Genomic DNA, 56,587 nt, shown 5'->3' with positions numbered 1-56,587 from the left:
GAGCGCCTCATGCTGCCGGATGTCGCCCGAAAGCTCTTTGTAACGCCGCGCCTGACGTGCCTGCCGTTTCAGCGCTTCTGTCTGAGATTGAAGCTGACCGACGACGTCATTCAACCGCTCGACGTTTGCTTCCGCGCCCTTGAGGCGAAGTTCGGCCTCGTGTCTGCGTGTGTGCAGCCCGGCGATACCTGCCGCGTCTTCAAGAATACGGCGGCGCTGTTCGGGCTTCGCATTGACGAGTTCGCCAATCTGCCCCTGCCGCACGAGCGCGGGTGATCGCGCGCCAGTCGCCGCGTCTTCGAACAAAACCTTGACGTCGCGCGCGCGGACTTCGCGGCCGTTGATCCGATACGCAGAGCCCGCGTCGCGCTCGATCCGCCGCGTGATTTCAATCACGTCGCCGCCGTTGAATTCGGCTGGCGCACGCCGCGCGCTATTATCGAGGAACATCGTGACTTCGGCGCTGCCGCGCTCCGGCCGCGACGTCGTGCCGGAGAAGATCACGTCGTCCATCGCCGCGGCGCGCATCGACTTGTACGACGTTTCGCCCATCACCCAGCGAAGCGCCTCAAGCAGATTGGATTTTCCGCATCCGTTCGGCCCGACGACTCCCGTCAGTCCCGGCTCGATCACGAGTTCGGTCGGATCGACGAAAGACTTGAAACCCAGAAGCCGTAGACGCGTGATTTTCATTTAGTCTCGGAGTCCTCGATGCCGTGTCGCGTTGGCTCAGGACCGTTGCAAATCCGCCTAGGGACTTGCCGCCGCCGTCGGCGTGCCACGCTGGCCAGCCTGTTCGACGTAGTCGGCGATCTCGGCGATCGTCAGCTCTTTCTTGATGAGCTTGGTGCCGATGAAGAAATTCGGCGTTCCGACGATTCCGAGCTTGCGCCCGCGCTCCTTCACCCACGTGAGATTGGCGATCATGCCTTGATTCTGAAGACAAGCGTCAAACTGCGGCCGAGTCATCCCCACCTGTCGTGCCACAGCAAAAATGGGGTCTAGCCGCACCTCTTGTGAGACCCATGACGCCTGCTGCTCCATGAACTTCCCATAGAGTTCCAGATATTTGTCGGGTGCGGCGCATCTCAGCGCGATTGTCGCGTTGCCGGACGTCTTGCCGATGGGGAATTCGCGCAGGATGAAGCGTACTTTGCCCGTGTCGATGAAACGGCGCTTCAGTTCCGGATAGACTGTCTCGTGAAAATGCCGGCAATGCGGGCATGTGAGCGATGCGTATTGAACGATCGTCACCGGCGCAGTTGCGCTGCCCCAACTCATTTCCGGCAGCGGACTTGGCGCCATGATATCGGCCATGGTCGGCTCGGCGATCACTTCGCGACCGCCGCCGCCTGAAGCCGTAGGATCACCGAAGGGCCTTGGCATCCCTTCGGGTTTTTCGGCCGCGATGGACGGATAAGCCGCCCCCGCGCCCGACATCTCGTTCGATATGCTCGCCGTTGGCGGAAGGTTCGCGCCGCAGCCACTGAGCATCAGAGAGATTACAGCGGCAGCGGCCAGTCCGGATCGGCGGGCAAAGAGCATTTAGACTTCCAGGTTATTTCACGAGCGGCTCAAGCACTTTATCGAAAGCTTCGAGCGTTGGCGTTTCCTGCAAGCGCTTGCCATTGATAAAGAAGCTCGGTGTGGCATTCACGCCAAACGCGTCAGTCGCGCGCGTCCGCTGCACGGTGATTTGATCGAGAAGCTTCTGATCCGTCAGGCATTTGTCGAAGCTCTCCTGGGTGAAGCCCGCCTGCTTTGCGATGTCGAAAAGCTTCGGAACCGGGTTCCCCTGGACAAAAGCCCAGTCTTCCTGCTTCGCATAGAACGTTTCGATCAGCGGGAAAGCCTTGTCGCCACCCGCGCACCGCGCCAGCATCGAGGCGGCGGCCGCGAGGTTATCCAGCGGGAACTCGCGATAGACGAAACGGACTTTGCCCGTATCGATGTATTTCGCTTTCAGCTTCTCGAACACGTCCTTCGAGAAGTGGGCACAGTGCGGGCACGTCATCGACGCATATTCGACGATCGTGACGGGTGCGTCCGCTTTGCCAACTGCAAGCTCGGGCAGATCACCCGGCTTCATCAGCTCTTCCACCGATACCTGCTCGGGACCCTGCTTACGCTGGGCCATACCGGAGTCAGCAGCGAAGATGGAGAAGCTCGTTACGGCCACAGCCGCTGCAAGTCCAAGTTGGGCCGGTCGCGACCAGACCTTGAGGGAAAGAATTTTTACAAGCGCTTTCAAGGTTATGGCTCCTTACGACCATGGCAAAGGAATGCGCACTGGGCGCTCTGTCCTTGCTGAGTTATGCCGCCGAAATACGCCGAAACCGCGCTCCATGGCAACTGACAGCGCGATAATGCGTGTCGCGCCCCACAGCTCTCAGCGGATGCGAGACCTGCTGCGAACGTTGCCCTCGAGGGCTTCGAGAGCCGAAGCGAGATCGCCAGAGGTTTCCACCCGCTGGAAAGGCGCGCGCGGCCGCGAAAACCCAGCGGCGGGCGAGGTCGCTTCTTCCAATGCCCGGGCGTCCTGCAAAACACGGAGTTGAGCAATAGCGCGATAGCCAAAATAGCGGTTGATGCGGTCGACAATGTCGTTCTTCCGGTACGCGACTTCGAGCGCAAATGCTGGCTCGCATGCGATCAGAAGCGTTGCGCCGCCGGTTGCGCTGCCGTCCTCTTCGGCTTCAGCGCGGCCCTTGCCTCGCGGCCACTTGATGGATTGCGGCCGCGTCAGCCGGGCCAGATCGGCGCCGACGATTGTTTCCCACGACGTCAGGATTTCTGCGGTATGAAAGCCGTATCGCTCGAAAGCTGCCGCAACGACCTTGGGCAAAAACGATCCGACGGCACGGCCGCGGAACCCGCGCCCGGTCCGGCTGTCGACTGGCAATGAGCGGGCAGCAAAACGGGATTGCTGATCTTTCAACGGACTTCGCCCCCGGACTGACTTGTGGTGTCGTACAGTACGTCTACCATCGACATTGCGATTCGATAGCCCCGCAATGAGAGACATACAGGGGACGCATGGGCGCGCAGCAGCACCGTCAGAGACAATTGCCGCTGCGCCCGGCAGGACCGGCCACGGTTGCGGCTCTGTTAGCCTGGTACGAGGCCGAGCGGCGTGATCTGCCCTGGCGCTATGGTCCACGCAAGAAGGCCGATCCCTACCGCGTCTGGCTGTCCGAGATCATGCTGCAGCAGACGACCGTCAAGGCCGTCATCCCTTATTTTCAGAAGTTCATCGCGCGCTGGCCGACGGTCGCGGCGTTGGCGGATGCACCGCTCGAAGCCATTCTGCAGCAGTGGGCCGGGCTCGGTTATTATTCGCGTGCCCGCAATCTCAAGGCCTGTGCGGAAGCAATCGTTCGCGACCACGGAGGGGCATTCCCGCGCAAGGAAGCCGAACTTCTCGCGCTGCCTGGTATCGGCCCATACACGGCGGCCGCGATAACTGCGATCGCATTCGGCGAAAAAGCGACGCCCGTCGATGGCAATATCGAGCGTGTCGTATCGCGCTTGTTTGCCGTGGAGCAGCCGCTCCCTGGTGCCAAATGCGAAATCCGAAATCTTGCGGCCACGCTAACGCCCGCCCGCAGAGCGGGCGATTTTGCGCAAGCCATGATGGACCTCGGCGCAGAAGTATGCACGCCGAAGCGTCCGTCTTGCCTTATGTGTCCGGTGCAGCAGGATTGCGCGGCTAACGCTCGCGGACTTGCCGAAGTCTTGCCGATGCGTGCGCAGAAAGCGGCGCGCCCATCACGATACGGCGTCGCTTTTCTCGTCCAGCGTGAAGATGGCGCTGTGCTGTTGCGTCAGCGTCCTGAAGCCGGATTGCTCGGCGGTATGCTGGAAGTGCCGTCCACTCCGTGGAACGACGAAGCGCCCGCGCGCCGCGAAGCCTTGCGGTCCGCGCCGGTCACGACGTCATGGGTGGCTGTGCCCGGTTCCGTTGTTCACGTCTTTACGCATTTCCGTCTGGAACTGACGGTCTATCGAGCCCTCGTCCCCGCCGACGCGAGTTTCACGCTCTGGGCGGAGCAGGAGCGCTGCCGCTGGGTTGCGCGTCGCGATCTTCACGGTCAGGCGCTCCCGACCGTGATGAAGAAAATTATCGCGCACGGCTTTTCGACCAACGGCTGACGCAGGCGGTTATTCCGCCGCCTGCAATCCCATAGGCCGCGAGAGTCCGAGTTGGCGCTTCGCTTCAGAGCGCAGCACGTCGATCGGAGTTAGTTTTCCTTCCGCCTCGAAGTGCCAATACGTCCAGCCGTTGCAAGCGGATTTGCCCTGCATCAGCGCACCGAGACGATGGATCGATGCTTGCTGGCCCGCGCACGCGAGCGTGCCGTCCGCACGAACTTCGGCGCGAACCTTACGGCGAAGATCGAACAGCTTCTGGCCGGGTTCGAGAATGCCGAGTTCCAGGATCTGGCCGAACGGAATGCGCGGCTCGTTGCGCTTCGACGGCAGCGTGTCGATTGCGTCGAGATTCAACGGCTGCACCTTGGCGATCCGCTCCTTCGCGGCGCGCGCATAATCAGTGTCGCGTTCGATGCCGATGAACTTCCGCCCAAGCCGCTTGGCAACGGCGCCCGTTGTGCCGGTGCCGAAGAAGGGATCGAGCACTGTGTCGCCCACCTTCGACGTTCCGATGATAATGCGATGAAGCAGAGCTTCCGGCTTCTGCGTCGGGTGTGCCTTGCGTCCACCGTCGTCCTTGAGACGCTCCGGCCCCGAGCAAATCGGGAACAGCCAATCAGAGCGCATCTGAAGGTCGTCGTTCGAGGCTTTGAGACTTTCATAGTTGAACGTCACGCGCGATTTGCGATCGCGTCCCGCCCAAATCATCGTCTCATGCGCGTTGGTGAAACGCTTGCCGCGGAAGTTCGGCATCGGGTTCACTTTGCGCCAGATCACGTCGTTCTGAATCCAGAAGCCGAGATCCTGCAGCGCGGCGCCGAGGCGGAAGATGTTGTGATACGAACCGATAACCCAGAGCGCGCCGTCCGGCTTCAAGATGCGTTTGCATTCCTTGAGCCACGCGCGGCTGAACGCATCGTATTCAGCGAAATCCTGAAACTTATCCCACGCGTCATCGACGCCATCGACCTTGGTGTTGTTCGGTCGAAGAAGATCGCCGGCGAGCTGCAGATTGTAAGGCGGGTCTGCAAAGACGAGATCAACGCTCGCGCTGGGGAGCTTCTTCAGCTCATTCAGACAATCACCGATAAGAATCCTCCCGCTCTCCGAGCGGGCCTTGACGCGACGCGGACTCATGAACTCAACCTGTTACGCTACAAAATACCCGGCTCTATCGCAGAGGGACACACGCGAGCCGAGAGCTTTGTACATGATCCAAGGTGCGTTTGGATATGCGTTAGGGTGCGCAAAGACCTATATTTTTTGATTCGATCTGCAACCCGGACTCGCGCAACCCGCGACGGCCGGAGAAAGCGTGCGCTAGAGTAGGCCGAGCGCCAATTGCACCGGTTTGAACGAGCGCCGGTGAAGTACCGTCACGCCGAGTTTATTGATCGCGGCCTGATGCTCCGGCGTGCCGTAACCCTTATGCCGTTCGAATCCATAGCCCGGATAATTGCGAGCATGATCGCGCATCAGGTTGTCACGCGTAACTTTCGCAATGATCGAAGCCGCGGCGATGGAGAGGCATTTCGCATCCCCTTTGACGATTGCGCGCGCGGGCATCGTGGTGCGCGGAGTCTTGTCGCCGTCGATGAGCACCAGTTTCGGCTGCTCGCTCAACTGTTCGATCGCTTGCGCCATCGCCCAGAGTGTCGCGCCGAGGATATTCTCGCGATCGATCCGGTCGACGTCTGCGATACCGACACCGACGATGGCGACTTTCATGATCCGGCGGTACAGCCAAGCGCGCGATTCTTCGTCCAGCGCTTTGCTGTCGTCGATATTCGCGGGAATCTTTTCCGGATTGAGGATGACCGCCGCGGCGACGACCGGCCCGGCCCAAGGCCCGCGCCCCGCTTCGTCCACGCCCGCAACCGGCATCGAGCCGAGCTGATGCTCAGCAGCTTCCAGTTCGAACGTAGGCCTGATGCGCGAATCGGCGATCCTCATACGCGCGATTGATCATTCTGGGCGCTCTCCTGTCAAAGCAGCTCGAGCTGTTGTCCCCTGCCTCCAGGTCTCAGGAAGAGGTCATTGCGCAAACTCAGCCGGCTTTCGCCGAGGCTAAGCCGCGTTTTTGCCAATCGGAACCGCGCCGCAATCTGCGTCGCGTAGGGGCCATTGCCCCGCTGACGGAGCCCGAACTCCGGCGTGTAGTCGCGCCCGCCATGCATCGAGCGGAGGAGAGAAATGACGCGATCCGCGCGGTCGGGGAATTCTTCGTGCAGCCATTCGCGGATCAAGTCTTTGATTTCGAGCGGCAGTCGCAACAGCACATAGCCAGCGTCCCGCGCGCCAGCGGAGCGCGCCGCTTCGAGAATGCCTTCGATTTCGTGATCGGTCAGTCCCGGTACGATCGGAGCAACCATGACCGTGACTGGAATCCCAGCGTCCGACAGTCGCCGCACCGTTTCGAGCCGCTTAGCGGGCGTGGCGGCTCTCGGCTCCATGGCCCGAGCCACCCGCCGATCGAGCGTCGTGATCGAGACGGCGACCTTGGCCAGTCCGAGTTCTGCCATCGGCTTCAGAATATCGATGTCGCGCGCAACCAGCGCCGATTTCGTGATGATGCCAACCGGATGCTGCGTGCGCGCCAACACTTCAAGAATGGACCGCGTTATCCGCCGACTGCGCTCGATTGGCTGATAGGGATCGGTGTTTCCACCAAGTGCGATCGTTTCAGGCTGGTAGGACGGCTTCGCAAATTCCCTTTCCAGCAAGGCCGCGGCGTGCGTTTTGGCGTAGAGCTTGGTCTCGAAATCGAGGCCCGCCGAATGCCCGAGATAGCAGTGGCTCGGCCGCGCATAGCAGTAAATGCAGCCGTGCTCGCATCCGCGATACGGGTTGATTGAGCTTCCGAATGAAACATCCGGGCTGTCATTGCGCGAGATGACGGACTTGGCGGCGTCTTCGAACACCTCGGTCTTGAACGCGTCGAGTTCTCCGAGGCTTTCCCACCCGTCGTCGAATTCGGCTCTAGCATCTGTTTCGAACCGGCCCGTAACGTTGGATCGTGCGCCCCGCCCACGCCGCCGGTCGGCATTGACCAGGGCTGTGGCTTCCTCCCCTTGCAAATCAGGAGGCGGCTCAACAGGCGAGGTTTTGTCTTGGTGGCGGACCATGAGATCGCCAAACTAATCCAAGATCAAGAACAAATCAAGAACAACAGATCGCGTTTGGCGAACTCGACCTAGCCGCGCCCCTTCAGGTGCTCTTGAAGACGCGGAATGATCTCGACGAAGTTGCACGGCCGGTGCCGGTGATCGAGCTGAAGCTTCAGAATGCCATCCCACGCATCGCGACATGCCCCCGGCGAACCCGGCAGGCAGAAAATGTAAGTGCCGCGCGCCGTGCCTCCACACGCCCGCGACTGGATGGTCGACGTCCCGACCTTCGCATAGGACAGCATGTGGAAGACGATCGAGAAGCCTTCGATCTCCTTCTCGAATAGCGGTTTGACGGCCTCTGGCGTCACGTCTCGGCCGGTAAACCCGGTGCCGCCCGTTGTGATGACACAGTCGATCGCCGAGTCTTGGATCCACGCGCCGACGATGGCGCGAATTCCCGCCACATCGTCCTGCACGATCTGACGCCCGCCGAGAATATGACCTGCTTCCTCGATCGACTTCACAAGATAATCGCCCGACTTGTCGTCTGCAGCCGACCGCGTGTCAGAAACCGTCAGAACCGCAATGCGGATCGGAATGAACTCGCGATCCACGTCAATGCCCGCCATTGGCTTTCCTCTGTTGGAATTGGCTTATTGCGTATTTGGCTCGTCGGCCCGAATTCGTCCAGCGTCCGCTACAACCGCGAACGAATTTGGAGCAGGTCGAGCCACGCCAAACGCTTGGCAGCAGGCGTGCGCAACAGATACGCCGGGTGGAGCGTCGCGATTGCGGGAAGCGTAGCATTGCCCACCGAAACCTCGCGCCACTTACCGCGCAGGCGCATGATGCCTTCCGAAACGCCAAGAACTTCTTTCGCCGCGGCCCCGCCAACTGCAACGATCATCTTCGGCGCGACGAGTTCGATCTGCCGTTCCAAAAACGGCCTGCAAGCAAGCGCTTCCTGCGGCGTCGGCGTGCGGTTTCCCGGCGGCCGCCAATAGACGATGTTTGTGATGTGCACGTGCGTTTCATCGAGACCGATGGCGGCGAGCATCTTGTCCAGCAGCTTGCCCGCCCGCCCGACGAAGGGTTTGCCCTCCAAGTCTTCGTCTCGCCCCGGCGCTTCGCCGATGAACATGACATCGGCCTTCGGCGCGCCTCGATAGAAGCAAAGATTCGTCGCCGTCGATTTTAGCCCGCAACCATCGAATTGCTTCAACGCGGCTTCGAGCGCCTCGAGGCTGTCGGCTTGCCGCGCGATTTTGCGCGCCCCGGCTTCCGCGTCGCTCGCGCCGATGGGCGTCGCCGCACGCGGTCGAGCAGGAGCCGCGGCGGGTCGAGCAACCGAAGAAGCCCCGGCGGGACGATTTGCAGGTGATGATGCAACTGGCCTGTTTGGCCAGGCATAACCCTCGCCAGGCGGCGTCTGTCCCCGCTCCAGCCAGTCGCATGGCACGTCATCAACAAACGCGTCGACGCCCATGGCTTGCAACCAATCGAGCATCGACAGCATTTGATCATTAGACAGGGAAGCACTCATACCCGGACCGTACCGGGCCCTTTGCGAAATTGCACGCGTCGGTTCTTGGCCGCTATCGTGGCATTTCCCCCGCTTGACGCCCCCGGAAGGTGCACCTAATCGGAATTATGGCATCTGAGATTGGAACGACTATGACGAATGTCGCGGACGACATGGAGTTGCCGCCGCGCGAGGCGATGGATTTTGATGTGGTGATTGTCGGTGCGGGCCCTTCGGGTTTGGCCGCCGCAATCCGGCTGAAGCAGAAGGCCGCCGAGGCGGGCTCAGACATCTCCGTCGTCGTCGTCGAAAAGGGATCCGAGGTCGGCGCCCACATTCTGTCGGGCGCTGTCATCGATCCAATCGGACTGAACCGTCTCATTCCGGATTGGAAAGAGCGCGGCGCGCCTGTCGATACGCCGGTCACTGAAGACGTGTTCCTCGTTCTCGGTCCGCAAGGCGATATCCGTCTTCCGAATTGGCCCATGCCGCCGCTGATGAAAAATCACGGCAACTACATCGTTAGTCTCGGCGCGCTCTGCAAATGGCTCGGCGAACAGGCGGCTGAACTCGGCGTCGAAATTTATCCGGGCTTCGCCGCAACTGAAGTCCTCTATGACGACAAGGGTGCCGTCGTTGGCATCGCGACCGGAGATATGGGTGTCGGCCGCGATGGCAAGCCGACTGAGAACTTCGTGCGCGGCATGGAGCTTCGCGCGAAATACACGCTGCTCGGAGAAGGCGCGCGTGGCTCGCTCTCAAAACAACTGATCCGCCGTTTCGATCTCTCGAAGGGACACGAGCCGCAGAAGTTCGGCATCGGCCTCAAAGAGCTATGGCGCGTCTCGCCGGAGCTTCATCGTCCCGGCTATGTGCAGCACACGTTTGGCTGGCCGCTTGACAACAGCGTAGGCGGCGGCTCGTTCCTTTATCACTACGGCGACAACCTCGTTGCCGTCGGCTTCGTCGTGCATCTGAACTATGCCAATCCGTATCTGTCGCCATACGAAGAGTTCCAACGCTTCAAAACGCATCCGGTGATCCGCCCCGTGTTCGAGGGAGGGAAGCGTATCGGTTACGGCGCCCGCGCGATTACCGAGGGCGGCTGGCAATCCATGCCTGATCTGGTGTTTCCAGGTGGCGCGCTGCTTGGCTGTGCAGCGGGCATGGTCAATCTCCCGCGCATCAAGGGCAGCCACAACGCCATGCTGTCCGGCATCGCAGCCGGCGAGGCCGCGTTCGACGCAATCTCCGCCGGTCGCGAACACGATCGCCTGACGGACTACGAAACCGATGTGCGAACCGGCGATATTGCGCGCGACCTGAAGCGGGTCCGCAATATGAAGCCGTATTGGTCCAAGTTCGGTACCGCGCTGGGCGTGGCGTTGGGCGGAACCGATCTCTGGTTGAATACGCTGGTTCCGGGAATTGGCCTCGGCTACACGCTGAAGCACGGAAAGAACGATGCCGCAGCGACGGGCAAGGCGGCAGACTTCAAGCCGATCGACTATCCAAAGCCCGACGGGCAATTGACGTTCGACCGGCTAACGAACGTGTCATTTTCGGGCACCAACCACGAAGAGAATCAGCCTGTCCACTTGAAGCTGTTGGATCCTTCGATCCCGATCGAGGTGAACTTGCCGCTTTATGCGGAACCGGCGCAGCGCTATTGCCCGGCCGCAGTCTACGAAGTCGTGCGCGATGAGAGCGGAGAAGCGCGTTTCCAGATCAACGCGCAGAACTGCGTCCACTGCAAAACGTGCGATATCAAGGATCCGAGCGAGAATATAAACTGGGTTTGCCCCGAAGGCGGTGGCGGTCCCAATTATGCCGGAATGTAACTTCTTAGGTACGCGCCGGCTGTGGCGGCCGGGGAAACGGCGCGCATTCGGGGCGTGCCGGGCGTGAACTGTTTGTAATAAATATATCCCCACGCTCATTTCTTACTTTTCACGTAAAGCGTGTCGCCAACCATGCCAGTATTTTGCTAGGCTCGGAGCCTCGGAATCAATGCGGCTCCGGCAACAAGGGGAAGTTCAATGCTGGGATCCCACGGACGTCTGCTAAGCGTGGGGTTAGGCGCAGTCGCCCTGACGTTTGTTGGCTTCTTCAGTCAGGCACCTGCTCGCTCCGAAATTCCGCTACCCGGAGTGGGGATTGATAGCCCCGCATCCTCCGCACTCGGAAACTACCTCGCGGCGCGTTTCGCTCGCTCAGCTCAAGACACAGAAGATGCGGCCACGTTCTACGGTCGTGCGCTTGATCATGACCCGACGAACGAAGTCCTTCTCGAAAACGCGTTTCAGATGGAAACGATGTCGGGCAACTGGCCGAAGGCTATTCCGCTCGCCGAGAAGCTTGCCTCTAAGCATGAATCGCATCGCATCTCGCAGTTCCTGCTCGGCGTAACGTCATTCAAGGCGGGCGACTATGCGGAAGCAGAAGCCCGTTTCAAAGCTGGCGCGGAAAATCCAATCGGTGAACTCACCAGCGCCATCGCGCTCGGATGGACGCGCCTTGCAGCCGGTGACGTCGATGGTGCCTTGAAGGCGGTCGACCTTCCCAAGCAGCCGGACTGGGCACAGTTTTATCTGCGCTATCACCGCGCGTTGATCGCCGACATCGCGGGCCGCAAAGCCGTTGCGAATGCGGCGTATGAAAAGATGTTCCGTCAAGACAGCCGGACGCTTCGCACAACGCTCGCGTATGCGCGTCACGCTGCGAACGGCGGTGATTTCAAACAAGCGCGCCAGATCATGCGCGAACAGCTTTCGAAGGTTCAGGGTGATCCTCACCCGCTCGCCAAAGATATGCTGACGCGCATCAAGGATCGCGAAAAGACGCCGCTTCTCGTCAGCACGCCGCCTCAAGGCATGGCCGAACTGTTTTATGGTCTCGGCGAAGCGCTGGCCGGTGAAGGCGGCATCAGCCTCGGAACGATCTATCTGCGGTTGGCGCTCGACGCTGAGCCCGATCATGCTTTCGCGCTCGCCGCACTTGCCAACGCTCAGGAAGCATCCAAGCGTTACGCCGACGCGATCGCAACCTACGACAAGATCCCGCCGAACACCCCGCTGCAAAGCGCGATCGACATCCGCAAGGCATTCAATCTGAATTCGCTCGATCGCCCCGATGAGGCGAAAGCTATTTTGGAGCGCTTGGCGGAAGCCGATCCGAAAGATGTCCGGCCGCTTGAAGCGATGGGCAACATCCTGCGTGCGCGCAAGGAATACGCTGAATCGATCAAGTACTTTACGCGCGCCATCTCGGTGCTCGGCAAGAATGATCCGCGCTATTGGGGCTACTACTACGCGCGCGGAACATCCTACGAGCGTCTGAAGAACTGGACGGCGGCTGAAAGCGATCTGAAAAAAGCGTTGGCTCTCGCGCCGGATCAGCCGCTGGTTCTGAACTATCTCGGCTATTCCTGGGTCGATCAGGGTAAAAACCTGAAAGAGGGGATGAAGCTGATCGAGAAGGCTGTCCAGCTGAAACCCGATGATGGATACATCGTCGACAGCCTCGGTTGGGCGCATTTCCGGCGCGGAAACTATAAGGAGGCCGTGCGCTTTCTTGAGCGAGCCGTGGAAATAAAGCCCGAAGACCCGACGCTGAACGATCACCTTGGTGACGCGTTCTGGAAGGTCGGTCGTGAGCGTGAAGCCCGCTTCCAGTGGAGCCAGGCGTTGTCGCTCGAACCGGAGCCGGAAGACGTCGATAAGATCAAGGCGAAGCTCTTGCACGGGCTCGACGGTAAGGCAGAAGCTCACAAGGCGACGAACACGCGGCAGGTTCAGAGAACCGACACGCTACGTCGCCGAAGTGAAAACAAAACGCAGGGCCGCGCGGTCGAGTAGCTCTCGCTCTTTACACATGCAATGATCCTCGGCGGGCGCGCGTTGCGCCCGTTCGTGCATCTGCCGGTCTTCATCTAAGTCATGACAAAGACGGAATTCGCGCCCGCCAAAATCAACCTGACGCTCGAAATTCTCGGGCGCCGTGCCGACGGCTACCACGAGCTGCGAAGCCTTGTGGCCTTCGCAGAGACGGCGCGCGATGTGCTGCACCTCTCGCATGGCGACACCGGTGAAACCGTCGTAACCGGTCCCTTCGCGTCCGGGCTCACGGGAGCCAATCTGATCGACAAAGCCGTCGCTGCGTTCTTCGCCGCGGATGCATCGCCAGCGGGCAAAATCAAACTGAAGCTTGAGAAAAACCTGCCCGTCGCGAGCGGAATTGGCGGCGGATCGGCAGACGCTGCAGCAGCGCTCAGGCTGCTGGCTGAAACATTCTCGACGAGCGCGAACCGCGACCTCACGGCATTGGCCGCCACGCTCGGCGCCGACGTCCCAGTTTGCGTACGAAGCCGCGCAGCCATCATGACAGGCGTCGGTGAACAGATCGCGCCGATGGATCTACCCGAGACCCTTCACGCCGTTCTGGCCAATCCGCTCAGCGATGTTCCGAGCAACAAGACGGCGGCCGTCTTTCAGTCACTTGCCGCAAGCGCATTGCAAGCGCCGCCCGCGCCGCAACAGGTGCCGCGCCTTACTTCGTTCGACGATATTGCGAATTACGCGGCGGAGCGCGGCAATCATCTGGAAGCGCCGGCCCAAAAGATTATTCCGGAGATCGCACGCGTTCTTAGAGAATTGCGCAGCCTTGACGGCGTCAAGCTCGCTCAGCTTTCCGGTGCCGGTCCAACCTGCTTCGCGCTTTTTGAATCAGCGAGCGCAGCAGAAGCCGCAGCCGCCGATCTCGCTCGGCGACAACCCTCGTGGTGGATCAAGCCGACGCGGCTGATGTAATCCGCGCTCGCTTCAGTGCGACCGGCCGATGCAGAACTCGATGACAAGTTCGAGCGCATCTTTCTCTCGGCTTGCGGGGAAGATCGCTAAAGCATCCCGCGCAACGGCGCCGTAGGAACGTGCTCTCTCGAACGTCGCTTCGATGGCCTTGTGCCGCCGCATCAGAGCCACCGCCCTCTCGAAGTCGCCGTCTTCGATCTGCCCTTCAGCGATCGTCCGGTTCCAGAACCCGCGCTCGTCATTCGAACCGCGGCGGAACGAGAGGATCACCGGAAGCGTAATCTTGCCTTCGCGGAAATCGTCACCAACAGACTTGCCGAGATGCCCGCTGTCGCCGGCATAGTCGAGCGCGTCATCTACGAGCTGAAATGCAAGGCCCAGGTTTTTGCCGTAGGAGCGCAGAGCAGCCTGTTCTTCCGTTGGGCGCTGCGTCAGTGCCGCGCCGGATTCAGCCGCCGCTGAGAAGAGCGCGGCCGTCTTGGCGTTGATGATGGCGAGATAATCGTCTTCCGTCGTCGAGGTGTTCTTGGCGGCCGCAAGCTGCATCACTTCGCCTTCGGCGATCGTCGCTGCGGCGTTGGACATGATGCGCAAGACTGCCAGCGACCCGACGTCCACGAACATCTTGAACGCCTGACCCAGCAGAAAATCGCCGACCAGAACGCTCGCCTGATTGCCCCAGATCATGCGCGCTGTCTTGCGCCCGCGTCGCGTCGAGCTTTCGTCGACGACATCGTCATGCAGCAGCGTCGCCGTGTGCATGAACTCAACTGCCGACGCTGTTCGGATGTGCCCATTGCCGTCGTAACCGCAGAGCTTGGCGGACGCGAGCGCCAGCATGGGGCGCAACCGCTTTCCACCACTGTCGATCAGGTGATGGGCAAGCTCCGGGATCATATCGACCTCGGAAACGGCCTTATCGAGAATTATTCGGTTAATGGCTTCGAGGTCATCAGCAACGATGTCGAGCAACGGCTGGAGCTTCTGGCCCGTTTCGCGGACCTCATCGAGTGGAATAACGCGACCCAAGTTGGTCCCCATATTTTGCTTCGCCATGATAACATAAGACGATGCCTTGCCGGTACGCGGCGCGGCGTCCAAGTGTCATGTAGTCTTTGCCGCGAGGGGCGACATGCGTGAACTGGTTGCGACGAACGATTTTGTCCTTATCAGCTTCATCGAGGCGCTCCTCGCTGGAGAGAGGATAGAAACGCAGATATTTGATGGAAATATCAGCCTGATGGAAGGGTCAATCGGCGCATTTCCTCGAAGGGTTATGGTTGCGGATGACAATTGGCCGCGTGCCAGGCAGGTTCTGCGCGAGGCGGGGCTAGGGGAGTGGTTGATCGAACATGAACGTGGTTGAGCCGCTCATCGAGACCGGAATGCCGACGAGCGACGACCTGTTCCTGGGCGGCATACTGACGATCCGTCAGCCCCTACGTGGTTATCGCGCCGGTACAGATGCCGTTCTGCTTGCGGCGTCCGTCAGGGCTCACAGCCGCGCAGCGGGACCGGTGCTCGACGCTGGCTCAGGCGTTGGGGTTGTTGGCCTTTGTGTTGCCGCGCGGTGTCCGGAGGCCAACGTCACTCTGGTAGAGCGCGATCCCGCCCTGGCGTCGCTTGCCCGATACAACACGGACCGGAATGGCTTAACGGGACGCGTCACCATCGTAGAAGCGGACATAACGCGCGCGACGCCCGCCCTTCAAAGCGCGAACATCGCTTCGGAATCGTACGCGCTGGTTCTTGCCAATCCGCCCTACCATGATGAACGCCGCAGCACCGCCGCCGAAAATCCGTTGCGGGCCGCGTCGCACCAGATGCCGGAAGACACGCTCGACGCTTGGGCGCGTTTCTTGTGCCGAATGGCTTTACCGGGGGGACGCGTTGCGCTCATTCACAAGGCCGATGCGCTGCCGTCAATCTTGACCGCGTTCGAAGGCCGCTTCGGCGGCATCGGCATACTGCCGATCTACGCACGCGCAGGTGAGCCCGCCATTCGCGTTATCGTCGATGGCATCAAAGGCAGCCGCGCGCCGGCCCACGTGAAAGCGGGATTGACGTTGCACGGTCCGGATCAAGCGTTCGTGCCGGAAATCGAGGCCGTCTTTAGGGATGGGGCGCCGCTTCCGCTCTGAAACCCCGCCCGTGCCAGTTGCAATCGAACGCTGGGACTATATTTAGCCTCGGTACCCCGCCAAGGAGCTTTCTCGCATGTGGCCATTCTCGCGCCGTAACCCCGTTGTTCCCGTCCTGCGCTTCAACGGTCCGATAGGAATGGCAACGCCGCTGCGCCCCGGCCTGACACTCGCCTCGTACGCGAGCGCGATCGAGAAAGCGTTTTTGGCCTCGAAACTCCCAGCCGTTGCAGTCATCATCAATTCGCCGGGCGGCTCGCCCGTGCAATCGAACCTGCTGTTCAAGCGCATCCGTCAACTGGCAGCGGAGCAAAAGAAAACGGTCTACGTCTTCTGCGAGGATGTGGCGGCTTCGGGTGGCTACTATCTCGCCATTGCAGGCGATGAGATTTACGCCGATCCATCCTCAATCATTGGCTCGATCGGCGTCGTCTCGCGCAGCTTCGGTTTCGTTGATCTCATCAAGAAGGTCGGCGTCGAGCGGCGCGTCTATACCGCGGGCGCCAACAAGAACCAGCTCGATCCGTTTCTGCCGGAAGATCAAGAAGACATCGAGCGGCTGAAGGCGATCCAGAAGGACGTGCACGACGTGTTCATCGGCCTCGTTAAGGAGCGCAGGCTGGGCAAGCTGAAAGCCCCGGACTCCGAACTCTTCTCCGGCGCATTCTGGTCGGCAGCCAAAGCGGCTGAGTTCGGATTGATCGACGGTATCTCCGATGTCCGCACCCGGATGCGTCTGCTGTTCGGCGAAAAGGTGCGGCTAAAGGTTATCGAAGCCGAGAAATCCGGCCTTCTCGCGCGCTTTAGGCGCGCTCCCGGCGCCTCTCGGCTCACTACGCCCGGCCTTGCTTTTGCCGACGATCTGGTGTCCGCTGTGGAAGAGCGCACGCTCTGGTCGCGCTTCGGTCTCTAGCTCTCGCGGGAGGGCATCTCTATGCCTCCACTCATGATTCTGGCGCTCATCGGCGCCGCTGGTATTGCTGGTTACAAGGTCTATTCGAGCGTGGTGCAGCAAAACGCTTTGCGGCGGAAGCGAGCGAGCGAGAAGCGTCGCGCATCGACCCGCGATCTCGGAAGTCTCGAATGGGATGAAACCGCGGGCGTTTATCGGCCGCGCGTAAGCCGCGATCGTTGACCCACCCTCGCGCAGCACTCTTACGCGCCATCTAGCGCAGGTTCAGAGGGCCAGTACGCTGTAGCTGAATAACAAAATGGCTCAGTAGGCCGCGGCTTAGCCTGTCGAATTCGGGCTTTCGGCGCGTGACATGGGGCGTGCAACGCGTATATTGCGCGCGACTTGAAGCCGGAAGCGAAGAAATGTCAGCCACGACGGTCTCCAACAAGGCCGCACGCCCCTCCGTGCTGCGCCCCAAACAAGCCTTTCAGGATCTCATTCTCCAGCTCCAGACATTCTGGAGCGGTGAGGGATGCATCATCCTGCAGCCCTACGACATGGAGGTTGGCGCTGGCACCTTCCATCCCGCGACGACACTGCGCGCGCTTGGGCCGAAGCCTTGGAGCGCCGCCTACGTGCAGCCCTCGCGTCGTCCGAAGGATGGCCGCTACGGCGAGAATCCAAATCGCCTGCAGCACTATTATCAGTTCCAAGTCATCATGAAGCCGTCGCCGGCGAACATCCAGGAGCTCTATCTGGCAAGCCTGGATGCCATCGGCATCGACACGGCGATCAATGACATTCGCTTCGTTGAAGACGACTGGGAAAGCCCCACGCTCGGTGCATGGGGCCTTGGCTGGGAAGTCTGGTGCAACGGCATGGAAGTGTCGCAGTTCACATATTTCCAGCAAGTCGGCGGCTTCGATTGCAATCCCGTCGCTGTCGAAATCACATACGGCCTCGAACGCCTCGCCATGTACGTGCAGGGCGTCGACCGCGTGTACGACCTCAACTTCAATGGCCGCACCGATGACAAGCGCCTGAACTATGGCGACGTGTTTCTGCAGGCCGAACGCGAATATTCTCGCTACAATTTTGAATACGCCGGCACTGCCGCACTGTTCCGCCACTTTGATGACGCGGAACGGGAGTGCAAAGCGCTTCTTGAGCAAGGCGAAAAGGAAGACGGGCATCTGCTCGCGCTGCCCGCCTATGATCAGTGCATCAAGGCAAGCCACATGTTCAATCTGCTCGATGCCCGCGGCGTGATTTCGGTCACGGAGCGGCAGAGCTATATTCTGCGCGTCCGTGAATTGGCGAAAGCCTGTTGCGGAGCGTGGCTAAAAACCGAAGGAGGACGCGCGTGACTGATACGACACTCGGCTTGATCTCAATGGGCGTGCCGCTGCTCATCCTAGGATTCTTCATCCTGCGACGCTTGCCATGGGTGTTCGCGTTCTTCGTCGCCATGCTTGTGGTCGGCCTCGGCTACCTCGAAACAACCGGTTCAGTGAACGACATCGGTAAAGAAGTGCGTGCGAACCTGCCGGAAAGCGTGCTCGAACATATTTCGGCGCCTGCTGAAACCGCTCCGGCTCCGGCTGCAACCGCACCAGAACCTGCGCCAGAGCACGAGCACACCGCTCCCGCTGCGGCTGAACCGGCACCTGCGGAAGCGCCAGCACCCGCCGAAACACCGGCACCCGCTGAAGAAGCAGCACCGGCTCCGGCCGAAACGACTGCGCCTGCTGAATCGGCGCCGGAACACGAACACACCGCACCGTCAGACAGCACCACGCCTCCGCCTGCTGCGGAACCGTCGTCGCCGCCTGCGGCCTCGCCTTGATGCGCACTCTGCCCCGCAGCGGCTTCGTTGCGGGGCAGAGCTGATCGCCACTCGTTGAGATTTGATTTGAATGTCCGAATTGCTGCTTGAGCTTCTGTCGGAAGAAATCCCCGCGCGCATGCAATTGCGCGCGGCTGATGATTTGAAGCGCCTTGTCGTTGAAGGTCTGATAGCTCGCGGCCTCGAAACCGGAGAGGCACGCGCCTACGCAACGCCCCGGCGTCTGACGCTTGTCATCGAAAACGTCCCCGCGAAATCACCCGCGATTGCAGAAGAGAAAAAAGGCCCGCGCGTCGGTGCGCCCGAGAAGGCGATCGAAGGCTTTCTGAAGTCCGCCGGTCTTTCCGAAATCTCGCAGGCAACAGTCGTCACAGACGAAAAGAAGGGCGACTACTATCTCGCGAAGATCGAGCGCCCCGGTCGGGCTGCCGCTGAGATCATCGCTGAGACGCTCGCTGACGTAACAGCGAAATTCCCCTGGCCGAAATCCATGCGCTGGGGCAGCGCATCCTTTCAGTGGGTGCGCCCACTGCAATCGGTGATCTGCTTACTGGGCGGCAAAATCGTGCCCCTGGAAATCGCCGGACTACAATCAAATTCCGAAACTCGCGGACATCGGTTCCTCGGGCCGGGGCCGTTCAAAGTCAAAAGCTTCGCCGACTACCGCGAAAAGCTCGCGGCGCATCATGTGCTGCTCGACACCGAAGACCGCAAAGCCGCGATTGCCGAACAGGCGAAAACACTCGCCAAGCAGGCCAAGCTCGAACTGGTCGATGACGATGCGCTGCTGGCAGAGAACGCAGGACTGACGGAATGGCCAGTCGTGCTGATGGGCTCGTTCGACAAAGCGTTCCTGGACATTCCAGGCGAAGTGCTGACCGCTTCGATGAAGCTGCATCAGAAGTGCTTCTCGCTGCGCGATCCCAAAACGAAGAAGCTCGCGAATAAATTTCTACTCGTTTCAAATCTCGTCGCCACGGATGGCGGCGAAGCGATCGTTTCGGGCAACGAGAAAGTCATCCGCGCGCGCCTATCCGATGCCGCCTTCTTCTGGCAGCAGGATTTGAAGCATCCGCTTGGTGAGATGGCGGGCAAGCTCGCTGGCATCACGTTCCATCAGAAGCTCGGATCGCAAAAGGATCGCGTCGAACGCATCGAGCAGTTGGCGTTTGAACTCGCGGGCGCCTGCGATGCCGTACCGGAAGACGCGCGCCGCGCGGCAGGTCTGGCGAAGGCCGACCTCGTCTCTGAAATGGTCGGCGAATTTCCAGAGCTTCAAGGCTTGATGGGCCGCTATTACGCTGAAGCCGTCGGCACGAAGCCCGAGATCGCACGTGCCATTGAACTTCACTACAAGCCGAAAGGCCCAACCGATGTCGTTCCGCGCGCCGATCAGGGCGACGCGGTCGCTGCAGCCGTCGCGCTTGCGGACAAGCTCGATACGCTCGTCGGCTTCTGGGCCATCGGCGAAAAGCCGACCGGTTCAGGCGATCCCTACCAGCTCCGCCGCGCCGCACTCGGCATCATTCGCATTGTGCTGGAGAATGATTTCCGCGTGCCGCTGACGCATTACATTGCATCGGCTGAAGAGAAGCTCGCACCCGGTTCGAAGCCAACGGACGCGAAAGCCTCTGCCGCCGTGCAAAAGGATCTCCTCGCCTTCTTCGCTGACCGGCTAAAAGTCTTCCTGCGCGATCAGGGCAAGCGGCACGATCTGATCGACGCCGTGTTCGCACTCGGCGGACAGGACGATCTCGCGCTCATCGTTCGTCGCGTTGAAGCGCTCGATGCGTTCCTGAAAACAGATGACGGCGCGAACCTGCTCGCGGGCGTCAAACGCGCGGCGAACATCCTCTCGATTGAGGAAAAGAAAGATAAGAAATCATACGCAGGTCCGTACGATCTCAAGCTGCTTTCGGAAAAAGAAGAACTCGCGCTCGCCGCTGCAATTGAGGCGGTGAAGCAGGACACGGCAGCGGCGATCAATGTCGAGAATTTCGCGGGCGCCATGCGCGCACTGTCGGAGTTGCGCGCGCCGGTCGATCACTTCTTCGAAAAGATCCTGGTGAACGCTGACGATCCGAAAATCCGCGAGAACCGGTTGCGCGTCTTGGCTGAAATCCGAGCCGCGACTTTAAACGTCGCGGATTTCTCCAAGATCGCTGGGTGATCGCGCGAAGCTAGTTGTTCGCACCGCTGTTGGCTGAAGCCGGCGCAAATGCCGGCAGCATCGCGAGTTGCGGCTTCGATGCTGGCGCGCTCGTCTCGGAGAGGAACGCCGGCTTCATCGCAGCATCGAGCCAGCGCACAGTGATGTTCGCCGCGTAGGCGAACGTGACGATCGCGATCACCACGGCGATCGAAAGCGTTGCGATGTAAGCGAGGTATTCGCTGACTGCGGTGGACGCGACTGCTGCGCGCGGACGGTTCCCTCGAACGGGCCGCTGCGGCCGGGAAAGGCGGTGGTAGACGAAATCCTGTTTCATAGTTGAACCCGTTGCGCGTCACGCAGGCACTTATCTAGCGCGTTCAGATAACGATACGCTTTGAAATGGGTTTCTGTTCCGGCCGGATCCAGATGTGGATATTGCGACGAAAACGCAAACGCGATTCGCCGTGCCGATCAGCGCGTAAATATCAAATTTCTATAATGGCTTAGGCGTCGACCGCGGCGGAAGCGCTTTCGTAGGCGTCCGTCGCGGAAAGCCACTCATCCTCGGCCGCGGCCAGATCCCGGCTCAATTGCCCGCGCTCCAGAGCCGCTTTCTGCGCCCTCTGAGGATCGCTGGTATATAGCTCGGCATCAGCGAGAACCGCATCGAGCTTGGCGATTTTCTTCGCCAGCGTGTCGACCCGCTGTTCGGCAACAACCATGGTCTTCTTCAGCGGCGCGAGTTCCGCCCGTCGCTCAGCCGCCGCGCGGCGCTGATCCGCGCGAGACGCCCGATCATCCACGTTCGTGCGATCATCGCGCCGTTCCGAATTGCGCCCGCCGCGCTCTTCGAGAAGGAGCGTACGGTAGCTGTCGATGTCTCCGTCATAGGAAGACACCGCACCGTCACGCACGATCCAAAGCCTATCGGCTGTCGCTTCAATAAGATGCCGGTCGTGGCTGATCAGGATAACGGCGCCATTGTATTCCAACAGCGCGCGAACGAGCGCTTCGCGGCTGTCAACGTCGAGGTGGTTGGTCGGTTCGTCGAGAATGAGAAGGTGCGGTCCGTGAAAGGCGGTGATCGCCAGCAGCAATCGCGCTTTCTCTCCGCCCGACAAATTCTTGCAGACGGTATCAGCCTTCGCTGCGCCAAAACCAAACGTGCCAAGCCGCGTGCGCCGCTGTGCCTCCGTCGCGTCCGGCATCAGCTTCACGATGTAATCGTAGGGCGTCGAGTTTGGTGAGAGATCGTCAAGCTGATGCTGTGCGAAGTATCCCACATCCACTTTCTGCGCGCCGAACAGGTTGCCGGTGAGCGGCGCAAGACGGCCCGCGATCAGTTTGGCGAGCGTTGACTTGCCGTTTCCGTTTTGCCCGAGAAGCGCAATGCGATCATCGTTATCGATGCGGAGATCAATGCCGTTGAGAATAGCGCGTCCCGGCTCATATCCGGCGCTTGCCTTTTCGATGCGCAGCAGCGGGCTTGCGATTGTCTTCTGCGGATCGGGAAAATGAAATGGCACAACGCGGTCGTCGACCTGCGCGGCGATCGGCTGCATTTTCGCGAGCGCCTTCACGCGGCTTTGGGCCTGCGCGGCCTTACTGGCCTTTGCTTTGAAGCGGTCGATGAACGCCTGCAGATGACGGCGCTGCTCGTCCTGCTTTTTCATCAGCTTCAGTTCGAGCCGCTGCTTCTCGCGCCGCGTTTCCTCGAAGTCGTCATAGCCTCCCGCATAAAGCGTGAGCTTGCCTTTATCGAGGTGCAGGATCGCGCCGACCGCCCGGTTCAGCAGGTCGCGATCGTGACTGACGATGAGCACCGTGTGCGGATACGCCTTGAGATGGCTTTCGAGCCAAAGCGTTCCTTCAAGGTCGAGATAGTTCGTCGGCTCGTCGAGCAGAAGAATATCGGGCTTCAAAAACAGAACTGCTCCAAGCGCGACGCGCATCCGCCAGCCGCCGGAAAATTCCCGGCAGGCGCGCTGTTGCGCAGCGTCGTCAAAGCCGAGACCGGACAGAATGCGGGCTGCACGCGCTGGCGCCGAATGGGCGTCGATGTCCGTGAGACGCAATTGAATTTCGGCGATGCGTTCCGGATCGTGCGCGTGCTCCGCCTCGGCGAGGAGCTGAGCGCGCTCGGTATCCGCCGATAAGACCCATTCGATCAGGCTATCGTCGCCGCCTGGAGCTTCCTGCGCGACATGGCCGATGCGCGCATTGCGAGGGATGGAAATGGTGCCATCATCGGGCGCGATCTCATCTTTCAGCAGACGCAGCAACGTCGTCTTGCCCGCGCCATTGCGCCCGACAAGTCCAACCTTGTGGCCGGAGGGAATGGCGACTGTCGCGCCTTCGAGGATCGGTCTTCCCTCGATCCTGTATGTGAGATCGTTGATGTGCAGCATGGACTAGGCGAATAGCCGGTCCGCCTCCGCCTGTCACGGGGTCAGATCGATACGCCGAAGCGAGCCAGCATGGCGGACATGACGAGATAAGCGAGAAACGTCGCCCCAATCGAAAGCCCGAGGCTCGGCCAGAACGACATCCCGTGCGCCAGCAGCACCGAAAGAACGATAAACAGGACGAGCGACGGCAACACGTACCAGAAAATGCTGAGCGACAGTCTCGCAATGCGGTTCGTATCACCAGTCTCGCCGTAGAGCCAAACGATCGCGAGCAGCGACGTCAACGGGAGCGATGCGATGATTCCGCCGATCGCGGTTGACCGCTTTGCGACTTCGGAAATTGCTATGACAATCAGCGCCGTCAACAAAACTTTGACGGTCGCGAAAGCCATGGGCCTAACCGGATACGACGGGCTTCAATGTTTCAAACAGCAGCCTGTCGCGGATTGCCTTATCCGGAACGGCAAGGTGCGCGACGAACCACTCCTGCACCATCTTGCAAACCTGATCCGGTTCGCGCTTTGCGAGCAGCTTCGGATTGGAGAACACCTGCAGGTCTTCTTCCTTCCAGCCGAGCTTCGCCAGCTCCTTGATCAGCACGTCATAGTCGCTCTTGACGGCGGAGTCGTGCTTGACCGGATTGCTGTTGCCTTCCGAGATCGCGGCGAAAATCGCACCGGCCTGAGCGTTCAGCGCCGTCGCCGTTTCCGGTTTCTCCATCGTCTGCACGACGGCCGGGCTGGTCTCGCCCTTGGAAATGAATCCGAAGCATGCGCTGACGCTCTGCGCTCTGAGTGACTTCAGGTGATTGAGGAACGCCTCGGCGATGCCCTGCAGTTTTTCTGAGCTGGCCGAGAGTGCTTTTTCTGCGTTCTTCCGCCTGAGATCGACGAGTCCCTGCGCGAGCAAGGCCGCAACCTCATTGTCGGATTTCTTGTCGGCAACCAGCTTATTCGCGCTGGAAATCTGGTCAGCATACCAATCGGGATATTCCCGCTTCAGAAGCTCCCAGACCTCGACCTTCTGCAGCCGCTGATCAAGCGACGAACCCTCTGCGACAGACCCGCCAAGCGATGCTGGTGGCGGCTCCGGCGCGACCATCGCAACTTGCGCGTTCTTCGATGCATCGGGAGCGGCGGAAGGCACAGATGCGGTTGTCGTCGGTGCTTCGGGTGCAGGCGGTGCATCGTGCGCGGACGAAGACGGCGCGTCGGCCGCCGTATCCTCATGAGCAGCAGCGAGACCCATTTCCGCGCGAGCTTCGTTGACGTTTCCATCGCTCGACGTGGATTGCGCGTGCTCAGCTTCTGCGTGCTGCCCACCGTTTTCAGGCTGCGCGACAACAACCGGAGCATCGTCGGCGGCATCCTCTGATGAGCCGGACACCATTTCCATCAGCGGCTGATGATACGTTGCGAGTGCGAACGCGCCGCCGCCAACCATCATGATTGCAGCGCTCGCCAGTGCGAGCCGCTTGATGAGATTGCCATCGAAGCGCGAAGCCGTCGGAGCCGCCTGAACCGCAGCCGCATGCGTTACGCGCGCAGCGCTTTGAGGTGAGACCATTGCAGCGGGAGGTGCGGATGGCGCGGTGGCCTGCGCGCGCGGCGCTGGCGGCGCAGCAGGCGGAGATGCGGCGGCATCTTGGAATGCGGCGGGAAAGACCTGCGGCGCAGGCTGCCACTCGGACATGCCGGGCCGCCAGATGAGATCGCTTGGACGCAGGTAGCTATGAGCAACGAAGGTGCGCAACTCAACATCGGTCAACGGCCCGTGTTGCTTGCCATCTCGCGCGATGTACCACTGAATGTCGTCGGCTTGTCCGGTCATACTCGCTTCTTCAGACATCCGGGTTCCGCTAAGCCCCAGCCATTCGGCCACAGCCGTCGCATGCCCACACTGTTCATACGCAATTGCGCCCGTCAATCAGGCGTTTATGGGGTGAACGCACATCACGTCTCGCCTGCGACGTGCAACCATTTGAATTCCCGTCTCAGCGCTCCGCTTGCTGACGTGACCCCTCACAGCTATAAGCCCGCAATTCCCTCAGGAAACCGCAAAGCGAGGCAGCCTTATGGCCATCGAACGTACGTTCTCAATTATCAAACCCGACGCCACCCGCCGCAATCTAACTGGCAAGATCAACGCCGTCATCGAAGGCGCTGGTTTGCGCATCGTCGGGCAGAAGCGCGTACGCTGGTCCCGCGCCCAAGCCGAAAAATTCTATGAAGAACATAAGGAACGGCCTTTTTACGGCGAACTCGTGGAATTCATGACGTCAGGCCCGGTCGTCGTCCAGGTTCTGGAAGGCGAAGGCGCGATCGCAAAGTACCGCGAAGTCATGGGCGCAACCGACCCGAAGGAAGCCGCCGAAGGCACCATCCGCAAGCTGTTCGCGGAATCGAAGGGCTCCAATTCGACCCACGGTTCAGACAGCGCCGCGGCCGCCGCGCGCGAGATCGAGCTGAACTTCAAGACTGACGAAATCGTCGGCTAAGCACGGCACATCGGCCATCGACGGTGCGCAGTGGTTTCGATCTATCTCGGGAGCTACTCGAATGATCACGCCCAGCTACGTTCGCACGATGGCACGCTACAACACGTGGCAGAACGGCGGTGTCTACGATGCCGCCGCTCAACTCACCGACGATCAGCGCAAGGAAGACCGTGGCGCGTTCTTCCGGTCGATCCACGCTACGCTCAATCATATCCTTTGGGCGGATCAGATGTGGCTCATGCGCTTCGGCGCGGCCCAGCCGCCGCGCGGGGCTACGATCGCTGAGGGGCTCACACAATTCGAAGATTGGAATGCGCTCGTGAGCGAGCGCAAGCGCTTCGACGCGAACATTGAGGCATGGGCCGATAATCTCGACAGCTCAGAACTCAACGGGGAACTCACGTGGTTCTCAGGCGGCGCCGGGCGAAACGTGACGATGCCCCGGCCATTGCTGCTTGCCCACATTTTCAATCACCAGACCCACCACCGCGGTCAGGTGTCTGCAATGCTGACCGGCTTCGGTATCAGGCAAGGCATCACCGATTTGGCTATGGGACCGAATCTCTACGTCGAATGACGTTTTCGGCCTGCTCTCGAGTTCGCAGAGTGGACAAAAAATTGGACCGAGCGCGATGTGCACGCTCGGCCCTGTATGTTGTTCGTTTTCCTAGCTGCCTGCGGCGAACAGCATCCGCCGCGGTTATATGGCGCTCAGGCCGAAGCGACCCAACTACCGGCAACATATCCGAACGCGACTGCATCCGGGTTACGCCGCGCTGTTTCCACTAGCTTCTCTGGGGATTCGACATCAAGGCCTGCCAAGCCGCTGCCTTTAGCACTGCGGGACTTGGCACCCGTCAAAAGAAAAACGGGCTTGCCTAAAACGACTGTTCTTATCGACTCCATGGTCGGGGGGCCTCCTGGAGTTGTTTACAGTTTGCGATGCACCTCAAAGGACGCTGCGACTTTTGACTAATTCATTAACGTGCCACCACTATGACAGCATTAACCGCGACGGCATATCCGGCCTATTCGCACATGCGAGCCACTTACAACTCAACATGACTTTAAGTGAGCATTTCGTGAGAAATGCGCGATGACGCGCCGCGAAGAATGGCTGTGGATAACGCCGGATTCGAGCCAATGGCGCGCCTTCTGAGGCAATCACCTTTTTGTGAGGATGTGCAACCAAACAAAAACACGCGCCGGAATGCGGCGCGTGTTGGGTGATCTACGAATGCCTGCGGGACCTGTTAGTCCCGCTCGCGAATGCGGAAGTTCAGCCCGCCCTTCGGAGTAAGCGTAACCGTCGCGTTGAGCCGCGGCGGCATCTCGCCGACGTATTCCGGGCGGAAGCGGCGCAGAAGCAGCGACAGCGCCAGCGTGTTCTCCACCTGGCTCATTGCTCCGCCGATGCAAGCACGCTTGCCGCCACCAAACGGAATGTAGCTGTACTTCACCTGCTTCTTGGCATTGCCCGCCATCCAGCGCTCGGGCTTGAACGTTTCGGGATCTTCCCAGAACTTCGGATTGTGATGCGCGCCATACGCGAACAGCGTGACGCGATCGCCCGGATTGATCTTCACGCCACCGATCTCGTCTTCCTCCGTGGCAACGCGAATGATCCCCCAGATGGGCGGATAGATGCGCATCGTTTCCTGGATGACGGCGCGTGTGTACGCGAGGCCGGCATAGTCGGCTGCTGTTGGCGTTCGGTCGCCGTAAACCGCTTCGCCTTCCTGACGAATGCGCTCGAGAGCTTCCGGCCGCTGCGATGTCTCGAACAGCGCCCAGGCGAGCGTCAGCGCCGTGGTTTCGGTGCCGGCCCAAAGATACTGCTTCAGTTCGTCCGTCGCCTGTTGGCGATCGAATTCCGGAATGGACGGATCCGCAACCGCGTCTTCGATCATCTTCAGAAGCGTGCGTTCGCGTTCTTCGCGCGGATCAGCGCCGACGATGGACGGCGGGACGTTACCCCACGTTTCCATGGCCTTTGCGGTATCCATCTCGCTCAGTTCGAACACTTCGCCCGCCTGCTTGCGCAAGCGAATTTCGCGGTGGTTCATAACGTCGGTGTAGGTCTTCACGCACTTGAAGATGAAGTGCGGATTGAACGGCATGTCGCGGTCGAACAGCGCCTTGCAGATCATGTCCGCGGCGAGTGTCCACGTCTGCTCGACCATCTCAACGGTCTCGCCAGACTTCGCCAAATCAGCCCACAGCGCAGTCTTGGCTTCAATCGCCTTGATGAAATACGGAATATATTCCGCAAACATATCGGGATGGAACGCCGGCTGCTGCGGCATCCGAATTTTCTGCCAAAGCACGCCGTCATGCGTGATCATTGACTTGCCGAAAACTGGCCGCAATCCGTCGAAATACTTCACGTAGCTGTCGACCTTGGTGACGAGCACGTGTTTGAAATATTCCGGCTCTGAAACCAGGACGACTCGCTGGTTCGCCATGTTGACCGGGAGCACCGGTCCATAGCGTTCCATCATCTGCATCAGAATGCGCATAGGGTTCTGCGGATCGCCGCGAAGCAGCGGCGTGAGCTTGAACCAGATGCTCGATTCATCACCGAGCCCCAGTGTGTGGCTTGGCTTCGTTTCCATCAACTATGCCTCCATTCGGGAGCGGCGTACCATCGCTACGAAGCGCGGCCGTCGGCGCGTGCAGATTTGCCCGTGGTATCGCACAGGCAGTTCAACTCGCCGGATCTCCCTCTCCGGAATTTCTAGAATTACCATGCTTTGGGGGGTGGCTGTCCATGCGACTGCCAGTGCAGGGTAACCGAGCGGTGTTTTTCCATTTAATCGGTTACCGAGTACAGTGGCAGAGAGCTGTTAACATTCTGTTTCATAAAGATTTTGTCGCCTTCGCAGCGGGCATCTCCAGAGGCGACCAGGCGTAGCGCCGCCGGGTAAAGCACGTGTTCGGCACCCAATACACGCGCCCCGAGCGTTGCAGGAGTGTCGCAGCTGTCCACCGGAACAGCCGCCTGAGCGATGATTGGGCCGGTGTCCATGTCGGGCCGGACGAAATGCACGGTGCACCCGGCGATGCGCACGCCCGCCGCCAAAGCCTGCTCATGAGTGTGCAGTCCGCGGAAACTCGGAAGAAGCGATGGATGAATATTGATCATCCGATTGCGCCACTTCTCGACGAACGGCGCGGTTAGAATCCGCATAAATCCCGCCAGAGCCACAAGCTCGGCGTCGACAGCTTCAAGCGCTTCCTGCAACGACGTTTCAAACGCCTCGCGACTTGCGTGCCGCGTATGATCGATCGCGAGCGTGCGAAGGCCGCGCGCGTCCGCCCAGGCGAGACCCTCAGCGTCGGGACGATTGGAACCAACGAGCACGATCTCGGCCGGATAGTCAGCCGCCTGCGCGGCTTCAACCAGCGCCTGCATGTTTGAGCCGCGGCTCGAGATCAGAATTGCGGTGCGAATTTTCTTCGTCATGGCGGCGGTCTAGCAGAGCCCACGACGCGACGCGAGAGGCGTGCGAAATCATGCCAAACGGATCGACGGCCTCGGCGGGCTTATGCCAGCGCCAGAGCCCCGTCGTACTTCACGGCCCAAGCCTCGCCCTTGCCCTTGGCATCGGATTTTTCGCCCGTCGGCGGTATCACGTCTCCGATGACGACCGGATCTTCGCCCGCCGATTTGAGGGCGGCCAAAACTTCAGCCGAGCGATCCCGGCTCACAACGACAACCATGCCGATACCGCAGTTGAACGTGCGCAGGAGTTCACGCGGATCGAGCCGCCCTGTCTCGGCCAGCCAACCGAAGACTGAAGGCGCCTGGATCGCGGAAAGATCGATGCGGGCGGCCACATCGCCTGCCATCACGCGCGGCAAATTCTCCGAGAGGCCACCGCCGGTAATGTGCGACAGCGCTTTGATCGCCCCGGCCGGGCCAGAGCCGCCGGTCGCGCGGATCGCGGCGAGCAGCGGCTTGACGTAAATCCGCGTCGGCGTGAGCAGCGCTTCGCCGAGTGTTTGCCCGGCCGAGAACGGCGCGGGCGCGGCCCAATCCAGCCCGCTCCGTTCAACGAGCTTGCGTACCAGGCTGTACCCGTTCGAATGCACACCGGATGACTTGAGACCGATTAAAACGTCGCCCACGGCAATATCATTGCGCGGTAGAATTTCGCCGCGCTCGACTGCGCCGACAGCGAACCCGGCGAGGTCGTAATCGCCGCCGCGATACATGCCCGGCATCTCGGCTGTTTCACCGCCGATCAGCGCTGCGCCAGCCTGTCGGCACCCGTCCGCAATGCCCGCAACGACTTCGCGCGCGACGGCAACGTCGAGTTTTCCGACGGCAAGGTAATCGAGAAAGAACAGCGGTTCCGCGCCCTGCACGACGAGATCGTTCACGCACATCGCAACAAGATCGATGCCGATGGTCGAATGTGCGCCGCTTTCAATCGCGATTTTGAGCTTGGTCCCGACGCCGTCGTTCGCGGCGACAAGGATCGGATCGCGAAAGCCAGCGCGCTTCAGATCGAACAGCCCGCCAAACCCGCCAAGATCGACATCTGCTCCGGCGCGGCTCGTTGCCTTCGCCAACGGCTTGATGGCCGTAACAAGCGCATTGCCGGCATCAATGTCGACGCCCGCGTCGGCATAGGTCATGGACTGTGACGGCTTATCCCCGGTAGGTGGCATCGATCCTCGTGCATCGGCAGGCGTGAAGCGTTAAGTGATGAGCGTCGTAGATCGCACAGGCTAGGCTTGCGGTAAAACTCACTTTTGCCCCATTGCCAGCTACGACATGGGGGTCGTAGCAGCCCGACCGAACGAGAGCAACGAAGCCACTTGGACGCTCATCGCGGCCGGGTTTGGACGATAGGGGGAAAACCGGGGTGCACGCTGTCCGCAATGCAGCAATGGCTGTCGCGATGATTGCCGCGGTTTTCGGGCTGCACACGGTCGCGTCCAGCCCGCCCGCTGCAGCCGCTGCCGACGGGGTCTACACGGTTGGCAACTACCCGGTGGACGCGACGGCAGAGAATGCCGTTAACGCGAAGCAGCAGGCGCTGTCGGATGGGCAGCAGGCGGCATTCCGCGCGCTTCTGAAGCGCATCGTGCCTGTCACGGCGTACAAGCAACTTTCGAGCGTGAAGGACATCAAGGCAGCCAGCCTCATCTCCGGCCTGACGGTGCGTTCGGAGCGGAACTCGGCCACCGCCTATCTCGCAAATCTCGACTTTTCGTTTCAGGCAGACCGCGTCCGCTCGGAGCTTGCGTCGCGCGGCGTGCCCTACGTCGATCAACAGGCCCCAGCGATTACGCTGGTGACGGCACAGATGAGTGGCACACCGGCGGCCGTTTCAAACGATACCGGTGCATGGCGGCAAGCTTGGGCAGGCCTCGACCTGGACCACACCGTCACGCCGGCGCGAATGGCCGACCTCAAGCCGGAAATTCAAGCTGACGCGGTTCAAAAGCTGCTGGCTGGAAACGACGAGGGATTGCGCGCTTTGACCGCGGCATACAACTCAAAGCTCGTCGTTGCCGCCATCGCCGAACCCGACAAAGCGGCCCGCCGTCTGACGATCACGCTCGCAGGTCGTGACGCTGTCGGCCCCTTGCTGTTGAAGCGCGTCTATCGTGTTTCGGACGGAGACTTCGATTATTCAGCGCAGCTTGCCGCCATAGTCGCGCTCGGCGTGCTTGAAGGACGGTGGAAGGCCATCAAATCCGCAGGCGAGGCACACCGGGCCGCCGCGGCGGCCGCTGCGCCGGTCTGGGAAGCCGCAACGGGCGGCAATGGCGAAGACGTGGCCTTGGTCGCTGAGTTCGTTAATAGCTCACAATGGGACCGCATTCGCACCCAGCTTCTCGATACCCCGGGCGTTGACGCGCTGAATATTGAAAGTGTGTCGGCGAGCAATGCCCACATTTCCCTCCAGTTTCCGGGCGGCGCGCGGGGCCTCGCAAATGCCCTCGGGAGCCGGGGAATAAGCCTGATGGACACAGGTTCGGGCTGGGTCCTTCGCCCAAACTATTGAAATTCAAAATAATTGGATTGGCATTTCGGTCACGCGACAGCGGGGCCGCCTGTATATTGTGCAGGATGTGCTCGACGGGACGAACCCTCAGAGGCTAGTTAGCTAGATCGCGGCGCCCTGGAACGGCGCGCGCACAAGTCGTTCGCAGCAATACGGGAAGATTTTCGGCGTGAGCATTCCAAACCTGATTACGCTCGGCCGCGTGATTCTCGTTCCCGTGGTTTTTTGGTTGCTTTTGACGGGAGAGATCCAGGCCGCCTTTCTGGCGTTTGTCGTCGCCGGCATCTCCGACGCCGTAGACGGCTTCCTCGCCAAACGCTTTGGCTGGGAAACGGAACTCGGTGCCTATCTCGACCCGATTGCCGACAAGCTGCTTATCGTCTGCATCTTCATTGCGCTGGGCGTCACCAACAGTCTGCCGTCCTGGCTGGTGATCCTCGTCGTCTCGCGCGACGTGTTGATCATCATCGGCGTGGTCCTTTCCTGGCTTCTCAACCATCCAACTCCGATGAAGCCGCTGGCCGTCAGCAAAATGAATACCGTCGCGCAGATCGTGCTTGCTGGCACCGTACTGGCGGACGAAGCCTTCTCGCTGAATTTCAAAGGCCCGGTTCAGTTTCTCACCTTCCTTGCGGCGGTGACGACGGTAGCGTCACTCGCTGCCTATCTGCGCATCTGGTTGCGCCACATGACCTACGAATCGTCTGACTCGAAAATTTGAAGCCTGCGCGCTGTATCTCGTATCCGCCTTGACCATGAAGGATTGATCGAATGCTGATCGAGCGGCACGCGCTATTCTGGCTGGCGACAGCACTTCTGTTTGCCTATCTCGTTCAGTTGCTGGCACCCGTGCTGCTGCCCTTCGTGATCGGCCTGACACTCGCTTACTTTCTGAACCCAATCGTCGATGCGATGAGCCGCATAGGCATACCGCGCTGGGCTTCATCGATCCTCGTGCTTGCGGTTTCGTTGTTTCTCATCGGCTTCGCACTGGTGTTCATCGTCCCGATCCTTGTGCAGCAGATCGCCGATTTCGTTGAAGCCGCGCCGCACCAGATCGAACGGCTGAAGGCCTTGGCCGAGGCAAACGCGCGCGAGTACCTCGGCGCGCGATATCCGCAGGCGGAGGCGACCGCCCGGTCCGCAATCGAGGCGACATCGTCTGCGCTGCCCGCGTTGCTGGCGGGCGTTGCGCAGAGCATCTGGAATCAGGGCTCAGCAGCATTCAACTTCGTTTCCGTCGTTCTCGTTACGCCGATCGTATTCTTCTACACGCTGAAGGACTGGCCAAAGCTCGTTGCCAAGGTCGATTCCTGGCTGCCCCGCGACAACGCAGAAGAGCTGCGTGACCTCTCGCGCGAAATCAATCATCGCGTTTCCGCTTTCATCCGCGGGCAAGGCGTCGTCTGCATTATTCTCGCCTGCTATTATGCGGGCGCGCTCAGTATCGCTGGTTTGCAGTATGGTCTTCTCGTTGGACTGTGCACGGGGTTGGCGTCATTCATTCCCGTGGTCGGCTGGTCGGTCGGCACGCTGACGGCTGTCGGTCTGGCGATCGTGCAGTACTGGCCGGATACGATCTCACTTCTGATCGTTATCGCGATCATGCTCGGCGGGCAGGCGCTGGAGTCGGCAGTCCTCTCTCCAAACATCATTGGTTCGGAAGTCGGGCTGCATCCCGTCTGGCTCATTTTTGCACTGCTGACGTTCAGCTATCTGTTCGGATTTTTGGGGCTGCTTGTCGCCGTGCCGGTTTCCGCCGCAATAGGCGTGCTCGTAAGATATGCGATCAGGTCTTACCTGGCGTCGTCCGTCTATCGTGGCAACAACAGCCCAGCATAAGTACCGCTCAATCTATGTCGACACAGCCGGAGCAACTCGTCTTCGAACTTCCACATCGAACCGCGATGGGGCTTGAAGATTTTCTCGTCTCGGATTCGAACGCTGCCGCAGTCAATCTGATTGACCGTTGGCCGGATTGGCCGGTTGGCGCGGCCGTTCTTGTCGGACGCGAAGGCAGCGGGAAAACGCATCTCGCAAGCATCTGGGCTTCGCGCGCGGGCGCCGTCGCGGAGAAGGCGTTGTCGATCACGCGCGAGCGGGTGCCAGAACTCGCGGACGGCGGCGCAATCCTGATCGAGGACATTGGGGAAACGGCTGACGAAGCCGCGATCTTCCACCTGCTCAACCTCGTCCGTGAACAGCGGCTCCAGGTCCTTCTCACGTCCAACGTCGCACCAGGCGAACTCGCCGTGCGGCTTCCCGATCTTCTGTCCCGCCTCAAGGCGCTCCCGATGGCATCCATAGAAGCGCCGGACGACCAGCTTCTGCGGGCCGTTCTGGTTAAGCTCTTTGCGGACCGCCAACTGAGCGTCGAGCCGCATATTATCGACTATGTCATTGTGCGGATGGAGCGTTCGCTGCGCGCGGCCGAGCGGTTCGTGGCCGAGGCAGACCGGCAGGCCCTGGTCCTTCAGCAGCGCGTTACCCGTCCCGTCGCGGCCGCCGCCCTGGACAGTTTAGGGTACTGAATGCCGCGCCCGGATGTTACGTTTCTGCGACAATCCTATGCAATCCTGGAGTCTGAGCTTATTTCTTTGGGTCGGAGCTTCTCCAGTCATGACAACGGCGAAACAGCGAAACGTGCTTAAAGTCGAAGCCCAGAACATCCCCGAAGGGGCCGACCGCTTCTACAACCGGGAGCTTTCCTGGCTGCAATTCAATCGCCGTGTTCTCGAAGAGGCGGGCAACACCAGCCATCCGCTGCTCGAACGTTTGCGATTTCTGTCAATTGCCGCAGCAAATCTCGACGAATTTTACATGGTCCGCGCGGCGGGCGTGTACGGCCAGATCCGCGCTGGCATCACGACGCTCTCACAGGACGGCCTGACCCCGATCGATCAGTTGGCGGCAATCAACAAATTCGCCGCGAGCCTCATCGCCGACAAGCAGGCGTCCTGGCAGACGCTGAAGACCGAGATGAGCGCCGCCGGAATTTCCGTATTGCAGTCGGACGAATTGACGAAGTCCGATCGCAACTGGCTCGAACAGCTGTTCCTCAATCGCATCTTCCCGATCCTGACGCCGATCGCTGCCGACCCTGCCCATCCGTTCCCGTTCGTTCCGAACAAGGCGATGACCGTGGTCGTCGAACTGGTGCGCCATGCCGACGGAAAAACGATGAACGGACTGATCCCGATCCCGGGACAGCTCGAACGCTTTATCCGTCTCGAATCCGATCCGGATAAGCCGAAGGAAATCCGCTTCGTTCGCCTCGAAAGCGTCATCGGCCTGTTCATTGGCGAGCTGTTCTCAGGCTTCGAAATCAAGAGCCAGGGCGCGTTCCGTGTTCTTCGCGACAGCGATCTCGAGCTTCAGGAAGAAGCCGAAGATCTCGTTCGGTCTTACGAAAGCCAGCTCAAGCGTCGCCGGCGCGGAAATGTAATTCGTCTCGAAATCGAAGCGCGCATGTCGGAGCGTTTGCGCAAATTCGTTCTCGAAGAGCTGGAAGTCCGCGACGAAAGCGTATTCGTAAAGGACGGTATCCTGGCGCTTGCAGACGTCGCGCAGCTTATCGTGACGGATCGCCCTGAGCTTCTGTTCAAACCGTTCCCGATCCGCTTCCCCGAACGTATTCGCGAATTCAGCGGAGACTGCTTCGCGGCCGTCCGCAAGAAGGACATCGTCGTCCATCACCCCTACGAGAGCTTCGACGTTGTCGTGCAGTACCTGCGTCAGGCAGTTGCCGACCCGAACGTCATGGCGATCAAATGGACGCTCTATCGCACCTCGCGCGACAGTCCGATCGTGCAGGCGTTGAAGGAAGCGGTCGAGGCAGGCAAGTCCGTTACCGCCGTCGTCGAGTTGAAGGCACGCTTCGACGAAGCCGCGAATATCCGCTGGGCGCGCGATCTTGAAAGCGCGGGCGTTCACGTCGTCTACGGCTTCACCGAATTGAAGACGCACGCCAAGCTCGGCATCATCGTGCGCCGCGAGGGCAGCGAGCTGATGACGTATTGCCACATCGGAACGGGCAACTATCATCCGCAGACCGCGCGCATTTATACGGACCTGTCGCTCTTCACGACGGACCCGGTCATCGCCCGCGACGTCTCGCGCATCATGAATTTCGTGACGGGCTACGGTGAGCCGTCTGAGCTTGAATGCATGGCGGCAAGTCCGCACGGCATTCGCAATCGAATCATGACGCATATCGCGCAGGAGATTCAGAACGCCAAGGCAGGGAAGCCGAGCGGCATCTGGTGGAAGATGAACTCGCTGGTTGATCCGCAAATCATCGCAGCGCTCTATGACGCAAGCGCCGCAGGTGTGCCGATTGATCTCGTCGTGCGCGGTGTTTGCTGCCTTCGCCCCGGCATTCCGGGGCTCTCAAGCAACATCCGTGTAAAAAGCATCATCGGCCGCTTCCTTGAGCACGCACGAATTTACTGTTTTGGAAATGGCGAGGCCTTGCCTTCCCCCAACGCCGCCGTCTACATCAGCTCCGCCGACATGATGCCGCGTAATCTTGATCGGCGCGTTGAGGCAATGGCACCTGTCAAAAATCCGACGGTGCACGAGCAGGTGCTGAATCAGATCATGGTCGCCAATCTCAAAGATAATCAGCAGAGCTGGCGCGTGAACAGCGACGGCAGTGCAACGCGCCTGCAGCCGGGGCCTGGAGAGGAAGCCTTCAACGCCCACAAATACTTTATGACAAATCCTTCGCTTTCCGGCCGCGGGAAGTCCTTGAAGGAAAGCTTCCCGCAACGTTTCAACCAAAAGGGTTGAGGCTGAGCAACGCGTGACCCGATGGATGGAAATATCCGGTGCCAATGAACGCACCGACGAAATGGAGCCCATCGGGGTCATCGACATCGGATCGAACTCGGTCCGGCTTGTTATCTATGAGGGTGCGGTTCGATCCCCAACGCCTGTCTTCAACGAAAAGGTTCTTTGCGGTCTCGGCCGCTCAGTGGCGACAACAGGAAGCCTTGGAATTGAAGCGGTCGAGCGCGCTCTTTCGGCACTGGCGCGCTTTAGCGTCATCGCCCGAATACTGGGCGTAAAGAATCTGCGCGCCATCGCCACGGCTGCGGTGCGCGATGCCCAAAACGGCGACGAGTTTATTGCCCGCGGTGAAGCCGCACTTGGCGTCGATATCGAAGTTCTTTCAGGCCAGAAAGAAGCTCTGCTCGCAGCCCAGGGCATCATGATGGGCTTCGTCGACGCTGACGGTATCGTCGGCGATCTCGGCGGCGGCAGCCTGGAAATCATCGATCTGGATCACGACAAGCTTTGCGAAGCGGTGACGCTTCCGCTCGGCGGCCTTCGCCTCATCGACGCAACCTCGAACAAGATCGACCGGGCGACGGACATCATCGACGGCGCGATCAGCGCCTTGCCGTGGCTCTCTCGCGGTGAAGGCGGCACGTTCTACGCAGTTGGCGGAACGTGGCGCTCGCTCGCCAAGATGCACATGGATTCCATCAATTATCCCTTGCGCGTGATGCAGGGATATAAGCTGTCGCTGCGCGAAACCCTCGATTTTTGCGAGCAGTTCCGTAAAGCGAAGAAGCCGCTTGATCTCCCGAACATCTCGGGCGTAGCCCGCGCCCGCCGCGAAGTCCTGCCGTTCGGCGCAATCGTTCTCGAACGCCTGCTTCGGCGCATGCAGCCCAAGCAGATCGTGTTCTCCGTCTTCGGTATCCGCGAAGGTTTGATCTACGGCCTCTTGCCGCCGCATGAGCGCCAGCGCGATCCGCTGATCAGTTTCTGCGAAGACTATGCGGCGCTGCGTGCACGCTCGATCTCGCACGCTTGGGAGCTGTGCCGCTGGACGGACCTGCTCTTCGCCGATCCCGCTCTCGAGGAAACGGCCGACGAACGGCGCCTGCGCCACGCAGCATGTCTTCTGTCAGACGTCGGCTGGCGCGCGCATCCCGATTATCGCGGCGAACAGAGCGTCAATACGATTGCGCACGCGGGCCTGGGCGGCGTCGACCACCAGGGACGCATCTTCCTGGCTCTATCCGTATTTCACCGGCACGAGGCCTCGGAGGACAGCACCGCACAGCTGTCCGACCGTTTGCGGTCGCTCGTCAGCAAGCGCGTTCAGAGGCGCGCCAAGATCCTGGGCTCGGCAATCCGGGCAGCCCATATGCTATCGATCGGGATGTCCGGAATTATCGATCAGACCCCACTTTCGTACGAGAACGACAGCCTCGTCCTCACGATCCCCCGGGTTTACGCTGATCTCGACGGGGAGCGCGTCCGCCGCCGGTTCGGGGCGCTAGCGAACATGCTCGGAAAAAAGCTGGAAATCAGAATTAGCGACTGAAGAGGCAGTAAGCCTCGCTTGCAGCGCCCAAAAGTCTGGTAGAGTGCGTAAGGCGAACTGCAGGAACGATGACGGCCTCCATGGCGGAAGACCTCTACGAAATACTGGGCGTCTCGCGGCGCGCGACCGAGGATGAAATCCGCAGTGCGTTCCGCAAACAGGCCAAAGCCAGCCATCCTGATGTCAATCAAGGCAATGCGGCTGCGGCAGAGCGTTTCAAGAAAATCACAGCCGCGAACGACATCCTGAGCGATCCCGAGAAGCGCCGGCAATACGATGCTGGCGAGATCGATGCCAAGGGCGACCCCCGGCGGCCCCAATGGAGCCAACAGCCGACAGGTGGTCCTCGCCGCGGCGCGCAATATACCCGTGGCGCGGGCGCGGGCGGGGCCGGCGGCCCAGGTGGTCCCGGCAGTTTCGACGACTTCAGCTTTTCCGATATCTTCTCCGACGTCTTCGGAAGCGGCGGAGGCATGCGGCGCGATGGTCACGGCTTCGCGACGCGCGGCCAGGATCTGCGCTATTCGCTGGAGATCGATTTTCTCGAAGCGGTCCTCGGGGCCAAGAAGCGCGTAACGCTCCCAGACGGTGGCGTGCTCGACCTGACGGTGCCCGAAGGCGTGACTGACGGGCAGGTGCTGCGACTGAAGGGCAAAGGCACGCCGGGTTCGCCGGGCTCCGAAGCGGGTGATGCGCTCATTGAGATCAAGGTTCGTCCGCATCCGGAATTCCGGCGCGAGGGCGAAGACATTCTGCTCGATCTGCCGATTACGATCGATGAAGCCGTGCTCGGCGGGCGCGTCGAAGTGCAGACGCCGTCGGGACGCGTGCAGCTTACGATTCCTAAGGGCACCAGTTCAGGCAAAACGTTCCGCTTGAAGGGCAAGGGCGTGCGGCCGAAAGGCGGTGCGGTCGGCGATCAGCTTGTCACGGTCCGCATCGTCATGCCGACCGAAATCGACGACAGCCTCTCCTACTTCTTTTCGGAATGGCGCCAGAAACACAGCTACGATCCCGGCCGGAAGTAACTCCATTAGCGCTGATCCGCGACCGTCATCCTTGGCCGAATGAGCGCAGCGAATGCGGGTGGAGGTCCAGCGCAAGACTCGGCGACGCCGTCGAATTCTTACTGAGCGGCCACGGCGGCAGGCACCGCTCGGACCTCGCCTTTGACCAGCGTCAACGCCAGCTCGCCACGCTTGAGTTTCAGCGCCGCCTCTCCGAACAAAGCCCGGCGCCATCCCTGCAAAGCCAGAATATTGGCTTCGTCCGACGTTGCCAGCCGCTCAAGATCGTCGCTATCGGCAATGATGCGAGGCGCAACGCCGTGCTCGGCAGCGGCCGATTTCAGCAGTACTTTCAGCAATTCCAGCGTCGCGCTCGCCTGCGCAGAAAGCGCTTCATTGCGCTCGATCTTCGGCAGCGTCTTGGGATCGCGCGCCAAGCCCGCGTTCACCGCTTCGATAATTTCCTTGGCACGCTGCGAACGTGCAAATCCGTCCGACAACGTACGAAGTTGCCCAAGCGCCTCGACGCTCATCGGAACCTGATTGGCGATGTCGTAGAGTGCATCATCACGAAGAACACGCCCGCGCGGCACGTCGAGCGATTGCGCCAACCGTTCGCGCCACGCCGCAAGCTCGATAAGTACCGCCAAAGATTTCCGTCCTTTGACGCGCAGTTTGAGACGCTGCCACGCGTTCTCCGGGTCCGTGTCGTAAGTGTGCGGATTGGTCAGAACAGACGCTTCTTCCTGAAGCCAGGGCGTGCGCTCAGTCTTGTCCAGCATCTGCTTGAGATGGACGTAGACGTCACGCAGGTACGTCACATCCGCGAGCGCATAGTCGAGTTGCTTCGCAGAAAGCGGCCGCCGGCTCCAATCCGTAAAGCGAGACGACTTGTCGAGGTCGGCGCCAACCGTCTTCTTCACCAGATTGACGTAGCTGATGCTGTCGCCGAAGCCGCAAACCATCGCCGCGATCTGCGTATCGAAAATCGGCGTCGGCACGACCCCGGATTTCAGAAATACGATTTCGATGTCCTGCCGCGCGGCGTGAAACACCTTCACCGTGGAAGTGTCGGCCATCAGTTTATAAAACGGCGCCAGATCGAGGCCCGGAGTCAGGGGGTCGACCACCGCTTCCGCTTCCGGACCAGCGAGCTGGATGAGGCAAAGCAGCGGCCAGAACGTCTGCTCACGCAGAAATTCCGTGTCGACCGTGACGTAGTCACTTTTGGCAAGCGTCTCGCACAGCGCTGAAAGCTCGGACGTGGTGGTGATCATGTGCATGGAGTGACGCCTATAGCGTATCGTTTTTGTATTGTCGCCATCGGCGTGGTCGCGATTTTCCATGTTTGTGAATCGATCGGGCGCCCCTGCTACACCGTGTGGGTTTCGCATTGGCTCCGCCGGGCCATCGGCGGGTAGGCCTTGTGCCCTGCGCCGATCCGTCCGCTACCCGTTCGATCCTTGACTTTCCGCGGCCCTCATGCGCTTTTCGCGGCGATTTCCACCCATGTCGAGCGAAGGGTTATCCGGCCATGGCCGAGGCTAAGCTGCATCGTTACCGCACGCACACCTGTGGCGCTCTCAGAAAAAGCGACGTCGGCACCGACGTCCGCCTTTCAGGCTGGGTGCACCGTGTGCGCGACCACGGCGGCGTGCTGTTTATTGACCTTCGGGATCATTACGGCCTGACGCAGGTTGTCGCCGATCCGGACAGTGCAGCGTTCAAAACCGCAGAGCTGGTGCGCTCGGAATGGGTCATCCGGATTGACGGCAAGGTGCGCGACCGCCCGGCGGGTACGGTTAACGCCGATCTGCCGACCGGTGACATCGAGCTATACGCCACCGAAATCGAAGTTCTGTCGTCCGCGAAGGAGCTGCCGGTTCCGGTATTCGGCGAGCCCGATTACCCCGAGGATTTGCGCCTGCAGTACCGCTTCCTTGATCTCCGGCGTGAAACGCTGCACGCGATCATCATGAAGCGGCTTGAGATCACGCGCTCCATCCGCAACCGCATGCACGAAGCGGGCTTCAACGAATTTCCGACGCCCATCCTGACCGCGTCGAGCCCCGAAGGTGCGCGCGACTTCCTCGTGCCGAGCCGCATCCATGCGGGCAAGTTCTATGCCCTGCCGCAGGCTCCTCAGCAGTATAAGCAACTGTTGATGATCTCGGGCTTCGACCGCTATTTCCAGATCGCGCCTTGCTTCCGCGATGAAGACCCGCGCGCCGATCGCCTGCCGGGCGAGTTCTACCAGCTCGACGTTGAAATGAGCTTTGTCGAGCAGGAAGACGTGTTCCAGACGATGGAGCCGGTTCTCACGGGCCTCTTCGAAGAATTCGCGAACGGCAAGCCGGTCACGAACAACTGGCCGCGCATTCCCTACGACACGGCGATCGCCAAGTACGGCTCGGACAAGCCAGACCTTCGCAACCCGATCGAGATGGCGGACGTAACTGAGCACTTCCGCGGCTCGGGGTTCAAAGTCTTTGCCGGTATGATCGAGAAGGATGCGAAAGTTCGCGTCTGGGCGATACCCGCACCGGGCGGCGGCAGCCGTGCATTCTGCGACCGCATGAATTCCTGGGCTCAAGGCGAAGGCCAGCCCGGCCTCGGCTATATCTTCTGGCGCGAGGGTGAAGAGGGCGGCGCTGGCCCCGTTGCCAAGAACATTGGTCCGGAGCGGGCAACCGCCATCAAGACACAGCTCGGCCTGAAGGATGGCGACGCCGTTTTCTTCACGGCAGGCAATCCGGCGAACTTTTACAAGTTCGCAGGCCTTGCGCGTGACCGCGTGGGCCAGGAGCTGAAACTTATCGACGAAAACAGGTTCGAACTCGCATGGATCGTCGATTTTCCATTCTACGAGTGGAACGAAGACGAGAAGAAAATCGACTTCTCGCACAATCCGTTTTCGATGCCACAAGGTGGCAGCGAAGCTCTCGACGCTGCAACAACGGATGAAGCACGCCTGAAGCTCAAGGCGTATCAGTACGACATCGTCTGCAACGGATATGAGATTGCCTCAGGTGGCATCCGTAACCACAAGCCGGATGCGATGATAAAGGCGTTCGGCATTGCGGGCCTTGGACCCGAAGTTGTCGAGCAGCGCTTCGGCGGCCTCTTCCGTGCGTTCCAGTACGGGGCCCCACCGCATGGCGGCATGGCGGCAGGCATCGAACGTATCGTCATGCTGATCACCGGCGGAAAGACGGTTCGCGAAGTTGCGCTGTTCCCGATGAACCAGCAGGCGAACGATCTGCTGATGGGCGCACCGAGCGAAGTCGCCCCGAAACAATTGCGCGAACTCTCCGTCCGCATCGTCGCGCCGGAAAAGAAGGCCTGAACGACGCGGCCTTATGAGAAAAAAATCGGCGCCCGTCCGGTTTCGGAGGGCGCCGAGTTGTTTCGCGAGTCAGGGACTAAACGATGCGCTCCCAGCATTGAGGAACGCGAAACCAACAAGACGCTTCCGGCCAGGTCACGGCCTGCGTCATCTGCCAAAATACGTGCATCGCACATTGCGCGCCAAACAACTCCCCGTGCGCGAAATCACCCGCTTTTGTGAAAACCCGTGATCGTTCGTCTCTCGACCTGCGTCCAACGGCTGGCGATCGCTGCGGCCAGATAGCGAGCCGCGACCAATAGAGTCTGGCGAGCGGGCGTCGATGGGACTAGGAACGAAAGGCGGTCACGAGCATGGAAGAGTTAGCGGAATGCGTATTCTAATCCTCGGAGCGGGCGCCACTGGCGGCTATTTTGGTGGCTTCCTGGCCAAAGCGGGCGCTGACGTCACCTTTCTCGTCCGTCCGCCGCGGCGCGACCGCCTGATGAGCGACGGACTGGTTATCGAAGCTGCGGATGGCACGCTAACGACCCCGGTTCATGCGGTCACGGCTGAGAACCTTGCGGGACCGTATGATGTCGTGATCGTAAGCGCCAAAGCGTTCGATCTTGCCGGAGCGATTGAGGCAATCCGTCCCGCCGTCGGCAAGCAGACGATGGTTCTGCCGGTTCTGAACGGCATGCGCCACCTGGACGATCTCGATACGGCATTCGGACGCGCGCACGTGCTTGGAGGCACCTGCCACCTGAGCGTTGTGCTCGAAGCCGACGGTCGCATCCGCCTTTTGAGCGGGTATGCATCGTTGACGCAGGGGCCGCGCACGCCGGGCCAAAAGGCGGCATCCGACAGGATCGATCAAGAACTGCTGCGCGGCGGTTTTGACGTGCGCCACCCTGACGACGTCGTCGGTGCGATGTGGGAAAAATGGGTGCTGCTCGCAACGCTGGCCGGTTCGACGTGCCTGATGCGCGCCTCTATCGGCGAGATCGTCCGCACCGACAACGGCGAGAAAACAATCACCGGTATGCTCGACGAATGCTGCGCCGTCGCCGAGGCCAGCGGCCATAGTCCGCGAGATGCCACGATGCAGATGGTTCGGCCAACGCTGACGGATCCAACCTCCGATATTTCCGCATCGATGCTGCGAGACATTCAACGTGGCAATAGAATTGAGGCCGATCACACTATCGGAGATCTTATCCGCCGCGGCCGCGAATTAGGCGTGCAGACGCCGCTGCTCAACATCGCGTACACGCACATGCAGGCCTATCAAAATCGGCTGACGGCGTCTGAAGCGCCACGCCAATGACCGCTCAAAGATGACCGCGATTTAATTTCGCTTTCCTCAGCCGAGGCAACACAATCGGCCATTAGCAACGTGGAAAGCGTTCGATGCTCCGTTCGATTGTCTGCGCTCTTGCGCTTCTGATCGCTGTGCCTTTCGCTGCGATTGCTAGACCGGCCCCACACGCAGACCTCTGGAACGGGAAAGACATCGCTTGGCGCGACGTGCGCTCCGGCATTTCTGAATCGGCTCAAACCGGCCGCCCTGCAATCATGGTGTTCCACACCACGTGGTGCTCGGTCTGCAAGCGCTTCCGCCTTTTATTCAAGAATCCGGAAATCGTTGCAGCCTCGAAAGACTTCGTGATGATCCTCGTCGACGCGGATGTCGATCGCGAGGTGAATGGCATTTTCTCGAAAGACGGAAACTACGTTCCGCGCACGATTTTTATGGATGCAAACGGCAAAGTTTCGAACACGCTCGTTGGCCGCGACCGGCAATATCCCCATACGCTGGACGTCGACAGGCCCGATGAGCTCCTTGCGCTGATGAAGAGGGCGCGGGGTCTCGGCGGCACTGCGCCAAAAGCGCCGCCTTCCACTGAAAGCCGGACTTAGCTAGATCTGGTCGTCTCTGAACTATCTGCGCCAAAAGGAAACGATTGGCGGATGGTCACGAGTTGCGCTCCCCGGCGCGACCCGGCATAAGACCCCTCAAGGCGGACGTGGTGGAATCGGTAGACACACAGGACTTAAAATCCTGAGAGGGTGACCTCGTGAGGGTTCGAGTCCCTCCGTCCGCACCAAGAAGCACGGGGAGCACTCCGCTTTGGCACAGAAGACCGCATTGATCTCGGGTGTAACCGGGCAGGACGGAGCTTACCTTGCGCGCTTCCTGCTCGATAAGGGATACGTCGTACACGGCATAAAAAGGCGCTCGTCCTCGTTCAATACGCAGCGCGTCGATGAACTGTATCAAGACCCGCACGACCGCGAGACATCGTTCTTTCTGCACTACGGCGACTTGACCGATTCAACGAATATCATTCGTTTGCTGCAGGAAACCCAGCCTGACGAGATCTATAACCTCGCCGCGCAGAGCCACGTGCAGGTCAGTTTCGATACGCCGGAATATACGGCCAATGCCGATGCTGTCGGTGTGCTGCGCTTTCTCGAAGCCATCCGAATTCTCAACCTAAAAGACAAGGTGCGCTTTTATCAGGCGTCCACATCCGAACTGTACGGCAAGGTGCAGGAAACGCCGCAAAGAGAAACGACACCGTTCTATCCCCGTTCGCCCTATGGCGTTGCCAAGCTCTATGCGTATTGGATCACGGTGAACTACCGCGAAGCATACGGAATGCATGCTTCGAACGGCATTCTCTTCAATCACGAAAGCCCGATCCGCGGCGAGACGTTCGTCACTCGAAAAATTACCCGCGCCGTCGCACGTCATAGCGCCGGTCTGCAGTCGACGCTTTACCTCGGCAATCTCGACGCCAAGCGCGATTGGGGACACGCAAAGGACTACGTCGAAGGCATGTGGAAGATCGTTCAGAACGATCAGGCGGACGATTTTGTGCTCGCGACAGGCGAAACGCATTCGGTCCGCGAGTTCGTCGAGCGCTCGTATCAGGAAATCGGAATTACCATCGCTTGGAACGGCACGGGCGTAGATGAAACCGGATGCGACAGCGCCACCGGTAATGTGATCGTGCGCATTGATCCGCAGTACTTCCGCCCGACCGAGGTCGACTTGCTGCTGGGCGATCCGTCAAAAGCGCGCGCTCAGCTTGGCTGGCAGCATAAGGTCACGTTCCCCGAACTCGTGAAGGAAATGGTGGCTTCCGATATCGCACTGCTTGAGAGAGAAGGCTGGCGCAGCACCATCAACGAATAGCGTTGCGGCGCATAGGTTAAGTGCAACCGCGCGATCACACTTCAAGGACCCGGCGATGAGTTTCGAACTGAGAAACAAGCGCGTGTTTGTGTCGGGCCATCGCGGCATGGTCGGGTCTGCAATCGCACGGCAGCTGGCGTCTGAAGACTGCGAAATACTGACGGCAAGCCGGAGCGAACTCGATCTCCGCGAACAAAGCGACGTCCGCACTTGGTTCGAACGCGAAAAGCCGGACGCTGTTTTCCTTGCTGCTGCGAAGGTTGGCGGCATCCTGGCCAACGACACATATCCGGCAGAGTTTCTCTACGACAACCTCGCGATTGAGACGAACGTCATCGACGCCGCCTTTCGCTCGGGCGTTCAGAAGCTGCTCTATCTTGGCTCATCCTGCATCTATCCGAAGTTCGCACCCCAGCCGATTCCGGAAAACGCACTTCTAACCGGCAGCCTCGAGCCGACCAACGAATGGTATGCGATAGCGAAGATCGCCGGGTTGAAACTCTGCGAAGCCTATCGCCGTCAGTACGGCGTCGATTTTATTTCGGCGATGCCGACCAATCTCTATGGCCCGGGCGACAACTACGACCTCGAGAAAAGCCACGTCATTCCGGCTTTGCTTCGCAAGGTCCACGAAGCAAAAAAGTCTGGTGCGGATCGCATTGTAGTCTGGGGAACGGGCAGCCCGCGGCGCGAATTTCTTCATGTCGATGATGCAGCGAGTGCGGTCGTACACCTCATGAAGACGTATTCTGAAGCAGAGCACGTCAATGTGGGGAGCGGCGAAGATATTCCCATCATCGATCTGACGCATCTCATTTGCGAAATCGTCGGTTTTGAAGGCCGCATCGAAACGGATACGACCAAGCCGGATGGCACACCGGGCAAGCTGTTGGACGTGTCTCGCTTGAGCGCGACGGGCTGGCGTCCGCGCTATGATCTGCGCTCTGGTCTTCGTGATGCCTACGACTGGTTCAAAGCCAATGAAGCGACGGCCCGCTTGAGCACGTAGAAAAAGAGCCTCAAAAGGTCAGAGCCCAACGATGGCTGAAGATCGGCGAACAGAACCGATTAGCATCGGCGTTATCATTCCGGCGTTCAATCGCCAGAAAGACTTGCTGGTGGCCGTTGCCTCGGTCGCCGCGCAAACGCTGCGGCCCGATCGTCTTGTTGTCGTCGACGATGGATCGGAGCCGCCCTTGCACTTGCCGCAGGATGTGCTTGGCGGCCTCGACGCTCACATCATTCGCTTTACGGAAAATCGCGGTCCATCAGCAGCTCGTCAGGCTGGATTGAACGCTCTTTCGACATCTCACGTGGCCTTCCTCGATAGCGACGACACCTGGGAGGAAAACAAGCTCGCGACCCAAGTCGCTTATCTCTCCGGTCTTGCAAATCCAGAGAAGACAATTGTCGCGTGTGGATGGTGGCCGGTAAGTGAGGCAGGCGAGCGAGCGTCACCGAAAGTGCCGCGTCCGAGTAGCGAGATTGCAGATTTCTGCGGCGGTTGCTGGTTCAGTCCCGGCTCGACTGTATTAGCGCCGCGCCAACTTCTGCTTGATGCCGGTGGTTACGACGAACGCCTGAGAAGGCTTGAAGACCTCGATATCTTCATCCGGTTGGTGAGCCGCGGAGCAAAACTTGCCGTGGCGCCAGTCGTCGGCGCGCGCATTCGCCGGGGAGGCAACGCTCGACGACGCGACGTCGATCCTGCGGCAGCGATATTGAGGCAGAAGTACCTCGCATCGGGATCGGACCTCACGACTTCGGCACATAGGCGAAAGCTAAAGGCTTGGCTTGCGTTGGAAGAAGCCGCCGCCGCGATGAATGACGGAGCTTATGTTCGTTGTGCCGAACGATTGGTGCGCTCGTTCGCTCTTGTGCCGCGTGTCCGGCTTCATCTCCACGACTGGTGGCCGACTGATAAAGTCGCGTAAGTCGCACGCGCTAAAATCCGGACAGCACGCCGCGCCATTTCGCCCAAATCGCAGCGCCTTATGAAAGCTCTTGCGCAATCGGCGCCGCGGCTTGCTTTCACTCGAAAGACGGTATCATCCCGCGAGTTCGTCGCGCTCTTTGAGAAGTTCATCGAGTTGGGCTTGCTGCTTGTTAATCCGGTCTGCAGCAAGCTCATCGTTGGCGGCTCCTGAAAAGCCTGCTGCCTGCTCCACGAGTTCTCGAAGGTTGGCTCTGAGTATCGCGATGCGCTGGTCGATCTCGGCTAGACGTTCAGTATCGGCCATGATGCCTCCTGCTTGAAGTTTTGGCGGACGGTGTCGCGTCCACGTGCGCGGGTTCAGTCGAGAACGTGCCACTTCTTCAGCCAGGCCGTCATTTCAGCCCACGCCTCTTTAGCAACGTCTTCTCGATAGCTCGGCCGATAGTCGGCATGAAAGCCGTGCGGCGCAGATGGGTAAATTTTGAATTGCGCCGTCTTGCCCGCTGCAGCAAGCGCGGCCTTTATCGCTTCGACTTGCGCAACCGGAATGCCCTTGTCCTCGCCGCCATAAAGGCCGAGCACCGGGACCTTCATCTCGCTTGCGAGTTCCGTAGGACTTTTCGGCCAGATCGTTTTCTGCGGCTCTGGATCGACCAGCGAACCATAAAACGCGACGCCCGCTTTAATCTGGCTGCTCGCCGCGCAGTATTCCCAAACGGTTCGCCCGCCCCGGCAGAAGCCGATGATGCCGATCCGAGAAGCGTCGCCGCCCTGAGCCACGGCCCAGCGGACGGCGGCATCGAGATCGGAAATGAGTTCCGAGTCCGGCTTCGAGTTGACGAGCGGCATGAGTTGATCGACGCCACTGATCTTTGCGAGATCGCCCTTGCGGAAATAATAGTCCGGCGCGACTGCGAAGGCGCCAAGCTTGCCAAGCCGCCGCGTGACATCCTTGATGTACGCATGCAGCCCGAAGATCTCCATTGCGACGAGCACGATGGGTGGCTTCGCAACAGTCTCCGGTCGCGCAAAATAGACTGGCATCTCCCCATCCGCGACTTTCGCGAAAGCGTCGCCCGCGGCCAAGCCTGTCGTGTCGGTGGTGACCACGTCAGCCATCACCGGTCCGGCGGCGAGCGTATAGCCTGCGGCCGCTGCCGCGGATGCGCTCATGAATGTGCGGCGCGAAAGCGGATGCGAGGCGGAAAGCCCAACGATGTCGGATGCAATAGAATTATCGGATGTCATGCGTCACTCCCGGTGCCAATTGGGTTCGCAACGAGCGAAGCGCATCTTAGGCGGCGGAGTGGGGCGATGTCATGCCCGATGCAGACGTTGGCCGAAAAGAGAAAGAGCGGCACCTCTACTGAGATGCCGCCCTTGCATTGTGCATTGAGAGCGCGAGCGAAGATTATTTCTTCACGCAAGCATGAGTGGTTGCATCCCACTTCATGTCTTTTGCCTTCTTGCAGTCCGCTTTGGTCTTGGGTGCGTCAGCAGCATACGCGACGTACGGAGCCGATACGGAAAACAGAACGCCTGCGAGCACTGCGCCACGAATAATCTTGGAAACCATCTAACATCTCCTTCGCGTTTCAAGGACCGTTTCGTCCTGTGCCCGCTAAATACTCCATCCAAAGCGTCCGCTCCCTTACGATTGCTATACTTATCCGTAAGGTCACCGCACGTTGTAGAATCCGTAGGAGTAGCTTCTGTTTCGGCAATTTTTCATCTTTTTGTACCAACAATGAACCAGCAAAAACCGTGCTGTTCTGGAGAGATCTAGCCTCCGGCTGCGCCGATACGCCCATCTCCGCGGTAGGTTCTGGCTCCTGCCAATGATTGTTGCCGTTTCGCCCTTCGTCTAAGACACAAGCCTCAGACATCAAGGCCACATTGGCCGATGCAGAAAACCAGACGAGGGAGACGAACGAAGGATGAAGCTTGTACGCTTTGGCGCGATCGGCGCCGAGAAGCCCGGCATGGTCGACAACAACGGCACAATTCGCGATCTATCCGCTCACGTGCCGGATTTTTCAGGTGCTCATCTCGCGCCAGAAGCGTTGGCAAAACTGCGGGACATCGATCCGGCAACGCTTCCTAAAGTTCCAGAGGGCACGCGCCTTGGTCCGCCTGTCGCGGATACGCATAACTTCATCGCCATTGGTCTCAACTATGCCGACCATGCCAAGGAGACCGGACAGGAGCTCCCGAGCGAGCCGATCCTGTTCAACAAGGCGACGACGTCGATCTGCGGCCCGTACGACGATGTGATCTACCCGAAAAATTCGCGCAATATGGATTGGGAATGCGAGATCGCATTCGTGATCGGCGCGCGCGCAAGTTACGTCGACGCGAAGGATTGGGCGAAATACATCGCCGGCTACACCATCTGCAACGACGTCTCTGAACGGAAATTTCAGGTCAAGCGCAATGGCCAATGGGTGAAGGGCAAATCGGCCGAGACGTTCGGCCCGATCGGACCCTGGCTGGTGACACCTGACGAACTGACCGACCCGCACAATCTTGCGATGTCGCTCGACGTCAATGGTGAACGCAAGCAAACCGGCTCAACCGCAACGATGATCTTCAAGATCCCGGAGCTGCTGGCCTATGTGACGGAATTTATGGTTCTCGTACCCGGCGATATCATTACGACGGGAACACCTCCCGGCGTCGGCAGCGCGAAGAAGCCGCCGGAATATCTCAAAGTCGGCGACGTAATGGAGTTGAGTATCGATCGGCTGGGGACCCAGAAACAAAAGGTCGTCGCCATTTCTGGCTAAGCGTCGCGAATTTTAAGACCGACTGAGGGGGCGTGGCGATAACGCCCGCCCTCGGCGACGCCTGCGCCGAGCTAGGTTCGATCTGGCTGTTGTCGACGTGGATTATCAGACTGATCGCAACCGAGAGCGCCGCCAGGAACGGAACGAAAAAATAGCGTGAGCCGCACATGGCCGGGTCCTTGCTCGGAAGCTCTGCACACGAAGGATCGAAGATACGGAAGGGATCGAGAATCCCAGCAGCATCGAATCAACTTCGATTCAACCCGACGTATACTGATGGAGCAAGTGTCGCAAAGCCACTATGCTTCGCCGTCATCGTAATCCCCAGGCCGAGGAAAAGGCCTGTTGAAAAGATCGGGCCTTGGGCGCATTGCCAGACGCTCGCGAATGAGATCCCAGGATTCCGGATCATTCAGGTCTAAGCGATCCAACTCATTCCGCACTAATTTCAACTGATCGCGCAGATCTTGCTCGCCAGGGCGCAGGCCGTCATCGAATTGCGCCGCATGTTCAATCTGTTGGATCAGGTTGTTGACCAGATCCAGTTCCGGAAACAGCAGGTAGTGCGCCTGATCCTCGCCGACGTAATCGTGCGCCCGGTCAAGAACAGCCTGCTTGAGTTTATGGCCGCCGGTCTGCGCCCGAAGCCGGTTGTACGTTTTGGTGAAATCCCGTTCCCAATCCTGTTCGAGTTCGCGAAGCAGCCGTCCCAGAACGCCGTTGTGCTTGGCATGTGCGTCGAGCGCGCGCCAAGCTTCGATGATGGCTTCCTTCGCGCCGGGAGCCGCGAACCGCTGGTCGACGATATCGGAATTCAGCCCGAACGCGCCAAGAAGTTCATTCCGATAGGAATGGAACAGCGCAAGCTGCTCCTCGGGACTCATAGCGGGAGGCAACGAAGGGCTCGGCTTTCCCAGTTGCTTCGGCTGGTCTGCGGTAAGCCTGGGTTTCTCGGCATCAAGCCGCCCGCCATCCTGCGGAAGCCGATCCGAAAGACGCGCACGTTCGTATCTGAGTTCGCGGGACTCAGGCGCGGTCGCGCGGATAATCAGCAGCGTTTCATAGAGCGCCGGGCGAATGTAGTAGCGATCTTCGATCTTCAAGTCAGGCGCCACAGCTTTCACCGTCGCGCCAGCATTCATCACGCGCCGAACGAGACGCGCATCGTCTTCGTCGCTGATTTCCGACAGCGTCACCATCGACGTGAAGCCATCGGTTTCGCGAATTGGCTCGAGAGAATTGAGCACGATTTCGGAATGCTCTTTCGGATGCGGCGCAAGCGCAGCCGAGACGAGCTGATCGAGCTTGGCGCGTTCCTTCGCACCCGCATCCGCCTTGAACTGACGGTCGACGACGCTCGAGAGATATTCGCGCAACTCGCTGCGAACCCGGTAGCGTTCCGGATTGTGGCTCAGCGTTTCGACGGCTCCGATATCGGCACCTGCCGTCAAAACCATACGCACGCGTTCCGCTGACGAGCGCTCCATCGCGCTCAGATCCGCAAGCGCCGAGAACCCATCATCGTTCGTGATGGGTCGCAGAGCCGTCAGGGTAAGCCACGCCGTCTCATAGGGTTGCGCACCAAGCGCCGCGTTGATCGTCGCTTCGAGTTGCGCGCCGGAGCGGGCACGGAAGCTCGGAATGTCGGAAAGCGGCGAACGCACCGCGTTGGCGCCAAACAGGCCCGACATGAAAATCAAGGCGTCGAGCCCGATCGCAATTGCAAGCGCCAGATAGGCAAGCCGGTTGCCATCCTGGAACGCATTGATCGTCACGACGAAGCGATGCGCTTTGTCATCGCGCGAAAGCTCGATCCGATTGATCTCGGTGCGCAGCGCGTCAGTATCGCCACTCGGCAGCGCGCTATCGGAAAGGCAGCGGCGAGCGAATGCGAAAAGTTCGTCCGTGGATTTATTGGCGACGAGCTTGTCGCCACCCGCGCACGTCTCGTTGAATACCTTGATGCCTGCTTCGAGCGCAAAGAGACCTGACGCTGCGTCCGCCGTCGTCTTCGGATCGCAATCGAGACTTGCGACTTGCGGTTTGGTCTCGGGCGTCGCGGAAAGCGCACCATAAATATCGCTGCACATCCGCTGCACGGTCGCGAGATGAGCGACCGTCGGATCAGCGCGAAATTCAGATTTGGCGCGCTCGAAGGCGGGCATGAAACGGGCCGGATCGACCTTCGGACCGGCATCTTCCTGACCAGCGTCTTCCGCCAGCTTGATCCGCTGTTCGGCCGTTTCAGCTTCGCCCTTATACTTCGCAAGATCGCCATCAAGCGTGGCAAGTTCCGTGTCGATGCTGGTCAGTCGCGTTTCCGCGCCGTTGAGACGCTTCTGCGCGTCTTTCATGCGCTCTCCGGCAATCTGCGCTGCTCCTTCGAGCATCGCGAGCTCGCTCATGCGCTGGCGATAGATCGGCCCTCGCCCGGCCTTCAATGTGCCTTCAACGCCCTTGCCTTCGGCCAGCGCTTCCACGCGCTTGGCGTCGACGTCTTTCATTTTCGCGTCGTAGTCGGATTTCTTCGCCGCATAGTCTGCAGCCAGCCCCGGCCGCTCGGCGGCGACGCGCGTCTTCTCTTCCATTAGCGAGGTCTTGCGACCGTCAAGCCCGGCCTGTCCGGCTTGGGCTGACGAGATCCGTTCCTGCTGTTCCTTGACGGCGCGGCGGCGCTCTTCGATCTGTTCGTTCACATAGCGCGTAATCGCGCCCTGAGATTGCGTTGCCGCTTGCGTGACGGCGTTGAGCTGTTTGTCGTAATCAGCCCAAGCGGGCGTCGTGAATAGTTCTTCCGCGAGCGCGCCGCGCCGGTGAGCGATCGCCTGCTCGATGTCGGACAATATGCCGGAAACCTGGTTTTGCGCTCTGAGTTCTGCCGCGCGCACGCGCTCAGACGCCGGAAAGATCGAGGTGAAGAAGCTGTCGAACGAGAAGAAAACGCTCGTTCCCATCGTTGCGAGAAACATCACCCACAGCATCGAATTGCGGATGATGATCCGCACCACCTGCACATACGGCCGCACGAGATCGCTCGCCGCATAAAGTGCGAATAGCGCGACCGCCAGAAGTCCGGCGCCGAGCATGAGGATTTTATCGCCGGTCTTCGACCATTCGATCGCATCGGCAGAGCCGGAGTTGACGTCCGCGCGCCCGGTCCACTGCAGAAACAGCACGAAGCCGACAACGAAAAACAGCACGCCGAGCCCGCTTCCGACCCACGGCTGAGCCGCTGGGCTGACCAGCGCCGATCCGCTCGGCCGGGTGCGCGAGTTCATGCCGGTCGCGAAGCTTTCGCCGATCAGCCAAGCAACGATCAGCATGATGCCCTGGATGCCGAACGTCACCATGCCGGAGAGCAGCGCCTCACCGGTGAAATTGTACATTCCTTCCCAGGTGCGCCACCCGGCGGCCACCGAGAGAACGATGCCCGTGGTGCCAAGCAATGCGAGGCGCCAGTTTGTGAAGACGGTCTCTTCGATCACGTTCCGCAACCGCCGCGCGACCCGTGTGCGCAGCAACAGCGCCAAGGCGCAGGCCAGGAATATCGCCAGCCCCAGCGGGCGCGCATTCTCGACCAGGTGATCGATCAAAAGCTTGAAGTCCATCGAGACGAGTTTCCCGGCTCCGGCTAGTGGCGAATCAATGTCGCGAGCTTGTCCAACATGCGTAGCTGAGCGGGCCGATTGGCGGCCAGAATAAGATTAAATAGGCTCTGGAAATGAAATTCTCACCAGAATTGCCGTCCGCTCCGGAAAAGGTTGCAAAGTGATGTGGGACATCGTGCCCCCGGATCAAGCGTTCCCGGTCAAAAATCCGTGCGCTGAGGCGTTGGCAATAGCTCCGATGAGCGCCATGTTATACTGTCCGCGGCGAATTATGGCGGGCCTGCATCGAAGGTCCGGCTCGGCGCCCAAAGGACGATCAAATGGCGAATACACGAACAGACGAGGAAAAAGCCCGCGAGCGCCTTAGGGTTTCGATGGACCGCGCCGTGGAGATCTTCTCCGAGCGCAATATCCGTTTCACAGATCTCCGCCGCAAGGTGTTCGAAGAGATAGCTTCAACGCGGGCCAGCGTCGGCGCGTATGAGGTTCTCGACCGGCTGGCGAAAAAAGGCACGCGCCTCGCTCCCATTTCGGTCTACCGGGCACTGGACGCGCTGCTGGAGGCCGGCGTCGTCCATCGGCTCGAAAGTAAGAATTCCTATTTCGCCTGCAATCGCCTGCATCACCCTCCGACGACGACGGGGCGCCGCCGCCCGATGTTCTTGAGCTGCGAAAAGTGCGGCGTCGTCCAGGAAGTGGACGGCGAACACATTTTTCACGCGATCGATGAGGCCGCCACCGGCGCCAAGTTTGAGCCGCGTGTCCGCTTCGTTGAAGTTTCAGGCACTTGCCAGGAATGTGCGAAGCGTCTGAAAATTTGATAATGATCGGGCTCTAGACCAGCGCCCGCGCGATCCATTGGAGATGACACCTGTGTTCACCCCTTTCCAGAGGCGTGCCCTAGTCCGTGCGCCTTCGGCTGAAGGAGAGGGCGGGCAGGCGGTCGGCTGCAGTTGTGGGCACGTTCACGCCAACGGCCATGGCCACGCTCAGCCTGCGCCGCCGCCGTCTGACGCGGCTTTGATATCCGCACGCGGCCTCAAGCTCACCATCGGCGGCCGCAAAATTTTGGACGCCATTGATCTCGACGTTTCTCCGGGTGAGATCGTTACGCTGATCGGTCCAAACGGCGCGGGCAAAACGACCCTGGTGAAGATCTTGCTCGGGATCGAGACGCCAGACCGCGGCACCATCAAGCGCCGCCCCGGAAAACGCATCGGTTATGTCCCACAGCGGTTCGAAGTCGATGCAACCATTCCGATGACGGTGGAAGCCTTTCTCTCTCTCGGGGGAACGGCCAGCGCCGCCGAAGTCAAAGCCGCTCTTGTCGAAGCAGGCGCGGAACGCGCGGCGCGCTCGCAGTTGTCGCGTCTCTCGGGCGGCGAAACGCAGCGCGTTCTGATTGCCCGGGCGCTGTTGCGCAAGCCGGACCTTCTTATTCTGGATGAACCCGCGCGCGGCGTCGATTTCACTGGCGAGGCCGAGCTTTACAAACTTCTGGCGCGCCTGCGCGATACGCACGGTCTCGGCATCCTTTTGGTCTCGCACGACCTTCACGTCGTCATGGCGAACAGCGACCGCGTGATCTGCCTGAACGGACACGTCTGCTGCTCCGGAAAGCCCGAGCACGTTTCGCAGCACGCCGCGTACGCGCGCATCTTCGGACCGCAAGGCGCAGACGCGCTCGGCGTCTACCGGCACCATCACGATCACGCACACGATATCTCGGGCGCCGCGCGTCCTCTCGATGCTTCAGACTCGACCGGGCGAGGCTCCTGAGTGTTCGAGTGGCCAGAGCCGTTCGTGATGCGCGCCTTCCTGGCGGCTGTCGGCCTCGCGGTCGTCGCTGCCCCGCTTGGCTGCATCGTCGTCTGGCGTCGCATGTCCTACGTCGGAGAGACGCTGGCGCAGGCCGGACTGCTCGGCGTGGCGCTGGGCCTTGCCGCCCAGATCGACCTTACCCTCGCCGTCATCGTGGCCGCCGTAGCCGCAGCAGCAGTGCTGACATTGCTCGGACGCCAACGCGTCGTTCCGCTGGATGCGGCGCTGGGATTGACTCATCACGGAACGCTGGCTCTCGGCATCGTTGCGATCGCGCTCGCGAAAAGTCCCGGCGTCGATCTCATGAGCTATCTCTTTGGCGATGTCTTTGCGGTGTCCCGTGGCGACCTCGTCTGGGTCTATGCCGGAGGCGCCGTTGTCCTCGCTGCCGTATTTTGGCTGTGGAAATCTCTTGTTCGCCTCGCACTGCATGAGGATCTTGCGACGGCAGAGGGGATTGACCCGCGGCTTCCACGCGCGGCATTCGATTTCCTGCTGGCGATTGTCATTGCGGTCGCGATGAAGATCGTCGGCGTCCTGCTGGTTATGGCGTTCCTGGTGGTTCCTGCCGTGGCCGCGCGTCCTCTCGCGTCTACGCCCGGCCGCATGGCCATTTTTGCGGCTATCATCGGCGTCATAAGTACGGTTTTGGGCCTCTGGCTGTCGCTTTCGAGCGATCTTCCGGGCGGCCCGAGCATCGTCATAGTCATGAGTGCTGTCGCGGCCATATCGCTGCTGGCAGGAAGCCGCAGACAAGGTTAGAACGTCCGCAGCGATCAACGAGGTTTAGAGATGTCGCTCGACGACGCCATCACGATGAAGCCGCGCCATATAACTGTCGCCGTCAAGGTTGGGTCCGTGACAGTGGGCGGCGGCGCTCCAGTCGTCGTTCAGTCGATGACGAACACCGATACGGCGGACATCGAAGGAACCGTCAAGCAAGTCGCCGATCTCGCGCGCGCCGGTTCAGAGCTTGTGCGCATCACGGTTGATCGCGACGAGGCC

53 protein-coding genes and 1 tRNA gene (2 of these 54 only partly in view) are annotated in these 56,587 nt (G+C 60.2%); 32 read left to right on the top strand and 22 right to left on the bottom strand.

Annotated features, from left to right (window positions below; translation table 11 throughout):
* From smc to DLM45_RS06105, 4 genes are all read right to left on the bottom strand, one after another.
* On the bottom strand, positions 1 to 693 hold the start of the coding sequence (gene smc / locus DLM45_RS06120; RefSeq protein WP_181336295.1) for a chromosome segregation protein SMC. 2,769 nt of this gene lie to the left of the window's left edge; the window shows 693 of its 3,462 coding nt (coding positions 1-693); its start codon is at positions 691 to 693; the stop codon falls past the left edge of the window.
* Between the two features lie 57 nt (positions 694 to 750).
* Positions 751 to 1,545 carry a DsbA family protein gene (locus DLM45_RS06115; protein ID WP_181336294.1) on the bottom strand — a complete coding sequence of 265 codons (795 nt, stop codon included), beginning with the start codon at positions 1,543 to 1,545 and terminating at the stop codon, positions 751 to 753.
* A 13-nt stretch (positions 1,546 to 1,558) separates the two neighbouring features.
* Positions 1,559 to 2,251: a DsbA family protein gene (locus DLM45_RS06110; protein ID WP_181336293.1), complete on the bottom strand. Its 693-nt coding sequence runs from the start codon at positions 2,249 to 2,251 to the stop codon at positions 1,559 to 1,561.
* A 138-nt stretch (positions 2,252 to 2,389) separates the two neighbouring features.
* Positions 2,390 to 2,845, bottom strand: coding sequence for a DUF721 domain-containing protein (locus tag DLM45_RS06105; protein WP_246317180.1), 456 nt, complete (start codon positions 2,843 to 2,845; stop codon positions 2,390 to 2,392).
* 191 nt (positions 2,846 to 3,036) lie between these two features.
* On the opposite strand from DLM45_RS06105, the gene mutY reads away from it, so the two are divergent.
* Positions 3,037 to 4,152: an A/G-specific adenine glycosylase gene (gene mutY, locus DLM45_RS06100; RefSeq protein ID WP_181336291.1), complete on the top strand. Its 1,116-nt coding sequence runs from the start codon at positions 3,037 to 3,039 to the stop codon at positions 4,150 to 4,152.
* A 9-nt stretch (positions 4,153 to 4,161) separates the two neighbouring features.
* On the opposite strand, the gene DLM45_RS06095 is transcribed toward mutY, so the two are convergent.
* The 5 genes from DLM45_RS06095 to DLM45_RS06075 all read right to left on the bottom strand — a co-directional run bounded on the left by DLM45_RS06095 (position 4,162) and on the right by DLM45_RS06075 (position 8,805).
* A complete protein-coding gene (locus DLM45_RS06095) occupies positions 4,162 to 5,289 on the bottom strand; it encodes a site-specific DNA-methyltransferase (RefSeq protein WP_181336290.1) in 1,128 nt (375 codons plus the stop codon).
* Positions 5,290 to 5,472: 183 nt separating this feature from the next.
* Positions 5,473 to 6,105 (bottom strand): ribonuclease HII, encoded by a 633-nt coding sequence (locus tag DLM45_RS06090; RefSeq protein WP_181336289.1) that lies wholly within the window; start codon positions 6,103 to 6,105, stop codon positions 5,473 to 5,475.
* 32 nt (positions 6,106 to 6,137) lie between these two features.
* A complete protein-coding gene (locus DLM45_RS06085; RefSeq protein WP_181336288.1) occupies positions 6,138 to 7,277 on the bottom strand; it encodes a PA0069 family radical SAM protein in 1,140 nt (379 codons plus the stop codon).
* 68 nt (positions 7,278 to 7,345) lie between these two features.
* Entirely contained in the window at positions 7,346 to 7,891 is a 546-nt protein-coding gene (gene moaB, locus DLM45_RS06080; protein ID WP_181336287.1) for a molybdenum cofactor biosynthesis protein B, read from the bottom strand.
* A gap of 68 nt (positions 7,892 to 7,959) precedes the next feature.
* A complete protein-coding gene (locus tag DLM45_RS06075; protein WP_246317179.1) occupies positions 7,960 to 8,805 on the bottom strand; it encodes a uracil-DNA glycosylase in 846 nt (281 codons plus the stop codon).
* 131 nt (positions 8,806 to 8,936) lie between these two features.
* Between DLM45_RS06075 and DLM45_RS06070 the strand changes: the two genes are divergently transcribed.
* The 3 genes from DLM45_RS06070 to DLM45_RS06060 all read left to right on the top strand — a co-directional run bounded on the left by DLM45_RS06070 (position 8,937) and on the right by DLM45_RS06060 (position 13,592).
* Positions 8,937 to 10,625, top strand: coding sequence for an electron transfer flavoprotein-ubiquinone oxidoreductase (locus DLM45_RS06070; RefSeq protein ID WP_181336286.1), 1,689 nt, complete (start codon positions 8,937 to 8,939; stop codon positions 10,623 to 10,625).
* Positions 10,626 to 10,823: 198 nt separating this feature from the next.
* Entirely contained in the window at positions 10,824 to 12,641 is a 1,818-nt protein-coding gene (locus DLM45_RS06065) for a tetratricopeptide repeat protein (protein ID WP_181336285.1), read from the top strand.
* Positions 12,642 to 12,722: 81 nt separating this feature from the next.
* Positions 12,723 to 13,592, top strand: coding sequence for a 4-(cytidine 5'-diphospho)-2-C-methyl-D-erythritol kinase (locus tag DLM45_RS06060; protein WP_181336284.1), 870 nt, complete (start codon positions 12,723 to 12,725; stop codon positions 13,590 to 13,592).
* 12 nt (positions 13,593 to 13,604) lie between these two features.
* Here the strand turns inward: DLM45_RS06060 and DLM45_RS06055 are convergent, their stop codons facing one another.
* Positions 13,605 to 14,633, bottom strand: a complete 1,029-nt coding sequence (locus DLM45_RS06055) for a polyprenyl synthetase family protein (RefSeq protein WP_246317177.1) — start codon at positions 14,631 to 14,633, stop codon at positions 13,605 to 13,607.
* A gap of 91 nt (positions 14,634 to 14,724) precedes the next feature.
* Here DLM45_RS06055 and DLM45_RS06050 point away from each other — a divergent pair, with 91 nt between their 5' ends.
* From DLM45_RS06050 to glyS, 7 genes are all read left to right on the top strand, one after another.
* Positions 14,725 to 14,958 (top strand): putative signal transducing protein, encoded by a 234-nt coding sequence (locus tag DLM45_RS06050; RefSeq protein ID WP_181336283.1) that lies wholly within the window; start codon positions 14,725 to 14,727, stop codon positions 14,956 to 14,958.
* Positions 14,945 to 15,733, top strand: coding sequence for a tRNA1(Val) (adenine(37)-N6)-methyltransferase (locus DLM45_RS06045; protein WP_181336282.1), 789 nt, complete (start codon positions 14,945 to 14,947; stop codon positions 15,731 to 15,733). The genes DLM45_RS06050 and DLM45_RS06045 overlap by 14 nt, the downstream gene beginning before the upstream one ends.
* 76 nt (positions 15,734 to 15,809) lie before the next feature.
* Positions 15,810 to 16,646, top strand: coding sequence for a S49 family peptidase (locus DLM45_RS06040; protein ID WP_181336281.1), 837 nt, complete (start codon positions 15,810 to 15,812; stop codon positions 16,644 to 16,646).
* A 21-nt stretch (positions 16,647 to 16,667) separates the two neighbouring features.
* Entirely contained in the window at positions 16,668 to 16,868 is a 201-nt protein-coding gene (locus tag DLM45_RS06035; protein WP_181336280.1) for a hypothetical protein, read from the top strand.
* 182 nt (positions 16,869 to 17,050) lie between these two features.
* Positions 17,051 to 17,995 (top strand): glycine--tRNA ligase subunit alpha, encoded by a 945-nt coding sequence (locus DLM45_RS06030; protein WP_181336279.1) that lies wholly within the window; start codon positions 17,051 to 17,053, stop codon positions 17,993 to 17,995.
* Positions 17,992 to 18,474, top strand: a complete 483-nt coding sequence (locus DLM45_RS06025) for a hypothetical protein (RefSeq protein ID WP_181336278.1) — start codon at positions 17,992 to 17,994, stop codon at positions 18,472 to 18,474. The genes DLM45_RS06030 and DLM45_RS06025 overlap by 4 nt, the downstream gene beginning before the upstream one ends.
* Positions 18,475 to 18,544: 70 nt before the next feature.
* Positions 18,545 to 20,644 carry a glycine--tRNA ligase subunit beta gene (gene glyS, locus DLM45_RS06020; protein WP_181336277.1) on the top strand — a complete coding sequence of 700 codons (2,100 nt, stop codon included), beginning with the start codon at positions 18,545 to 18,547 and terminating at the stop codon, positions 20,642 to 20,644.
* 10 nt (positions 20,645 to 20,654) lie between these two features.
* Here glyS and DLM45_RS06015 read toward each other — a convergent pair whose 3' ends face one another.
* From DLM45_RS06015 to DLM45_RS06000, 4 genes are all read right to left on the bottom strand, one after another.
* A complete protein-coding gene (locus DLM45_RS06015; protein ID WP_181336276.1) occupies positions 20,655 to 20,960 on the bottom strand; it encodes a hypothetical protein in 306 nt (101 codons plus the stop codon).
* 169 nt (positions 20,961 to 21,129) lie between these two features.
* A complete protein-coding gene (locus tag DLM45_RS06010; protein ID WP_181336275.1) occupies positions 21,130 to 23,034 on the bottom strand; it encodes an ABC-F family ATP-binding cassette domain-containing protein in 1,905 nt (634 codons plus the stop codon).
* Between the two features lie 41 nt (positions 23,035 to 23,075).
* On the bottom strand, positions 23,076 to 23,426 hold the full coding sequence (locus tag DLM45_RS06005; protein ID WP_181336274.1) for a DUF3147 family protein: 351 nt from the start codon (positions 23,424 to 23,426) through the stop codon (positions 23,076 to 23,078).
* A gap of 4 nt (positions 23,427 to 23,430) precedes the next feature.
* Positions 23,431 to 24,864 (bottom strand): GYF domain-containing protein, encoded by a 1,434-nt coding sequence (locus tag DLM45_RS06000; RefSeq protein ID WP_246317175.1) that lies wholly within the window; start codon positions 24,862 to 24,864, stop codon positions 23,431 to 23,433.
* Positions 24,865 to 25,108: 244 nt separating this feature from the next.
* On the opposite strand from DLM45_RS06000, the gene ndk reads away from it, so the two are divergent.
* The gene (gene ndk / locus DLM45_RS05995) at positions 25,109 to 25,531 is read left to right on the top strand and encodes a nucleoside-diphosphate kinase (RefSeq protein WP_181336272.1); all 423 of its coding nucleotides are present in this window, start codon (positions 25,109 to 25,111) and stop codon (positions 25,529 to 25,531) included.
* A gap of 61 nt (positions 25,532 to 25,592) precedes the next feature.
* Positions 25,593 to 26,108, top strand: coding sequence for a DinB family protein (locus DLM45_RS05990; RefSeq protein WP_181336271.1), 516 nt, complete (start codon positions 25,593 to 25,595; stop codon positions 26,106 to 26,108).
* Positions 26,109 to 26,784: 676 nt separating this feature from the next.
* On the opposite strand, the gene DLM45_RS05985 is transcribed toward DLM45_RS05990, so the two are convergent.
* The 3 genes from DLM45_RS05985 to purM all read right to left on the bottom strand — a co-directional run bounded on the left by DLM45_RS05985 (position 26,785) and on the right by purM (position 30,208).
* Positions 26,785 to 28,146 carry a cytochrome P450 gene (locus tag DLM45_RS05985; protein ID WP_181336270.1) on the bottom strand — a complete coding sequence of 454 codons (1,362 nt, stop codon included), beginning with the start codon at positions 28,144 to 28,146 and terminating at the stop codon, positions 26,785 to 26,787.
* Between the two features lie 197 nt (positions 28,147 to 28,343).
* Entirely contained in the window at positions 28,344 to 28,997 is a 654-nt protein-coding gene (gene purN, locus DLM45_RS05980) for a phosphoribosylglycinamide formyltransferase (RefSeq protein WP_181336269.1), read from the bottom strand.
* Positions 28,998 to 29,077: 80 nt separating this feature from the next.
* The gene (purM, locus tag DLM45_RS05975; protein WP_246317173.1) at positions 29,078 to 30,208 is read right to left on the bottom strand and encodes a phosphoribosylformylglycinamidine cyclo-ligase; all 1,131 of its coding nucleotides are present in this window, start codon (positions 30,206 to 30,208) and stop codon (positions 29,078 to 29,080) included.
* A 197-nt stretch (positions 30,209 to 30,405) separates the two neighbouring features.
* Here purM and DLM45_RS05970 point away from each other — a divergent pair, with 197 nt between their 5' ends.
* The 7 genes from DLM45_RS05970 to DLM45_RS05940 all read left to right on the top strand — a co-directional run bounded on the left by DLM45_RS05970 (position 30,406) and on the right by DLM45_RS05940 (position 38,922).
* Positions 30,406 to 31,554 carry a DUF2066 domain-containing protein gene (locus DLM45_RS05970; protein ID WP_343062246.1) on the top strand — a complete coding sequence of 383 codons (1,149 nt, stop codon included), beginning with the start codon at positions 30,406 to 30,408 and terminating at the stop codon, positions 31,552 to 31,554.
* A gap of 169 nt (positions 31,555 to 31,723) precedes the next feature.
* Positions 31,724 to 32,275 (top strand): CDP-alcohol phosphatidyltransferase family protein, encoded by a 552-nt coding sequence (locus tag DLM45_RS05965; protein WP_181336267.1) that lies wholly within the window; start codon positions 31,724 to 31,726, stop codon positions 32,273 to 32,275.
* 50 nt (positions 32,276 to 32,325) lie between these two features.
* Positions 32,326 to 33,396 carry an AI-2E family transporter gene (locus tag DLM45_RS05960; protein WP_181336266.1) on the top strand — a complete coding sequence of 357 codons (1,071 nt, stop codon included), beginning with the start codon at positions 32,326 to 32,328 and terminating at the stop codon, positions 33,394 to 33,396.
* A 14-nt stretch (positions 33,397 to 33,410) separates the two neighbouring features.
* Positions 33,411 to 34,085, top strand: coding sequence for a P-loop NTPase family protein (locus tag DLM45_RS05955; RefSeq protein ID WP_181336265.1), 675 nt, complete (start codon positions 33,411 to 33,413; stop codon positions 34,083 to 34,085).
* Positions 34,086 to 34,173: 88 nt separating this feature from the next.
* The gene (locus DLM45_RS05950; protein ID WP_181336264.1) at positions 34,174 to 36,345 is read left to right on the top strand and encodes an RNA degradosome polyphosphate kinase; all 2,172 of its coding nucleotides are present in this window, start codon (positions 34,174 to 34,176) and stop codon (positions 36,343 to 36,345) included.
* 13 nt (positions 36,346 to 36,358) lie between these two features.
* Positions 36,359 to 37,894 (top strand): Ppx/GppA phosphatase family protein, encoded by a 1,536-nt coding sequence (locus tag DLM45_RS05945; protein WP_181336263.1) that lies wholly within the window; start codon positions 36,359 to 36,361, stop codon positions 37,892 to 37,894.
* Between the two features lie 80 nt (positions 37,895 to 37,974).
* On the top strand, positions 37,975 to 38,922 hold the full coding sequence (locus tag DLM45_RS05940; protein WP_181338200.1) for a DnaJ C-terminal domain-containing protein: 948 nt from the start codon (positions 37,975 to 37,977) through the stop codon (positions 38,920 to 38,922).
* 98 nt (positions 38,923 to 39,020) lie between these two features.
* Here DLM45_RS05940 and rnd read toward each other — a convergent pair whose 3' ends face one another.
* Complete coding sequence (gene rnd / locus DLM45_RS05935; RefSeq protein WP_181336262.1) at positions 39,021 to 40,184, bottom strand: ribonuclease D; 1,164 nt, start codon at positions 40,182 to 40,184, stop codon at positions 39,021 to 39,023.
* Between the two features lie 266 nt (positions 40,185 to 40,450).
* On the opposite strand from rnd, the gene aspS reads away from it, so the two are divergent.
* The 7 genes from aspS (at position 40,451) to DLM45_RS05900 (ending at position 47,365) form a co-directional block, all read left to right on the top strand.
* Positions 40,451 to 42,247 carry an aspartate--tRNA ligase gene (aspS, locus tag DLM45_RS05930; protein WP_181338199.1) on the top strand — a complete coding sequence of 599 codons (1,797 nt, stop codon included), beginning with the start codon at positions 40,451 to 40,453 and terminating at the stop codon, positions 42,245 to 42,247.
* 370 nt (positions 42,248 to 42,617) lie between these two features.
* Positions 42,618 to 43,556, top strand: coding sequence for a ketopantoate reductase family protein (locus DLM45_RS05925; RefSeq protein ID WP_181336261.1), 939 nt, complete (start codon positions 42,618 to 42,620; stop codon positions 43,554 to 43,556).
* 83 nt (positions 43,557 to 43,639) lie between these two features.
* The gene (locus DLM45_RS05920) at positions 43,640 to 44,149 is read left to right on the top strand and encodes a thioredoxin family protein (RefSeq protein ID WP_181336260.1); all 510 of its coding nucleotides are present in this window, start codon (positions 43,640 to 43,642) and stop codon (positions 44,147 to 44,149) included.
* Between the two features lie 101 nt (positions 44,150 to 44,250).
* A tRNA-Leu gene (locus DLM45_RS05915) sits at positions 44,251 to 44,337 on the top strand.
* A gap of 23 nt (positions 44,338 to 44,360) precedes the next feature.
* Positions 44,361 to 45,431, top strand: coding sequence for a GDP-mannose 4,6-dehydratase (gene gmd / locus DLM45_RS05910; protein WP_181336259.1), 1,071 nt, complete (start codon positions 44,361 to 44,363; stop codon positions 45,429 to 45,431).
* Between the two features lie 55 nt (positions 45,432 to 45,486).
* Complete coding sequence (gene fcl, locus DLM45_RS05905) at positions 45,487 to 46,440, top strand: GDP-L-fucose synthase (protein ID WP_181336258.1); 954 nt, start codon at positions 45,487 to 45,489, stop codon at positions 46,438 to 46,440.
* A gap of 31 nt (positions 46,441 to 46,471) precedes the next feature.
* The gene (locus tag DLM45_RS05900; RefSeq protein WP_181336257.1) at positions 46,472 to 47,365 is read left to right on the top strand and encodes a glycosyltransferase family 2 protein; all 894 of its coding nucleotides are present in this window, start codon (positions 46,472 to 46,474) and stop codon (positions 47,363 to 47,365) included.
* Positions 47,366 to 47,479: 114 nt separating this feature from the next.
* Here the strand turns inward: DLM45_RS05900 and DLM45_RS05895 are convergent, their stop codons facing one another.
* The 3 genes from DLM45_RS05895 to DLM45_RS05885 form a co-directional block, all read right to left on the bottom strand.
* Positions 47,480 to 47,671 (bottom strand): hypothetical protein, encoded by a 192-nt coding sequence (locus DLM45_RS05895; RefSeq protein ID WP_181336256.1) that lies wholly within the window; start codon positions 47,669 to 47,671, stop codon positions 47,480 to 47,482.
* Between the two features lie 53 nt (positions 47,672 to 47,724).
* Positions 47,725 to 48,615, bottom strand: a complete 891-nt coding sequence (locus tag DLM45_RS05890) for a dienelactone hydrolase family protein (RefSeq protein WP_181336255.1) — start codon at positions 48,613 to 48,615, stop codon at positions 47,725 to 47,727.
* A gap of 163 nt (positions 48,616 to 48,778) precedes the next feature.
* Complete coding sequence (locus DLM45_RS05885; protein ID WP_181336254.1) at positions 48,779 to 48,943, bottom strand: hypothetical protein; 165 nt, start codon at positions 48,941 to 48,943, stop codon at positions 48,779 to 48,781.
* 361 nt (positions 48,944 to 49,304) lie between these two features.
* Between DLM45_RS05885 and DLM45_RS05880 the strand changes: the two genes are divergently transcribed.
* Positions 49,305 to 50,153 carry a fumarylacetoacetate hydrolase family protein gene (locus DLM45_RS05880; RefSeq protein WP_181336253.1) on the top strand — a complete coding sequence of 283 codons (849 nt, stop codon included), beginning with the start codon at positions 49,305 to 49,307 and terminating at the stop codon, positions 50,151 to 50,153.
* A 299-nt stretch (positions 50,154 to 50,452) separates the two neighbouring features.
* Here DLM45_RS05880 and DLM45_RS05875 read toward each other — a convergent pair whose 3' ends face one another.
* Positions 50,453 to 53,761: a coiled-coil domain-containing protein gene (locus DLM45_RS05875; protein WP_181336252.1), complete on the bottom strand. Its 3,309-nt coding sequence runs from the start codon at positions 53,759 to 53,761 to the stop codon at positions 50,453 to 50,455.
* A 320-nt stretch (positions 53,762 to 54,081) separates the two neighbouring features.
* Here DLM45_RS05875 and DLM45_RS05870 point away from each other — a divergent pair, with 320 nt between their 5' ends.
* The 4 genes in view from DLM45_RS05870 to ispG are tightly spaced (at most 43 nt apart) and all read left to right on the top strand, a layout consistent with a single transcriptional unit that may run on beyond the window.
* Positions 54,082 to 54,582 (top strand): Fur family transcriptional regulator, encoded by a 501-nt coding sequence (locus tag DLM45_RS05870; RefSeq protein ID WP_181336251.1) that lies wholly within the window; start codon positions 54,082 to 54,084, stop codon positions 54,580 to 54,582.
* A 43-nt stretch (positions 54,583 to 54,625) separates the two neighbouring features.
* Positions 54,626 to 55,540 (top strand): ATP-binding cassette domain-containing protein, encoded by a 915-nt coding sequence (locus tag DLM45_RS05865; protein ID WP_181336250.1) that lies wholly within the window; start codon positions 54,626 to 54,628, stop codon positions 55,538 to 55,540.
* The gene (locus tag DLM45_RS05860; protein ID WP_181336249.1) at positions 55,541 to 56,344 is read left to right on the top strand and encodes a metal ABC transporter permease; all 804 of its coding nucleotides are present in this window, start codon (positions 55,541 to 55,543) and stop codon (positions 56,342 to 56,344) included. It abuts the gene before it with no gap.
* Between the two features lie 30 nt (positions 56,345 to 56,374).
* Positions 56,375 to 56,587 carry the beginning of a flavodoxin-dependent (E)-4-hydroxy-3-methylbut-2-enyl-diphosphate synthase gene (gene ispG, locus DLM45_RS05855; RefSeq protein WP_181336248.1) on the top strand. Its footprint extends 1,053 nt past the window's final position, so only the first 213 of its 1,266 coding nucleotides appear in the window; it begins with the start codon at positions 56,375 to 56,377; its stop codon lies off the right edge, out of view.

This window comes from Hyphomicrobium methylovorum (genome assembly GCF_013626205.1).
GTDB lineage: Bacteria > Pseudomonadota > Alphaproteobacteria > Rhizobiales > Hyphomicrobiaceae > Hyphomicrobium_B > Hyphomicrobium_B methylovorum.
Note: the sequence above shows the minus strand (reverse complement) of the source record. Positions and strands in the feature narration are given on the sequence as shown.

Excerpts from the sequence above, each read along its gene's own strand:
- DLM45_RS05990 (WP_181336271.1), top strand. The coding sequence starts at position 25,593 with ATGATCACGCCCAGCTACGTTCGCACGATGGCACGCTACAACACGTGG.
- moaB (WP_181336287.1), bottom strand. The coding sequence starts at position 7,891 with ATGGCGGGCATTGACGTGGATCGCGAGTTCATTCCGATCCGCATTGCG.
- DLM45_RS05925 (WP_181336261.1), top strand. The coding sequence starts at position 42,618 with ATGCGTATTCTAATCCTCGGAGCGGGCGCCACTGGCGGCTATTTTGGT.
- rnd (WP_181336262.1), bottom strand. The coding sequence starts at position 40,184 with ATGCACATGATCACCACCACGTCCGAGCTTTCAGCGCTGTGCGAGACG.
- DLM45_RS06050 (WP_181336283.1), top strand. The coding sequence starts at position 14,725 with ATGCGTGAACTGGTTGCGACGAACGATTTTGTCCTTATCAGCTTCATC.
- DLM45_RS06000 (WP_246317175.1), bottom strand. The coding sequence starts at position 24,864 with ATGACCGGACAAGCCGACGACATTCAGTGGTACATCGCGCGAGATGGC.
- DLM45_RS05940 (WP_181338200.1), top strand. The coding sequence starts at position 37,975 with ATGGCGGAAGACCTCTACGAAATACTGGGCGTCTCGCGGCGCGCGACC.
- DLM45_RS05895 (WP_181336256.1), bottom strand. The coding sequence starts at position 47,671 with ATGGCCGATACTGAACGTCTAGCCGAGATCGACCAGCGCATCGCGATA.
- DLM45_RS06085 (WP_181336288.1), bottom strand. The coding sequence starts at position 7,277 with ATGGTCCGCCACCAAGACAAAACCTCGCCTGTTGAGCCGCCTCCTGAT.
- glyS (WP_181336277.1), top strand. The coding sequence starts at position 18,545 with ATGTCCGAATTGCTGCTTGAGCTTCTGTCGGAAGAAATCCCCGCGCGC.
- DLM45_RS05885 (WP_181336254.1), bottom strand. The coding sequence starts at position 48,943 with ATGGTTTCCAAGATTATTCGTGGCGCAGTGCTCGCAGGCGTTCTGTTT.
- DLM45_RS05890 (WP_181336255.1), bottom strand. The coding sequence starts at position 48,615 with ATGACATCCGATAATTCTATTGCATCCGACATCGTTGGGCTTTCCGCC.
- DLM45_RS05985 (WP_181336270.1), bottom strand. The coding sequence starts at position 28,146 with ATGGAAACGAAGCCAAGCCACACACTGGGGCTCGGTGATGAATCGAGC.
- DLM45_RS05875 (WP_181336252.1), bottom strand. The coding sequence starts at position 53,761 with ATGGACTTCAAGCTTTTGATCGATCACCTGGTCGAGAATGCGCGCCCG.
- DLM45_RS06005 (WP_181336274.1), bottom strand. The coding sequence starts at position 23,426 with ATGGCTTTCGCGACCGTCAAAGTTTTGTTGACGGCGCTGATTGTCATA.
- DLM45_RS06030 (WP_181336279.1), top strand. The coding sequence starts at position 17,051 with ATGTCAGCCACGACGGTCTCCAACAAGGCCGCACGCCCCTCCGTGCTG.
- DLM45_RS06115 (WP_181336294.1), bottom strand. The coding sequence starts at position 1,545 with ATGCTCTTTGCCCGCCGATCCGGACTGGCCGCTGCCGCTGTAATCTCT.
- fcl (WP_181336258.1), top strand. The coding sequence starts at position 45,487 with ATGAGTTTCGAACTGAGAAACAAGCGCGTGTTTGTGTCGGGCCATCGC.
- DLM45_RS06065 (WP_181336285.1), top strand. The coding sequence starts at position 10,824 with ATGCTGGGATCCCACGGACGTCTGCTAAGCGTGGGGTTAGGCGCAGTC.
- DLM45_RS06090 (WP_181336289.1), bottom strand. The coding sequence starts at position 6,105 with ATGAGGATCGCCGATTCGCGCATCAGGCCTACGTTCGAACTGGAAGCT.
- purN (WP_181336269.1), bottom strand. The coding sequence starts at position 28,997 with ATGACGAAGAAAATTCGCACCGCAATTCTGATCTCGAGCCGCGGCTCA.
- DLM45_RS06095 (WP_181336290.1), bottom strand. The coding sequence starts at position 5,289 with ATGAGTCCGCGTCGCGTCAAGGCCCGCTCGGAGAGCGGGAGGATTCTT.
- DLM45_RS05920 (WP_181336260.1), top strand. The coding sequence starts at position 43,640 with ATGCTCCGTTCGATTGTCTGCGCTCTTGCGCTTCTGATCGCTGTGCCT.
- mutY (WP_181336291.1), top strand. The coding sequence starts at position 3,037 with ATGGGCGCGCAGCAGCACCGTCAGAGACAATTGCCGCTGCGCCCGGCA.
- DLM45_RS06055 (WP_246317177.1), bottom strand. The coding sequence starts at position 14,633 with ATGGGGACCAACTTGGGTCGCGTTATTCCACTCGATGAGGTCCGCGAA.
- DLM45_RS06015 (WP_181336276.1), bottom strand. The coding sequence starts at position 20,960 with ATGAAACAGGATTTCGTCTACCACCGCCTTTCCCGGCCGCAGCGGCCC.
- DLM45_RS05880 (WP_181336253.1), top strand. The coding sequence starts at position 49,305 with ATGAAGCTTGTACGCTTTGGCGCGATCGGCGCCGAGAAGCCCGGCATG.
- DLM45_RS05960 (WP_181336266.1), top strand. The coding sequence starts at position 32,326 with ATGCTGATCGAGCGGCACGCGCTATTCTGGCTGGCGACAGCACTTCTG.
- DLM45_RS06075 (WP_246317179.1), bottom strand. The coding sequence starts at position 8,805 with ATGAGTGCTTCCCTGTCTAATGATCAAATGCTGTCGATGCTCGATTGG.
- ndk (WP_181336272.1), top strand. The coding sequence starts at position 25,109 with ATGGCCATCGAACGTACGTTCTCAATTATCAAACCCGACGCCACCCGC.
- DLM45_RS06010 (WP_181336275.1), bottom strand. The coding sequence starts at position 23,034 with ATGCTGCACATCAACGATCTCACATACAGGATCGAGGGAAGACCGATC.
- DLM45_RS06060 (WP_181336284.1), top strand. The coding sequence starts at position 12,723 with ATGACAAAGACGGAATTCGCGCCCGCCAAAATCAACCTGACGCTCGAA.
- purM (WP_246317173.1), bottom strand. The coding sequence starts at position 30,208 with ATGCCACCTACCGGGGATAAGCCGTCACAGTCCATGACCTATGCCGAC.
- DLM45_RS06040 (WP_181336281.1), top strand. The coding sequence starts at position 15,810 with ATGTGGCCATTCTCGCGCCGTAACCCCGTTGTTCCCGTCCTGCGCTTC.
- DLM45_RS05900 (WP_181336257.1), top strand. The coding sequence starts at position 46,472 with ATGGCTGAAGATCGGCGAACAGAACCGATTAGCATCGGCGTTATCATT.
- DLM45_RS06070 (WP_181336286.1), top strand. The coding sequence starts at position 8,937 with ATGACGAATGTCGCGGACGACATGGAGTTGCCGCCGCGCGAGGCGATG.
- DLM45_RS05950 (WP_181336264.1), top strand. The coding sequence starts at position 34,174 with ATGACAACGGCGAAACAGCGAAACGTGCTTAAAGTCGAAGCCCAGAAC.
- DLM45_RS06035 (WP_181336280.1), top strand. The coding sequence starts at position 16,668 with ATGCCTCCACTCATGATTCTGGCGCTCATCGGCGCCGCTGGTATTGCT.
- DLM45_RS05870 (WP_181336251.1), top strand. The coding sequence starts at position 54,082 with ATGGCGAATACACGAACAGACGAGGAAAAAGCCCGCGAGCGCCTTAGG.
- DLM45_RS05955 (WP_181336265.1), top strand. The coding sequence starts at position 33,411 with ATGTCGACACAGCCGGAGCAACTCGTCTTCGAACTTCCACATCGAACC.
- DLM45_RS06045 (WP_181336282.1), top strand. The coding sequence starts at position 14,945 with ATGAACGTGGTTGAGCCGCTCATCGAGACCGGAATGCCGACGAGCGAC.
- DLM45_RS05865 (WP_181336250.1), top strand. The coding sequence starts at position 54,626 with ATGACACCTGTGTTCACCCCTTTCCAGAGGCGTGCCCTAGTCCGTGCG.